Genomic DNA, 57,671 nt, shown 5'->3' with positions numbered 1-57,671 from the left:
CACGAACTCCAGCACCTATTTGAGTTAAGCTTAAGGTATCTGTATGTTTGATTACTGGAACCAACAAACCATCATCTACAGCAACAGCAACACCAACATGAATGTGCTTATGGTAAACCGTATTTGCATCTGCCCAAGACGTATTTACTTGAGGATGTTTTTGTAAGGCCATTGCACAAGCTTTTACTACCATATCATTAAAAGATACTTTAATATCTGGTATAGCATTGATTGTTTTTCTTGAAGCTATAGCAGCATCCATATCCACTTCAATATTTAAACTGAAATCTGGAGCAGAAAACTTAGAGTTACCTAAAGATTTTGCAATTGCTTTACGCATTTGAGAGTTTTTAACCTCTTCTGATTTTTCTTCGCCAGCAGCAACAAAAGTCTGTGCAGCAGGTGCAGAGGCTTCAGGAGCTTTAGCTGTAGGTGTAAAGTTTTCTACATCTTTTTTAATGATTCTTCCATTTTCGCCTGAACCAGAAATATCAGCTAAATTGTACCCTTTATCAGCAGCAATTTTCTTAGCTAAAGGTGAAGCAAAAACGCGTCCACCAGAATTATTTGTTGTTGAAGTTTTTGAAGAACTTCCAGAATCTTGATCTGTTTTTTTTTCTTCTTTTTTATTGGTCTTAGCTTCTGGTTTTGAATCTGATTTTGTTTCAGAAGAATCAGTTGAATTCACCCCACCATTAGATACAATTGCAGAAACATCTGTACCTTCTGGACCAATAATGGTTAATAAGCTATCAACAGGTGCAGTTTCACCTTCTTGAACACCAATATGCAAAATAGTTCCTTCATAGAAACATTCAAACTCCATTGTTGCTTTATCAGTTTCAATTTCTGCTAAAATATCACCTTCTTCAACTTTATCTCCAACTTTTTTTAACCAAGTAGCTACTGTACCATCTGTCATGGTATCACTTAAACGTGGCATAGAAACCACACTTACACCATCAGGTATAGTAACAGTATCAGTATTTGAAGATTCCTTTTCAGGCTTATCTTCACTTTTATCTTCGGATTCACTTTTGGTTTCTTCCTCTTTTTCAGATTCAGTATCACCATTTAGTAATTCAGAAATATCTTCACCTTCCTCACCAATAATGGCTAATAATTTGTCAACAGGAGAAGTTTCACCTTCTTGTATACCTATATGTAACAACGTACCTTCATGGAAAGATTCAAATTCCATAGTAGCTTTATCGGTTTCAATTTCTGCTAAAATGTCACCTTCTTCAATTTTATCTCCAACTTTTACCAACCATTTTGCAACAACACCTTCTTCCATGGTATCGCTTAAACGCGGCATATTTATAACTGTAGCCATATTTTTTTAACTTATAAAAGGATAATCTTCTTGTTCATAAACCATATCATACAATTGTTGAGTTTCAGGATATGGAGATTCTTCTGCGAATTTTTCACATTCTTTCACCATAGATTTCACTTCTTTATCAATTGTAGAAATTTCATCTTCAGTAGCATAACTCTTATCTAAAATGATATTTTTAATCTGAGTTATTGGGTCGATTTTTTTATAATCTTCTACTTCGTTTTTTGTTCTATATTGTTGAGCATCAGACATAGAGTGTCCTCTATATCTGTAAGTTTTCATTTCTAAAAATGTTGGGCCATCTCCACGTCTTGCTCTTTGAATAGCTTCATCTACGGCTTCTGCAACTTTTACAGGGTTCATAGCATCTACTGGTCCACAAGGCATTTCGTAGCCTAAACCTAATTTCCAAATATCTGTATGATTAGCCGTTCTTTCTACAGAAGTACCCATTGCATATTGGTTGTTTTCACAAATAAAAATAACAGGTAATTTCCACAACATAGCCAAATTAAAGGCTTCGTGAAGAGAACCTTGTCTTGCAGCACCATCACCAAAACATGTTAAGGTAACTGCATCATTACCTTTATATTTATCTCCAAAAGCAAGACCTGCTCCTAAAGGAATTTGACCACCTACAATTCCATGACCACCATAAAAACGAAACTCTTTTGAGAAAATGTGCATAGAACCACCCATTCCTTTTGAGGTTCCAGTAACTTTGCCAAATAACTCTGCCATAACACGTTTAGGATCTTCTCCCATACCAATTGGTTGAACGTGATTTCTGTATGCGGTTATCATTTTATCTTTCGATAAATCCATAGCATGCAAAGCACCTGCTAAAATAGCTTCTTGACCATTGTAAAGGTGTAAAAAACCTCTTACTTTTTGCTGAATGTAAACTGATGCTAATTTGTCTTCGAACTTACGCCAAAAAAGCATGTCTTTGTACCAATCTAAATAGGTTTCCTTGGTGATTTTTTTCATCTATTGAATTGTTGTTTGTTTAATCGATTAACCAATATTTTTAATAATAGTATACAAAAATAACTGTTTTATAAAGAATAAAAAAACTTGTGATTTTAAAATTTGAATAAATTTATTTTTGATGCGCTAATTACCTTTAAATTAATGAAGAATTAATTCTAAAATATTTTGATTTTCTTAAAAATTAGCCTCGTTTAGCAAGGGTTAATTGCAATATCCTTAATTTGAAAAAGAATAATTATGTTTACTTTAAATTAGAAGCTATTTTTAAAAATTTTACTTGTCTTTAGAAATCATTAAAGTAGCTTTTGCTCCAGTCGCTAAATTCCACTCGTTAGAAGAAATTAGCATTCCTTCATCATTAAAAACCTTAAAAGCAGCAGTATTTGGCCCTGAAGAACCTTGGTTTAAAGCTTCAATAACAATTTTATTTAAACCTACATTTAAGGGAATATTGAATTTTTGATAGTTTTGTTGTAAAGTGATGTTGTAAATTACGGGAACTTCATTCACAAAAATGCGAACTCTATCTCCATCAGGATATTGATAATCTCTGCATATAATATTTACACTTTTAGAATTTGATCTAAAGCTCCCTAAATCTTGATCAATCTTTGGGATAATATATTGCCCATTTATTTTTTTAAAGGATTTTAAAAAACGTTGTTCGTTTAATTTAGCTTGTGTAAGTATTCCTTTATCTTCTAAATTATCTTCGTTTTGTTTTTTTCTAAGTTTTTGTTTTTCTTCTTCAAACGCTTTTTGAAAACCTTGTAAACCTTCTAATTCTATAGATTTCGGTTGATTCACTTCTTTGGCGTTATTTAAAATAATTGCTTTTATTTTACCTTTTTCTCCAGTAGTTTTATTTTTATCTAATTGAGCAACTATCGAAGTCGATAAAAGTGCACAGCTAAAAAGAAAAAAAGATTTTAAAATTGAGTTCATATTGATTATTTACTGGCAATTAAGTACAAATATAGTGCCGATTTTAAATGCAGTACTTTAGATTTTGTTAAAATTCTATTTTACAGGAAAATTAAAGTAGGTTTTAGGATAAGGTTCATCTTTTAACGTAAAGTGCCACCACTCATTATCGTAAGGTTTAAAGCCGTTTTTTAACATCATTCTTCTTAACAACATTCTGTTTTCTTTTTGTTTTTCTGATATTTTTCGGTAAAAAGGATGCGAACGTACTCCGAAAAAATCATAAGGACTCCCCATATCTAATTCTTTATTTGTTTTAAGATCTACCAGTGTTAAATCTACTGTACTACCTCTGGTGTGCCCAGATTTTGAAGCGATATATCCTAAAGTAAACAATTTTGATTTCGCCACTTTTGGGTAATATTGTTTTTTCATTAACGTATCGTTCAAAAATTTAGCCCATTTTACAAAGTGATTTACGGCTTGTTGAGGTCTGTATGCGTCAAATATTTTTAAACCTAAGCCTTCTTTTTTTAATATAGCTTGAATTTTTTGTAACGCTTTTGCAGTAGGTTTAGTGAGGATAATACAATCGTTAACATAACCATCAATAGGTTTACCAATAAAATTATTAGTACTTAAATACCGTAATTCTTTTTGAATTGAAGCATCAACTTTATCTAGATACACAAAACCTTTGGGTAATTTTTGAGAAAATACACCTAATGGTAGTAATAAAATCAATACATAAATTATTTTTTTCATAGTTGTAAAAATACTTAAAAGTTATTAGTTTAAATAGTCTTAATTTTGTGTTATGGAACAACTCACCTTAACCACACCTGCGTTATTATTTTCTGCAATTTCTTTGATAATGCTTGCTTATACCAATCGTTTTTTAGCTTATGCTTCTGTAATTCGGAATTTACATGATAGATATTTAAAAGAATATGACGATTCTTTATTACGACAAATTAACAATTTAAAACAAAGATTGCATTTAACAAAATGGATGCAGGTTTTTGGAATTACAAGTTTGTTATTTTGCGTTTTAACGATGTTTTTAATTTACGTAGGTTACCAGCTTATTGCAATTTATGCATTTGGTTTGGGGTTGATTTTATTGCTGATTTCTTTGGCTTTATTGATAAAAGAAATTCAGATTTCTACAAGAGCCTTGCAACATCACATTGCAGATATTGAAGAGTATTTAGAAAATAAAAAATAGGTTATTTCATTTTTAGTAATGGATGATTTGAACCATTTACTTCGTTTTTTATAATCTCAAATTTTTCGATGTTCGAAAAAAGTTTAGTCAAACTTTTAAAACCATAACTTCTAGGATCAAAACTTGGGTCTATTTTTCTGATATTTAATCCCAATGTTGATATATGTGCTTTGTCTTCTTCGTTTGTAGAAATATCAAAGGCTTTAATTATTGTTTTCCAATCTTCTTTAGATAATCTTAAATTTTTATTAGGCTCTTTCACCTTTTTAATTACCCTTTTCTTTTTAGTTTCATCAGTTGTTTTATCTTCTTCATCTTCAGAATCTTCACTTTTTAAGTTTTCTGTGAAAGTAAAAACCTCACACGATTTTACAAAGGCTGTAGGTGTTTTTTTCTCTCCAATACCCATTACAAAAAGGCCTTCTTCTCGAATTCTTTTTGCTAAACCAGTATAATCGCTATCGCTAGAAACGATGCAAAACCCCTCTGTATTTTTTCCGTGTAAAATATCCATAGCATCAATAATTAAAGCGCCATCTGTGGAGTTTTTACCTGTAGTGTACGAAAATTTTTGAATTGGTGTTATGGAATGCTGGTTGATAATTGCTTTCCAACTATTCATTTGTTGGGATGTCCAATCTCCATAAATTCTTCTAATGGTTGCTTTTCCGTATTTAGAGACTTCATCAATAATTTCTTTAATTAATTTGGGCTGTGCATTATCGCCATCTATAAGCACTGAAATATTGAATTTGTTTTCCATTGTATAAATTGTAATTGGTTGATAAAGGTAGCTGTTTTTTTTGCTATTGAAATAATACTAGAAGTAAATTTCTATTTGGAAAACGAATCGTTAGTTTTTCCCAATAAAGAGTACTATAATGTTAGGTTTAAAATTATGTTGATGTATTTCAGAAAAGTACAAATTTCGAAGTTTCGCTAACGGTTAGTATATGAAAAGTAGGCGATTTCGAAGCGCTAAACTTTCGGTTAAACATAAAGTTTGAAACGAGCCAAAAGCCTTGAATTTACTACTATTTCGCCTATTTTTTATATACATTGTTACCTGCTGGCTTTATATGTATTTAATTAATTCTTCGACTAATTTAAATACAGTCGTTGATGATTCTTCTTCGGCACAGTTTGTATGGTCAAAATGAGCATAGTTTCTTTTAGCTCTTTCAATTGCTAAATCTCTTCTCGTTTTATTTGTTTGAGCATCAACCCCATCTAATATATCAAAGATTTCTTCCGTTATTATTTTTGATGCCTTACCATCATAAGATGTTCCGAAATCTTTTAAAAGTTCATTAATCTTAACATCATAATCATTTCTATCCATTCCTCCACCTTGATGGTCGTTAAAATGTAGAATTATCCAATATTCAAAGGCTTGATTAGAATAAGCAACACCAAAATTATTAGCCTCTGCAATTTGAATAGCGTTATTAAAATCGGTGTCACTAAAGTCATCTTTGTCAAATACACACCAAACTTGTTCATACTCTTTCTCTTCAGATAATTGTATTGCTCTATTAACTAGAGAAACTGTGTTATATCCTTCTCCTATTGGTCTAATTGTGGCTGTTGATAACTTAAATTGTCTGAAATATGAAGGTTCTGTGTTTTTACCTTCACAAACAATTAAAATAGTTGGCTTCTCTAATTTTGAAGGCTCATTTCTATCTAAAATAGGTTCGTCTCTTCTACTTTTTTTAAGATTTTCTAAATGTTTCTTTTTTTTAGCAATTTGACTTGCTTTTTTATCCTTCATTTTCATAATCTAGTTTTGTTGAATTAGATTATCAAAATATCCTAAATAAGGAACTGCTCCATATTTACCTCTAATATAATTATCTTCAAAAGGGTCATTTTTCCTGACATCTTCTGACTTGAAATCAGCCAATGAATAAAGTTTGCCTTCTCCAAATTTATTTTTTTCAGTGAACCATACTTGGTCTCTTCTGAATAATCCTGAACTTAATAAGTTCGTGTCGTGAGTATTGAAAAGTAATTGAGCATTTTTAGGGTTTTTTTCTTTTGAGTTAAATAATGATACTATTTTACAAACTAAATTAGGGTGTAATTTTGAGTCAAGTTCATCAATTACTAAAGTATGCCCATTTTCCAATGAGTCTAAAACAGGACCTGTTAGCGCAAAAAACTTTCTTGTTCCAAAAGACTCATCATCATCTAGTGATAAGTTTACTTTACCAACTAATTTATTATTATCGTCATATTTTTTATGAGAAGTAAGTACATCTGAAAGAAATTCAGCACCTTCATTTTCTTCTGATTTTTTAATAATATACTCTTTTAATTCTTTAGGCATATCACTAGGAAGTTTATCCAAGTCTAACATTTCTACTTGAATGTCTTGAATTCCTAAATCAGCAGCTTTTAATAATTCTAGAATTTTATTTTTGAAATTGGCATCCTTCGCTTTGTTAATGGTATATCCTTCATATCCATCTTCTTTAACTCCCGAAATAGTTCCAATATTTTTAAACCATTCAATAATTTTAACGGATGTTTTTTCATTAAACTGCGCAGCTACTGATAAAAATAAAGCGTTGTCTCTAATTAAACCTTCTTTTACCAAAGTATTACCTTTTAGAAAACTTCTCTTGTGGGTTTCAAAATTTTGATACTCTCGATAGAATAATTCAATTTCTTTTGTCTTTGGTTTGGAATATAACCATTCTGAAATGACGATTTTATTTGATACCTCGAAACCGTATCTGTATTGAATGTTTTTATGGATAAAAATCACTTCAAATTCACTTGGTTCTTTTTCAGAAATTGAATTTAATTTAAAGGGTTCGACAGGAATTTTGTCTCCTTTTTGACTATCCTTTGATGAAGTAATAACAAATCTTTTCATAAAAACCAATGCTTCAATAAACTTACTCTTACCACTAGCATTAGCTCCATAAATAACACAACTTTTTAGCAATCGAAGATTATGGGTTGTATCGTGATAAATGTTTTCTTCTTCTCTTGTGTCTTTGTCGTAATTTGATGCAACAAAACTAAGCGTAGCTTTATCCTTAAAAGTTCTAAAGTTCTTAATTGAGAATTGAATAAGCATAATAAAATTGTTTTTCGTAATTACACCGCAAAAATAGCTTTTATTTTGCGTAAAAACGAATTTTAAGAGGAATTATTGCTGTGGATTATTGTTGAGTTTGGTTTTTTCAGCTTGTGGCTAACTTATTCGGATATGACGAATTTCAATTCGTTATATCCATAGTTAGCGAAGTTCGATTTTTTATCCTAAAAAGTCAAGAGGAAAAAGCCTATTTTTAGGAAGTTACAGAAAAGAGTAAAAATTAAGAAAGGATTTAATGCTTTTCCTACAAGTTCGGAGATGCTGAAGAAAGTTCAAAAGATGCTGAAGAAAGTTAAAAAGATACTGAAGAAAGTTCAAAAGATGCTGAAGAAAGATCAAAAGATACTGAAGAAAGTTCATAGATGCTGAAACAAGTTCATAGATACTGAAACAAGTTCATAGATACTGAAACAAGTTCAGCATGAGCATAAAAGTAAGCGCCGTTTTTATACAAAACGACGACTTACCAAGTAAACTAATAAAACCAAGTATTAGTACTACTATGAGAAGTTAGCTTTCTCATAATTTTTTATTCTATAGATGCATCTTTATGATCGAAACTTAAAACTCGTTTTAGTTTCCATTGTTTGTTTTCTAAAATCCAAAGATGTGTAAATTGTGCTGTTCCTGTTTTACGTGTTTTATCATTTTCTTTACGATAAAAATTGTGAAAACCTTTTTGTATTGCACCATACACTTTACCATTATTTTTTAGTGAATATACTTGTAATGAGTTTATTACTAATTTCCTTGAAAATATTCCTGGTTTTGTGCACAGGTTGGTTTTAATGGCATTTATAAATTCAGTTTTGTTTTGTATGCCAACAATATCATGATAAAACTCAAAATTATTTGCAATAACAGATTCTATTTTTTCAACTTCACAATGGTTAAAGCCTCTATTAAAAATAATACTGTCTTTTACTTTTAAAGTTTTGTATAAATTAGAGTTTCTATCAATTTGTGCAGAAACTACGAAACTGAATACTAAAAGTAGTATTGTTAGCAATTTTTTGGTGATAAATGTGCTTTTAAAAACTGCTAAAAAATATGGCATAGTAGATTGGTTGGTTGATTGGTTTCTTATTGAAATCTTGAGGCTTTAAATAAGCCCCAAGAATTCTTTTGGTTGATTGATATATTCAAATTTATTTAGCAGAAATACTTCCACCAGATGAAGATTTTTTGGTCACTTGTTTTGGACTTCCTTTAAAATCAATATCGCCTCCACTTGAAGCCTTTGCAGAGATACTTTGAGAAGCAAAAATATTGATGTCTGCTCCACTCGAAACATTTACAGTAACATTTTTACTTTGTAAATCATAAGCATCTATAGAAGCGCCACTTGTAGCACTCGAAACATGATTGTTAGTAACACCTGTTATTTCTATATCAGCACCACTCGTAGCACTACTGGTTACAGCATTTGCATTTAAAGACATTCTAATATCAGCACCACTCGTAGCTTTTATTGCAATATCATTTACCTGTATCATTTCTTTAGTATACACATCAGCACCACTTGTAGCAGTTACACCCTCTAAAGTTTCTAGAGTTACATATACTTTTCTTGCTTTAGCTCTCCAAATATTTTTTTCTGAATAAATTTTCAGTACACCATCGTTAATTTCTGTCATAATAATTTCGTGCAAATTTTCATCTGCTTCTACAACAATTTCTGGTGTTGATCCTTGAGAAATATAAAGGTCTAAACCTGTACTTACTTTTATTTTGGTAAAATCTTCGTTTACTTTTCTAGTTTCTGTAATTACGTTTTTGTTCCCATTAACTCTATTGAACATGTTTACGTTACAAGAACTTAAAAGTGTTGCTAAAAAAAGAATTGAAAGAAGTTTTTTGGTGATTGTTTTCATACGATTAGTTTTAATTTATGATTCAAAGTTCATGTAATAGACGCGAAAAATATAATTAGGGTTACTCAATTGTTGATTTTTTGTACTGAATTGTATTAAATTTTTTGTGTCATATCACTAATATTAGCATCAGTCTCATTTTTATCTTCTTTATCTTCCTTTTTTTCAACCTTACAATCTGTACATGTTAAGGTTTTATCCGTCATTTTAAAATGATGATTTCCCATATCCTTATCATAAATATCCTCTTCATTTTCTACTCTGTATAAGAAGTTTTTTACAGAATTATCAAAATAAATAACAGTGTTTTCTGTAAGATAAAAAATAATGTTGATTTCTTCATTTTTCCAAAAGTTTTTATAATCAGATAAAAAATATGCATCTAAAACAAGTGTTTTACCAGAAACATCATAATTATAGTTTATTTGTTTGGCATTTTCTTTAGCCTTGCTTCTAGTTTTTCCTTTAGACTCTTTTTGAATAACAAAATAGTTTTCATCAGTATTACTTTTTCTAACATCTACCTTAATATTGCTTGCATACGTCATAAGTTCTCCATCTACTTCAACCTCTTCTTTTTGATAAGATCTTCTTAAGTTATGACGATAGTAAATATTATCATTATTTATCATTTTAAGCTGTAAAGTATCATTAGCAACAACACTCAACTTGTTTTTTTCTGAGGATTCCCCATAAGTAGCATGAGATGTACCAAAATCTAAAAATGTAAAAAATATTCCTAAAAAAGCCATAATCCAAAGTCCTAAAAGCGTTAACGAAGTTGGCTTATTCATTTTTTTAATATTACTGGATAAAATTCGTAAGCCTAAAATCAATAATCCCAAAGCAGGAATTCCAACCAATAAAAAAGCGCATAAAATTAACAACCATGTTGGTAAAATGGTGTCATATAAAAAAGGAGGATAGTGTAAAAACTCTCCATCAATTTCTAACCAACCTAAACTTCCTACAGAAAACCCTCCAATAATTAGAGATAAAATAACAGCCGCAGACATGAATATAATTAGGATACCAAGTATTTTACCAAAAACTTTAAAAATGGCTAGTAATAGTTTACCTATGGTATCAAAAAAATCGCTTGCGCCGTTATTTTTTTTGGTCTTTCCCGTAAAAGTTTTACTCATTTTATCAGAAAACTCGTTGGCACCTTCTTTAATTTTTTCTGATGCCTCTTTGGCAACAACGCTTACTTTATCTGATACTTCATTAAATTCTTTACGAATTTTCTTCTCAATATTATCAATATTTACAGGTTCGCCCTCCATTTGCAATTTTTCTGCAGTAGTTTTTGCTTCTGGTAATAACACCCAAAGCACAATGTAGGCAATAGGGAAAAAACCAGAGGCAGTAAAGAGGATAAAAGCAATTCTAATCCAAATTACATCAACATTAAAATAATGACCAATTCCAGAACAAACCCCACCCAAAAACTTATCATCTGCATCTCTAAACAATTTTTTACCAGATGCATTATTTCTTGTATACGAATAACTCGAATCGCTATACGCTTCTTCTGCATCTGCATAATCTTCTGGTTGTCCCATTATTTTTATAATATCATCAATATCACTTTCATTAACAACTTGTCTAACATCTGTGATTTTTTCTGATAATAATTCGCTAATTCTAGCTTCGATATCTGCAATAATTTCATTTTTTCCTTGCGGATCATCACTTAAAGATTTAGAAATGGATTCTAAATATCTTCGTAATTTTTGATAGGCTATTTCATCGATATGGAAGAAAAATCCGCCTAGATTTATATTTATAGTCTTATTCATTTGTAGTCGATTTTTTACTAGTTACTTGGTGTACTGCGTTTACTAAATTGTGCCATGTTTTGTTGAGTTCTTTTAAAAACATAACTCCGTTTTCGGTTAAAACATAATATTTTCTTGGTGGTCCAGAAGTTGATTCTTCCCATCTGTAGGTTAATAATCCTGCGTTTTTTAAACGGGTTAATAACGGATAAATGGTGCCTTCAACCACAATCATTTCTGCACTTTTTAGCGTGGAAAGAATTTCAGAAGTATAAGCATCACCATTTTTTAAGATGGATAAAATGCAGAACTCTAAAACACCTTTTCGCATTTGCGCTTTTGTGTTTTCAATCTTCATATATTGTGATTTATTTTATAAATTTTATAGTGAATGGATATTTGTAATTTTCGCCCTCTCTGGCTTTTACAGAGGCTATAATTACCAAAGCAATACCAATAATATAAATAATACCTGTAAGCGATCCCAAACCTAAAAAACCAAATAAATTGTGTGAATTTATATCGAAATTAAAGTCAAAATTATTCCAATTTATATAACTATTGTGATTGCTGAAAATAGAGCCTAAAGCAAAAGGGACAAATAAAATGGACAATAGAAAAACATACAAGGTATAACTGATGTTAAAGTTTACGGCTTCTTTGCCTTGTTCATCTAAAAATAGGCTTCTGTCTTTTAAGGTTTGCCACGCAATTAAAGGAGTTATAATGTTGCCAAAAGGAAACATAAACCCTGCAAATGCAGAAATATGTATTAAAAAGGCATTGGTGTTTTCGTTGTTTTTTTTCATTTTTATTAAGATATATAATACTTGCTTATGCAAATATATATCTTAAAAAAGGTATTATGCAATACATAGTACTATAATTAACGTTTTATTAACATTTGTATTTGCTTTTAATTTTTCTTAAAATGATGGTAAACTATTGCTGATGTTGAGTTTAATTAAATTGATTATCTTGCTAAACTAAATAAATGAAAGATGAAGTTTTTTGTTTTTATGATAGCAATAAATATTTTTAGATGAAATTTACACCTACTAAAGTCAATTTATTTAACCTCTTTAAATTGCCTTTGGCTTATTTTGGAGGTGTAAGAGTACAATCGATAACCGATAACGAAGTTGTTGTCACCATAAAACACAGATGGATGAATCAGAATCCGTTTAAAAGCATGTTTTGGGCTGCACAAGGTATGGCTGCTGAAATGAGTACTGGAGTTTTGGTGATGAAAGCCATTAGCGATTCTAAACAAAAAGTTTCGATGTTAGTTACACATCAAGAAGCTAATTTTTATAAGAAAGCCACTGGAAGAATTACATTTTCTTGTTCAGGTGGTGCTGAAATAAGCAATGCTATACAAAAATCAATAGCCACAAAAGAAGGTCAAATTATTATATTAACAGTTGAAGGAGTTAATGAAAGTGGCCTAGTAGTCTCTCATTTTAAATTCCAATGGAGTTTAAAGGTAAAAAGCTAATCTTTTTTAGTTTTGATGTATGGTTGAGGTCTTTTTTGAGTGTACTCTACATCTTGAAAAATTCCACATGAAACAGAAGTTCTTGCTAGAGATTTGGTTACCTCATATTCTTTTGAGAGCGCTTCGATTTCTGGAGTTAAGTATTTCATAATAATTTTTTATTTTTATTACTTTGCAATGCAAAATTAAAATATTATAAGGTTTACAAGGTTAAAAAAAGATTAATTTTTTGTTGTTTTATCGATTGATTTGTAACAATGTGTAACTTTAACCGTCCAATATTTAGTGTAATAATTTAAAATAGAAATATGTTTCAAGATAGAATACCAAATAATTCACCAAGTAATTCAAATATGAATGCACACGAAATAGATTACAAGATTTTCGGAGAAGAAATGCAATTTGTAGAAATTGAATTAGATCCTCAAGAAGGGGTTGTAGCAGAAGCAGGAACGTTTATGATGATGGATGACCAAATTAAAATGAATACCATTTTTGGTGATGGCTCCAATCAAGAAAAAGGTATTTTAGGTAAAATATTTTCTGCTGGAAAACGAATTTTAACAGGCGAGAGTTTATTTATGACTGTGTTTACCAATGATGGTATTGGTAAAAAGCAAATTTCATTTGCATCTCCTTATCCAGGAAAAATAATCCCTATTGATTTAAATGAATTTGGAGGTAAATTTATTTGCCAAAAAGATGCCTTTTTATGTGCTGCAAAAGGAGTTTCTATTGGTATAGAATTTTCTAAAAAATTAGGTAGAGGATTGTTTGGAGGTGAAGGCTTTATTATGCAAAAAATGGAAGGAGATGGTTTAGGGTTTATTCATGCTGGTGGAACAATGTCTAAAAAAGTATTACAACCTGGCGAAATTTTAAAAGTAGATACAGGTTGTATTGTTGGTTTTACACAAACAGTGGACTATGATATTGAATTTGTAGGTGGAATTAAAAATACCATTTTTGGTGGAGAAGGTTTGTTTTTTGCAACCTTAAAAGGTCCAGGAACGGTTTATGTGCAATCTCTACCATTTAGTAGATTGGCGGGTCGTGTTTTGGCAATGGCACCCAAAACCGGAAATGGAAGTAGAGGAGAAGGCAGTGTTTTAGGCGGTTTGGGTAATATGTTAGATGGTGATAATCGTTTTTAAACTTTGTAAATGAAGTTTTAAAAATCGTACTAAATAATTTATGTATCCTTAAGCACAAATAGCTTATTTGGACTTAAGGATATTAACTTATCAATAAAAAAAAAGAAGCGAGTAAAAACTTATTAATGTGAGTTCGGTTTAACTTCTCCTTTTAAAATCTTGGCTTAAAAAATTTTAATAATTTGTTGTGCCAACTCAACACCAATTCTTTCTTGAGCTTCTAAAGTAGATGCCCCAATATGTGGAGTTAATGAAATTTCTGGATTCATTAATAATTGTACAGCAGGTGTTGGTTCAGTTTCATAAACGTCTAAACCAGCATATTGTACCTTACCATTTTCAATAGCATTAACCAAATCAACCTCATTTAAAACACCACCTCTAGCAGTATTTATAATGCCTACACCATTTTTCATTTGTTCAAATTCTGCTGCTGCTAAAGCGTAATCTTCTTGAAATGGGATGTGAAGTGTAATAAAATCACTTTCTTTTAACAACTCTTCTTTATCTGTTGTTAAAATGGTAAAGGTAGATTTTTGTCCGTTAAAAAACTCCAATGTTATTGGCGCACTTTCAACATATGGGTCTGTTGCCAAAACTTTCATTCCTAAACCAATGGCTATTTTTGCAACGTCTTGACCAATTTTACCAAAACCAATAATTCCTAAAGTTTTACCTCTTAGTTCAACTCCTTGTGAATAGGCTTTTTTCAAAGCTGAAAATCTAGAATCACCTTCTAAAGGCATTTCCCTGTTAGAAGAATGTAAAAAACGAACCATGCCAAACAAATGTGCAAAAACCAATTCTGCAACAGCACTAGATGAAGCAGACGGACTGTTAATTACTTGCAAACCATTATCAATAGCATATTCAACATCAATATTATCCATACCAACACCAGCTCTACCAATCAATTTTAAAGAAGGGCAAGTATCAATTAATTCTTGTTGTACTTGCGTTACACTTCTTACTATAATTACATCAATATTATGTTGATTGATATAATTTTCTAATTGATTTTGAGCAACATGTACATTGAGTACTTCAAATCCTGCTTTTTCTAAAATGTCAATTCCACTTTTAGAAAGGCCATCATTTGCTAATATTTTCATTAAAATATTGTTTAATTGTTTATAAGTTTAATTGTTATTTACAACATGTTTTCTTCACGAGAGTATGAACTTCTTCCTCTTGTGATGTTTAGGATTTGCTTACTTTTCTTTCAAATTCTTGCATTACATCAACCAAAGCCTGCACACTATATAAAGGTAAAGCATTGTACATACTTGCTCTGTAACCACCTACACTTCTATGACCATGTAAACCACTAATGCCAGCTTCTTGCCACAATTTATCAAAAATTTCTTTATGAGTTTCATCAACTAAAGTAAAAGTTGCATTCATGGTGCTCCTATCTTCTTTAGCAACAATACCTTTAAACAATGGGTTTCTATCGATTTCATTATATAAAAGGGTTGCTTTTTTGTTGTTTACTTCTTCAATAAACGGAATGCCCCCTAAATCTTTTAACCATTGTAATGTTAACATAGAAACATACACCGCAAAAACAGATGGTGTGTTAAACATGCTGTCTTTATCTATATGCACTTTATAATTTAACATTGCAGGAATGTGACGTTCAACTTTTCCTAAAACATCTTCCTTAATAATCACCAAAGTAGTTCCTGCAGGTCCCATATTTTTTTGGGCTCCTGCATAAATTAAATCGAATTTTTCAAAATCTAATTGACGCGAAAAAATGTCAGAACTCATATCACATACCAAAGGCACATTGGTTTCAGGAATTTCCTTTAGTTGTGTTCCAGCAACTGTATTATTACTCGTGTAGTGAAAATAATCAGCATCATTAGGAATTGAATATCCTTTAGGAATATAAGAATATCCTTTGTCTTTAGAAGAAGCCACTTCAACCAATTCTCCAAAGGCTTTTGCTTCTTTTATGGCCTTATCAGACCAAGTTCCTGTATTTAAATACGCAGCTTTTTTATTTAATAAATTATAAGCAACCATTAAAAATTCTAAGCTAGCACCACCTTGTAAAAATAAGGCAGTGTATCCTTTATTTTCTAAGCCTAATAATTCTAAAGCCAAAGCTCTCGCTTTTTCCATTACAGCTACAAAAGGTTTACTTCTATGCGATATTTCTATCAGTGATAAATTATCATCATTAAAATTGAGAATGGCTTCAGAAGCTTTTTGTAAAACTTCTTGTGGTAAAATACAAGGGCCAGCACTAAAATTATGTTTTTTCATTTGAGTTTAATTTCAAAGTTTCAAAGTTTAAAAGTTGAAAGCATAAGCTAAAAACAATCAACCAAAAACCAAATTTAAATTGAGGTTAAAAATTCTAAAGTATTAATACCATCAGCATAATCAGTTAATTTTGGATGTTGTGTTTCTCCAAAACCAACTTCATTTTCAATAAAATTTTTGGAAACAATACATTGAATTTTTTCTTTATCCTGATGAAGTTTTATTTTTAAATCGATTTCATTGTCATAATATTCGTAAAAAATAGTGGCAATAGGTGAAGCATAGCTTTCATCTTCTTTAATCATTAAAAAACCATTTTCTAACAAATCGAATTCACTCATTAAATATACAGCCTTATTATAATCGTAGTTATTTGCATATTTAGCGTTATTTATGATTTCTTTTTTTTGATACATTCCATTAAAAAATTGATCAAATTGATAGTCTTTTGGTACATATAGTTTGGAAACACTCCTGCAGCCCAAACCAAAATATTGAAATACATCATCAGCTAATTTTACAAAATCTTCATCGGTTTCATTACCTGTAATAACAGCTACTGAATTTCTGCTTTTTCTAATAATGTTGGGCTTATTTTTAAAATAATACTCAAAATAACGAGCTGTATTATCACTACCAGTTGCAATTACGGCATCAAAATTGGTTAGCTTTTCTTCGGTAAACTTGATATTTCCTTTAAAATTATTTTCTACAAATTCTAAGTATTTCGCTAAATAAGGCAATAAATGCTTGTCATTTGAAGATTGTTTTACCAAAACAGCATGCCCAGAAATTAAGACAGATAAAAAATCGTGAAAACCCACTAAAGGAATGTTACCAGCCATAATTATGGCTACAGTTTTAGGAATATTGCTTTTACCTGTTACAGAAGCCGTAAAGTTTTTTAAATTATCTGCTGTTAACGAGGTAGACCAACTTTCTAAAGCAAATAAAATATTATCTTTTGTAAACCAAGAATTGTATTCTTGTGCTAATTTGATTTGATGCAGAAATCCATCAAAAAAAAGTTCATTATGCTCAATATTTTCTTTTTTTTCAATTTTTTTGTTAGAAAATTGACTTAAAAAAGTGCCTAATTTTACGAAAGCGTTAATTCTATCTTGAATACTAGTCATTTATTTTGGATGTAAATGATTTAGGGTTTATTTTTGCAAAAGCAAAGGTACAAAAAGAGAAAACAAATTATGGCGATAATAATAACAGATGAATGTATAAATTGTGGGGCTTGTGAACCTGAATGTCCAAATACCGCAATTTATGAAGGAGCAGACGATTGGAAATATGCAGATGGTACAGATTTGAGCGGAAATGTGGTTTTACCTAATGGTAAATCTGTAAACGCTGATGAAGACCAAGAACCAATATCAGACGAAATTTACTACATAGCACCAGACAAATGTACAGAATGTATGGGGTTTCATGAAGAACCTCAATGTGCAGCAGTTTGTCCTGTAGATTGTTGTGTGCCTAATGAAGATATTGTAGAAACGAAAGAAGAATTATTAGCAAAGCAATCTTTTATGCATAATGATTAACATTTTCTAAGAAATTAATTAATTAGAATCCTGAACAATGTGTTCAGGATTTTTTATTATCACTTATTTTTAAAGCAAATTATACATCACAAAACTCGAATATTAGATTATATTCGAGTTTTGTTACTAAGTAACTTCACAATTTTAAAAATTGAAAGTAAAACCAGCGTAAGCCCCAAAAGGATGACCAGGTCTTAAACCTGCTGGCACTCTAGATGCAGCATAGGTTTCATCTAACAAATTAATAATATTTGCTGTTAAGCTTACTTGTTTAGTTACAAAATACTTTGTAGATAAATCAACTATAAAATTTTGAGCAACCTTTTCATTGTCAGGTATGGTACCTATACCAGAACGCGTTCTAAACTCTCCATTATACCTTGCGTTTAAGTTTATTTCAAATTTTGAATGTTCCATAGAAAAACCAATATTAAATTGGTTTTTAGGAATGTATGGTAATTCATCGCCAGCAGTTACAGTTCCCCAAAAACTTTCAGCACCACTAAAACTATTTTGGAATTCGGTATGGGTAAACGTATATCCAAATGAGAGCGGTAAAGCAATTTTTGCATTTGCTTTTGCAAAATTGTAATTTAGTAATAATTCAAATCCGCTTACATTAACTTCACCTGCATTAAATTGATCTAGAGAGCCAGTTCCACCAGTTGCAGCCAAATCGCTTCCTAATAAATTTGAGTAATCATTAAAAAAACCTACAAATTCTCCAGAAATTCCTGCTAAATTGAAACGTGTTCCTAATTCGTAATTGATACTTTTTTCAGGTTCTTGACCATCTTGATTTCCAGGAGGAGAGAATCCTTTATGAATACCACCAAAAATAGAAAGATTGTTATTAAATTTATAATTAGACCCCATTCCTGGTATAAAAACACCAACCGAATTTTCTCTTTCTGATAAATTTACACCAGTTCTATTAATATCATTCGTACCAAAATCCTCTCTACTTAAAGTAATGTTTTCATAACGTAAACCAGGTGTAAATGTCCAATTATTGTACTTTAATTTATAAGTGATAAAAGAAGCAAAAGCCTTAGCACTTGTAATTCTATTGGCATCTGTACCAGGAGTTGCAGCTGTTGTTATATCTAAATTTCCAGTATTTGAAATACGATATTTATCAACCCACTGAAAACGATCTTCTTCATCATAATGATATCGTAAACCTACTTCAATATCATGAAAAACATCGCCTTTGTACCAATGATAATCAAATTTTGTTTGAATACCTTGAGCATAATATTTTCTGTTATTAGCTTTAATTGCGATAGCATCATCATTAGAGTTTACACTACCATTTACTATAGCAAAATGATTTGAAAAGGTTATAGGTGCATCTAAAATAGATGCAATAGATTGTCTATTTCCATTAAAAGTTACAGCGTCTAATTTATACCAATTTCTTGCAAAATTATTACGGTAAGCTGTCGTAGTTAAACGCATGTTTTTAGAAAACTCTAGCTTGTGGGTAATTATATATTGAGTGTGATCTGTTGTCATTTTATCATTATTCGAAGAAGCGTATCTAGAGAAAGGGTTTTCATAAAAATCTGCCTCACTTAAACCTAAATAGGTTTCATTACCCACTTCATCAGAATATTGAAACTTAAACTCTAAAGATTGTTTTACACTTGCATTCGGAAAAAGGTTAACTGCAAATTTAGCAACAACATCATTTTTATTAAAACCAGTGTTTTTTCCACTAGGTAATGTTTTAAAACCATCAGAACCATAGTTTAAGAATTCAATCATATAACCAAATATTTTGTTGCTTCCTCCTATTTTTGAATGCAATTGTCTCGTGTTAAAACTTCCATAACTTGTTCTTATTTTTCCACTAAATTTAGTAGGAATTTGAGAAGAAATCATGTTAATAGCACCACCTGTTGTAAAGGGGCCATATTGTACTTGGCTACTTCCTTTTAATACCTCAACTGCCTCCATTCTTGCTATAGTTGGAAAATAATAGGCAGAAGATGCACTGTAAGGTGCAGGTGCAATTAAAACACCATCTTCCATTAAGGTTATTTTACTACTCCTTTCTGGAGATGTACCTCGTAAGCTAATATTTGGGCGTAAACCAAATCCGTCTTCTTCATAAATAGATACCCCAGGCACTGATCGCAAAGCTCTGTTTACATCTGTAAAACTAAATTTTTGAAGTTCTTTTGGTGATAAATAATAGGCTGAACCTGTTCTGTTTTTTGCCATGTATTTGTTTCCAAAAATTTTACTTGTAGAAATTATTATTTCGTTTAATTTTTGAACTGAATCTAAAGAAACTTCTTTTTTCTTTTTTTCTTGCGCATTGTAAGTTGCAGTAAATAAGGTTAATAGTGCAATAATGATTCTATTCATTTTATTTAGATTAATTATAAATTATTTTGAATTTCGGGTGCAAATATAAGTGCTAAAACCATTATAAAAAAGTTTATTTAGAATAAATAAAAATAAATTTACAGTAATCTGTTTATCAGAATGCTATCATAAAAATTAAAAAAAAGTAGACGTTTTATATTTAAATTGATTTTAAATAAAAGAAAATTAAAATGTCGTTTTTAAAATATTGATATAGTTTGTAATTTAACGCAAAAAATAAATATGTTCGAAGCTATAAATTTAAAAAATGCGTTACAGCAACAAAGAAGTAAATGGATTTCGGAAGAGAATATGTTAGAGTTTTATAAAAATATCTTTCACAATTCAGAGTCTGAGGGTACTTCAATTTTGCATAAACTAAACTCAAAACCAACAAAAACAGAGAATAATTTTGATTTTGACAAGTTAGATACAAAAGCAATTTTTCACATTACAGATATTAAAAAAATTTGTGTTGATTATCGACTTCGATTTTTAGATACTGTATATTTTAAAGATGTATATCCTGCAGAAGCTATTTCTAAAATTCAGATATTAGAGAAAAAACACCAAACAAAATTGGGTGGCTTTAAAATTATAGCACCAATGGAGGTTTTTAAACTTAAAAAAGCTGACGATCCATTATTGTTTGCACCTATGGGAAATGGATTTTACTACTTAATTCATCAATGGGGAAATGATGTTAGTCCTTTTAGAAAACTAAAATATTGGGCTATAAAAAATATTGAAAATCTTGCAGTTACACTAGCTATTCTTAGCATTGCTCTTACTGCAATTTCATATCCTATCTTTTTTACAAAACCAGCTTCATTTGGTTATTTGTTAATGCTGTTTATGTTTTATTTTAAAGGAGTAGTAGGTTTAGTATTTATTTTTTGTGGCAGCTCAGGAAAAAATTTTAGCGAATATTCTTGGCAAAGTCAATATGATAAAATAAGCTAATTACTCAAAAATATCATATTAATATTAAAATAAGGGCTTTATCAGTTAAAAGTCATTTTTTAATTGTAAATTTGCACGCAATTATATTCTAATTGCAACATGATAGCACATCAAAATAAAATTTTAGGAGAAGGTCTAACGTATGATGACGTACTTTTAGTACCTGCTTTTTCTCAAGTTCTTCCAAGAGAAGTACGTATTTCAACAAAATTTACCAGAAATATTACCATTAATGTACCTATAGTTTCAGCAGCTATGGATACTGTTACTGAATCTGCTTTAGCAATAGCTATTGCAAGAGAAGGTGGTATAGGTGTTTTACATAAAAACATGACTATTGAGCAGCAAGCTCAAGAAGTTAGAAAAGTAAAACGTGCAGAAAGTGGTATGATTTTAGATCCGGTTACTTTACCATTAACAGCAGTTGTTGCAGATGCCAAAAATAATATGCGAGAACATAGTATTGGAGGTATACCTGTAGTTGATGAAAATGGCAAATTAAAAGGTATTGTTACAAATAGAGATTTACGTTTTGAGCACGATCAGAACAGGCCAATTGTAGAAGTAATGACAAGTGAAAACTTAATTACTGCAGACGTTGGGACTTCTTTAAAAGATGCTGAATTAATTCTTCAAAATCATAAAATTGAAAAACTTTTAATTGTTGATGAAGAAAATATTTTAAAAGGATTAATAACGTTTAGAGATATTACTAAAGTTACTCAAAAACCGATAGCCAATAAAGATAGTTATGGTAGATTACGAGTTGCAGCAGCTTTAGGGGTTACAGGTGATGCTGTACAAAGAGCAGAAGCTTTAGTAAATGCAGGAGTAGATGCCGTAATTATAGATACTGCTCACGGACATACAGAAGGTGTGGTAAAAGTGCTAAAAGCAGTTAAAGAAAAATTTACAAATCTAGACGTTGTAGTAGGTAATATAGCTACACCAGAAGCAGCACAATATTTAGTTGCTGCAGGAGCTGATGCTGTAAAAGTAGGTATTGGTCCAGGTTCTATTTGTACCACAAGAGTTGTAGCTGGTGTTGGTTTTCCTCAGTTTTCTGCAGTTTTAGAAGTAGCGAATGCAATAAAAGGCAGTGGAGTTCCTGTAATTGCAGATGGTGGAATTCGTTATACAGGAGATATTCCTAAGGCAATAGCTGCTGGCGCAGATTGTGTAATGTTGGGTTCTTTATTGGCGGGTACAAAAGAATCTCCAGGAGAAACTATTATTTACGAAGGCAGAAAATTTAAGTCTTACAGAGGAATGGGATCTGTATCAGCTATGAAAAAAGGTTCTAAAGATCGATATTTTCAAGATGTAGAAGACGATATTAAAAAATTAGTTCCAGAAGGTATTGAAGGTAGAGTACCTTATAAAGGAGAACTTTTTGAAAGTATTCATCAATTTATTGGCGGTTTACGAGCAGGTATGGGATATTGTGGTGCCAAAGATATAGAAACCTTAAAAGAAACAGGCCAGTTTATACGTATTACTGCTAGTGGTATCAATGAAAGTCACCCTCATGATGTAGCTATAACAAAAGAATCACCAAACTATAGTAGAAGATAGTTTTTTAAAATTACCATTGAAAAAGATATGACGAACAATCAAGATTTTGTGAACTTTAAGAAAGTTAGAGGTTTAGGAGACATGCTTTCAGACACCTTTAAATTCTTAAGGTCAGAGTGGCAACCTTTTTTTATTACGATAATAAAAATTGCTATTGTACCTGTTATTATAGCTGTGGCTGCTGCAATATATTTCTTGATTGAGTCAAGTTATTTTTATAGTGGTATTTTAAATGTTAACGAATCTGAACCAAATTTTAACTTTAATTTTTCGGGTATTTTTTTACCTCTCTTGGCAATTGTTGTTTCGTATTTAATTGCTTACGCATTGGTAACAGTAGCCTCATTATCCTATATAAAATCGTATATAAAAAATAAAGGAATAGTTAACTATGAAGAAATACAAAATGATACTAAAGAAAAATTTTGGCCTTATGTAGGTTTGTTTTTTTTAGTGATGTTGATTGTATTTATTGGAGCCCTATTTTGTTTTTTACCAGGTATTTATTTTGGGGTAGTATTATCTTTATCTATTTGTATCTTAATTTTTCAAAATAAAAGTGTTTCAGATACAATTGGTTATTCTTTTACGCTAATAAAAGATCATTGGTGGGAAACTTTTGGAATTTTACTTATAGTTCAAATTCTAATAGCAATTTTAAGTTTTATTGTAGAACTGCCAATAAGCTTATATCAAGGGGTTGATATCTCTGTGGTACTAGAGAATGAAAATCCTACTGAATTTTTTGATTATTTTACAGATCCTATTTATTTAATTTTATTGGCTTTTGCTAACTTGGTAAAATTTGTTTTTTACATCATTTCAACCATTGTAACTGTATTTATCTATTTTGATATCAGAGAGCAAAAAAATCCAACTTCAGATAGTGTTATTGATGAAATAGGGATGAATTAAAATTACTAAATTAGTTTTTGTAGTTCACGATAATCATCAATTGTAGCATTTGCGTTTTTAAGTGTTTGATCTAAAACCATAGGATTTTTATAACCAACAACATAAATTCCTGCGTCATTGGCGGCTTGTATTCCATTGTCAGAATCCTCTATAACAATACAGTTTTCTTTTGGGGTTTTACCTAACACAGCAGCTTTTTCAAAAATTTCAGGATGCGGTTTAGATGCGGTTAAATCTGCACCGCTAATTTTAGCAGTAAAATATGGATGCAAATCAAAACGATCAAAAACTCGATTGATATTTACCATAGCTGAAGATGAAGCCAAAACTAAAGTTAATCCTTTTTTGTAGCAATGTAAAATGAGCTCTTTTACACCATTTACCAATTGTAAATTAGGGTCATTTTCAAAAAAGTTAACATATCTTGCTCTTTTATCTAAAACCAAATCTTCAGGACTGTTATCTAAATTAAAAAAATCAACTAATTTTTGAAACGCGTTTATGGTCGAGGATCCAGTAAACGTTTTGTACAATTCTTCAGAAACTTCAACTCCAAGAGAATTAAATGTTTCAAAATATGCTTTTTTATGAATTTCTTCAGAATCTATGATAACGCCATCCATATCAAAAATAACGCATTGTAATGTTTCAGGTAATATCATTTAAGGTGTAAATTTATATTAGATTACACAAAAGTAAACAAGCAACGAAGCATATAACAACTAAACACAATTTTTTTCTTTTGATGTCGCTTGATTTCGTTTTTTACAAACTTAGAATATGACAGAAAATATCTATAAAAATTTATAAATTACTCAATAAATTTTGCAGTTATTTCTGGGCTAGGTATCATACAACTTTCTTTTTTACCAAACCATTTATATCTATTTGCCGCGATAAAATCATAGATGTGGTTTCTAAAAACTTCTGGTAATAAAAAACCAATTTGGGTTATGTTCCATATTCCACCAAAATCTTTCATAATATTTAACGCAGCTGTAGCTTTAATGTCATAAGCAACACCTGGATCATATAAAATTATTGAATCTATTTTACCGATATCAATATTCAAGTGATTGGCAATCATTTGACCAGCTTCAGATTGCAAAGAAGCAAATAAAAACGTGTTTTTTTTATCGTACTTAATAATTTTTAAAACAGCAGTATTACAAAGATTGCATACGCCATCAAATAGAATTAGTTTTTTATGTGCAGGAATATCAATCATTTTCTATAATTAAAGACAAAAAACAAAATTACATTATCTTTTTTTAAAATTGTTGTAACATTTTAAGTTATGAGACGTCTTATGTGTGTATTCTACTATATGATTAAGCTTTTAACATAATATTAATAACCGCAATCAATAGCATTGAATACTTTAGTGTAAAAATTAACCAAACACATGATTCGAATAGAAAAACTTCACAAATCTTATCCAATAGGAAAAGATTCTTTGCACGTATTAAAGGGAATAGATTTACACATAAAAGAGGGCGAATTTGTTTCTATTATGGGGTCATCTGGATCAGGAAAATCTACCTTATTAAATATTGTAGGTTTATTAGATGTTCACGATGAAGGTGAATATTATTTAGATGGTAAGCTCATTAAAGACATGAATGAGAAAAAAGCTGCATTATTAAGAAATAAATTTTTAGGCTTTATATTTCAATCTTTTAATTTAATCTCATACAAAACTGCCTTAGAAAATGTTGCTCTGCCTTTGTATTATAAAGGAATGAATAGAAAAGAACGATTAAATGTAGCTCTAGATTATTTAGAAAAAGTAGGTTTAAAAGATTGGGCAAATCATTTACCAAACGAGCTTTCTGGTGGGCAAAAACAACGTGTTGCTATTGCAAGAGCTCTAGTTACCAATCCAAAAGTTGTTTTGGCAGATGAGCCAACAGGAGCATTAGATTCAACAACAACTGATAATGTTATGGATTTATTAAAAGACATTAATGATGAAGGCATGACTGTTTTTGTGATAACACACGAAGAAGAAGTTGCAGAGCAAACCAAAAGAATTGTACGTTTAAAAGATGGTGTAATTATTAGTGATGAATTAACTAAGGCATCAAAAGCAGTGTAAATATGTTTGATATAGATCGTTGGCGAGAAATATTTCAAAGTATCAATAAAAACAGGTTACGTTCTGTAATGTCTGGTTTTACAGTGGCATTTGCTATTTTGTTATTTACCTTACTTTTTGGTATTGTTAGTGGGTTAAGTAATTCTTTTAAAGGTGCTTTTGCAGATGATGCACAAAACTCGATGTTTGTTAGAGTTTGGAAAACCTCAATACCTTATAAAGGATTGCAAACAGGTAGAAGGGTTCAGTTAAAAAATGATGATTACAATTTTGTAAAAGAAGAATATAGCAATAAATTACAGTATCAATCAGCAAGAATTTATAAAAATTTTACTCTAAAATATAAAAATGAAGCTAGTACATACAGTGTAATGGCTATCAACCCTGATCATCAATTTATAGAAAAAACAATTATTAACGAAGGTAGATATGTTAACGAAAGAGATATCAAAGAAAAATCTAAAGTAATTGTAATTGGACGATTGATTAAAGAAGATTTATTTGGAGAAAGACCTGCTTTAGGAAAACGAATAAACGTAAACGGAAGTTCTTACTTAATTATCGGTATTTTTTCTGATGAAGGAGGGGATAATGAAGAAAGAAAAGCCTTTATTCCTTTAAGTACAGCACAAATGATTTATGGTAATAATGATTATATAAGTCAAATGGCTTTTGGGTATAATCCTAATTTAAGTCTAGATGCAGCAGTTGCTTTTGGTAATAAAATGGAACGAGACTTGCGTAAAAAGTTAAACATTCATCCAGATGATCAAAGTGCGCTTTCTGTTAGAAATATGGCTGAAGCAAATAAAGGTGTAGGTCAATTTATGGGCGTTTTATATGCCATTGTAATTTTGGTAGGTTCTGGAACGTTAGTAGCAGGAATTATAGGTATTTCAAATATTATGATTTTTGTAATTAAAGAGCGCACAAAAGAATTTGGAATTCGTAAAGCTTTAGGAGCTAAACCATCATCTATAGTAGGTATGGTTGTGCAAGAATCAGTTTTAATAACCACTTTGGCAGGGTATTTAGGGCTTTCATTAGGGACTTATTTACTGAGTTTAATTGGCAATAGTTTAGAAGAAGATTACTTTATTAAAGACCCAAGTGTAAGTACAGGTATTGTTGTAGGCGCAACTATTGTGTTGATTTTATCAGGGCTAATTGCTGGTTATGTGCCAGCAAAAAGGGCAGCGAATATTAAACCAATTGTAGCATTAAGAGCAGATTAATTATGAAGTTTTTATTTGATTCAGATACCTGGCAAGAAATTTACGGAAGCATCCGAAAAAACAGAATAAGGACAATAATTACAATTATTGGGGTTCTTTGGGGTATATTTCTTTTGGTAGTATTGTTAGGAGCAGCAAGAGGAATGGAAAACGGTTTTAATAAACTTTTTGGTAATTTTGCAACCAATAGTGTCTTTGTTTGGACACAATCTACAGATACACCATTTAAAGGTTTTCAAGAAGGAAGACGCTTTCGTTTAACCATGAATGATATTGAGGTTTTAAAATCGGAATATCCTAATGAAATTAAGTTACTAGCACCAAGAAATCAAACCAATAATTTATTAGTTCACAACTTTAAATCGGGAGATTTTAGAGTAAGTGGAGATTATCCTGTCTTAGATCAAATACAAAAAAAACAGCTTTTGTATGGTCGTTTTTTAAATGAAAATGATATAATTTCTGCAGCTAAAGTAACTGTAATATCGGAAGATATGTACATCCAATTATTTGATAAAGGAGCCCAACCTATTGGAGAATATATCAAAATAAATAGTATTAATTACAAAGTTGTTGGGGTTTATAAGCGTTCAAATACTATCGATTTTGATGGAGACACAGCATACATTCCTTTTACAACCTATAAAAAAGTATATAATACAGCCAATAGAGTAGATTGGATGATGATAACTGCAAATGAGGGAACGAATATTGAGCAGATGGAAAAAGATATTTTACTTACTTTAAAAGGTTTACATAAAGTACATCCAGAGGATAAAAGAGCTTTTGGTAGTGTTAACTTAGGTAAAGAAATAGGTAAAGTAACAGGCTTTTTAATAGGAATGCAATTTTTAACTTGGTTTGTAGGTATTGCAACATTAATTGCTGGTGTTTTTGCAATTGGTAATATATTATTAATAACAGTTAAAGAAAGAACCAAAGAAATAGGAATTCGAAGAGCATTAGGGGCAACACCCAAAAGTATTCGTCAACAAATCATTTTAGAATCTGTCTTTTTAACAACCATAGCAGGAATGTTAGGTATTATTTTTGGAAGCTTGGTTTTGTATTTAATAGATTCAGCAGTAAGCAATAACGATGATATTCCATTAATTAACCCAACCGTAAATATTCCAATAATTTTTATAGCATTTGCCACTTTAATTGTGTTAGGTACACTAATAGGTTTAATACCTGCACATATGGCAACAGTAGTAAAACCAATAGAAGCATTAAGAGAAGAATAAAAAAATCAATTAACTAAATCATGAGTAAAAGAGCAAAAATTATTTTAATTATCATAGCAATAGGTTTTATTGTCGCGTTAATTTGGTTCGGAAAAAAGAACAAGAAAAGTATTATTGAGTACGAAACAGAAACACCTTTTAAAACCACTATTGTTAAAAAAACAGTAGCTACAGGAAAGGTTACTCCTTTAGAAGAAATTGAAATTAAACCACAAATAACTGGTATTATCGATAAAATATATTTGTTAGAAGGTTCTCAAGTAAAAAAAGGAGATTTAATAGCAACAGTTCGTGTAGTACCTAATGAGCAATCTTTAATAAGCGCAAAGGGTAGAGTAAACAATGCTGAAATTCGTTTAAATAACGCTAAAATTCAGTATGATAGAAATAAAAACCTTTTTGATAAAGGGGTTATTGCTAAACAAGCTTTTGAGCAAATTGAGTTGACATACGACCAAGCTAAACAAGATTTAAAAAATGCTCAAAACGATTATTTAATCATTAAAAGAGGATCTGCAGTTTCTGGAAGCGCAGCTAACACCAGTATTATAGCACAGATTTCTGGAACAATTTTAGAAATTCCTGTAAAAGAAGGAGACCAAGTTATACAATCTAACAATTTTAATGCAGGTACAACCATTGCATCTATTGCAGATATGAATAAAATGATCTTTGAAGGTAAAGTAGATGAATCTGAAGTGGGTAAATTAGTAAAAGGAACAGATATCGATGTTTCTATTGGTGCTATTGAAGGCAAAAAGTTTCCTGCTAAATTAAATTTTATTGCACCAAAAGGTACTGAAGAGCAAGGTGCAGTGCAGTTTAAGATTAAAGCAGATGTTTCTTTAGATGATAAAAACTTTATTAGAGCAGGTTATAGTGCAAATGCAGATATTGTTTTAGAAAAGAAAGATAGTGTATTGTCAATAAAAGAGGCATTATTAAAGTTTGATAATAAAACTGAAGAACCTTATGTAGAGGTAAAAACAGGAGAAGGTACTTTTGAGAAAAGAACGCTTAAATTAGGAACTTCTGATGGTGTAAATGTTGAAGTTTTAGACGGAGTTATAGCAACTGATGAAATTAAAATTTGGAACAAAGCTTCAAAAGGAGATGAGAAAAAAGAGAACTAACATTCTCATTACTTGATAAAAATAACAAGGAACTCATATTATGGGTTCCTTTTTTTTTCTAAAAATTTTCTTTAAATCTAATCCCACCAAACTAAAAATACCTTTTCGATAGTGCCATTTTTAAATTTTAACCAACATAAAGGAGAAAATTTTCTATTTAAATATTCTTTCATATTTTCTTGAAACCGGTCAAAATTCAACCAATCTACATGCGTATGTGGTACAACCAACCAATCTTTTTTATCAGGAATATAAAACTTACAATCTATAAAATTAGATAGTTGTTTTAGATTGATGTAAAACCCAGAAATACAGTGATTATTTAAAGTAGTGAATTGTATTTTTCGATTTGAAAATGGTACAAATAATTGAGCTTTAAAACACACTTTTTGCTCCATACTTTCTGAATTTAAATGTAGGCTTTTTAAGAATTCCCTGCATTCAGCAGCGTAGAGTAGAGGTAGTTGTTTTTTCTTTAATTTAGTTAATTTTTCTTTCAAAGAGTCTTTTCTGTTGGGGCCAATACAATGTTCAATTTCAGTTTTACCCACAGTTTCATCAATCAAATAGAATTTGTAAATAATCTCTAAATGAATTACGGATTTTCCTTTTTTTAAGATACAATCCAGCTCACCTAATGTTCTTTTTTCTTTTTGAATTTGTACATTTTCGCATAAAATTGTAACATTATTTTGTTGTGCTAATTGATAAGAAACAAAACGTTCTATATACTTACCAAGTCTTAATTTTTCATCAATATCGATGTCTATTTTTGATGATGAATTTTCAATTTCAAATTGAGGTAAATGATAAACAGCATTATTTTTCCACAAATTTGGTGTTTGTAAAAAGCCCTCATATCTATTTTGGATGTCTTTATTTTTTTGATACATTGCAAAATCGAAGTTACAAATCTATTTTGTAACTTTAACTTCTAAACATCCAATTAATGCAGATAGAAAAATCCACATTTCAATTTTTAAAAGATTTACAAAAAAATAACAACAGAGATTGGTTTACAGAAAATAAACCAACATATGTAAAAGCACAACAAAATTCGAAAGATGTTTTTGCCGCCATTCATCATAATTTACAAATGCATGATGAAATTGAAAAATCTAAAATGATGCGTATTTATAGAGATGTGCGCTTTTCTAAAGATAAAACTCCTTATAAAAGCAGATTTGCTAATTCATATTCACGATTAGGAAAATCACTTAGAGGAGGTTATTTTATTTGTTTAGAACCACAGAATTCTTTTTTAGCAGGTGGATTTTGGGAACCTAATAAAGAAGATTTATTTAGAATTCGCAAAGAAATAGAGATGGATGCTTCTGAAATTCGTGGTATTTTAAAAGATCCAACTTATCAAAAGCATTTTGGAAATACATTTGAAAGTTTTGGTGAATTAAAAACAGCGCCAAGAGGTTTTGATAAGGATCATCCAGATGTTGATTTATTGCGTAAAAAAGGCTTTATAGCCACTAAAAAATTCACTGATCAAGAAGTGTTATCTGAAGATTTTGTAGCAAAAGTAGATGAGAGTTTTATAGCATTACGACCTTTTTTTAATTTGTTTAGCGATATTTTAACCACCAATTTAAATGGCGAACGTATTTAGATGTTTTAATTAAATTAGGTTATAATATTGTAAATGATGAATACCAATTAAAAAGGCTTATTGAAACAGATTTCAATAAGCCTATATTTTAAATTGATCGTCTTTTAGTTCTTGTATCTTTAACCGTTCGTTTTGCTGGTTTCTTTTTTAAGTCAGATTTTCTGTTGGTAAGATTTCGATCTCTTCGAACTTCGTTTCTGTCTACTTCAGTTCTCTTTAAATTTGTTGTAGATCTATCTGAAGATAACCTTCTGTTAGCATCATTTTTTCTGTATTCATTCGTGCTTTTTCGTCTTGCAGTGGCATTGTTATTTCTTCTAGAAGTATCAGATTTTCTTCTTTTAATAATAGTACTTCTGCCTCCAATTCTTGCATTAGGTTTGGCTCTGTAATAAAAGAAATTTCTATCTTCTCTAATTTGTACATAATTTCTTCTAAAAGAGTTATCTCTAAAAAAAACATCATTATACCCAAATACATCACCAAAATTTACATTGAAACGTATACCATTATCATAATAGAAGTTTCTTACATTGCCATAAAACATAGGTTGCCCCCATCTATCATATCGTACAGTTAAATCTCCTATATTTCTTACTCTATTTCTAAAATAGTTGATACGAATTTCTCCAATTCTAGTTACATTTCCTCTAAAATCATATCGTAAACGCACATTTCCTATTCTACGAATTCTACCTCTAAAATCCCTATCAATTCGTATTCTATTGTTTCTAAAATTGATATCAAAATCAAAATCACCATTGGTGAAAACGAAAAATTCAATTCCGTTTTCAAAGAAATTTACGGCGTTACTATAAGAATAATAATTTACCCCAAATTTGGTTGGTACATTTTCATTTTCTTTTGCTTTAACAGTGGTAACCATCAAAAACATTGCTATTGCTATGAGTATACCTTTTTTCATAATATATAGTTTTAAGGGTTTTGCCTACTCTAATTGCTTTTCGGCTATCGCATTTGTTTACATATTTTCAAAGAGCGTGCCAAAAAATTACAATAGTCATAAAAACAAGATTGATAATTTGTGTAAAAACCATAAAATGAGCTATTTATTTGGTTTTTATTATTTTTAAATTAAAGAAAATATCCTTGTAATATTTTTTATAAATTACGACAGATATTTAAAATAGATTAGATGATAAATGCTATTGTAAAAAACTTAGAAAAAGGAATTCAATTACTTCAAACGATTACAGATGAGCAATATTCTAATACTTCTATACCTCCTTATTGTTCTAGTATAGGATGTCATACTCGCCATATTTTAGATGTGTTTTCTTGTGTTTTAAATGGTTTTGAACATAAAAATATAGATCTTACAAAGCGTGAAAGAAATGAAATTATTGAACTTAAAACTACAAAAGGGATTGAATATTTTGAAGCAATAATTCATCAAATTAAAAATATTTCTATACAAGATTTAAATATGGAAGTAAAGGTAATTGACAATTTAGGGTTGGGTAATGAGCAGGCTTTTTATACCCTTGGTGCAATTTTAATGCAAGCACAAAGCCATGCTATTCATCATTATGCCAGTATTGGGTATCTTATTTATCAATTAGGTATTGAGTTGCCAGATACAGATTTTGGCTACAATCCTACAACACCCAATAAAAACTTAAGAGCTTCTTAAGCTTTATTTAATGCAATCGTTTAAAAATAAATGTGTTGTTATTCTGAATAATATACACCTCTAAAACATTTGTAGGATGTATAAATGCAAAAGTATCATTGACTTGAAATCGAATATTATCTAACTTAAACCTTCCCTCAAAGTCTTTGTTTCCGTTTACATCATATCTAGAAATAAGATAGGTAGTCTCATCAACTTGATTTTCAATAGCAAACCAAGCACCACTGCCAATACCACCTAACCAAGATCCTTTTTTTAATTCAAATTTCTCAGCATTTGGCAATTCTGTTCCAATTAAATTCAAAGTGGTATCAAACGTATTAAAAAACGAAGCTTTGTATTCTTTAATAATTGATCTGTTTTTATAAACTTCAATTTTTTGATGATGTACTTTATATATTTTGGTTGAATTAGTTCCTTTAATTACATTGCCAATAGGGCTTGGCGTAAATAAATTTGAGTTTTTTAATTTACGTTTTATTTTTTTATGATTGGTAGCTGCAATTATGGTATCTGTTACAAAACGAGCACAATTTGTACCTTTTTTTATAAATGCGCCATAAGGCAATTCTTTTTGAGTGATTAGATTTTTAATAAAAGTAATGGCTTTCAAATAATTTATTTCATCGTTTATACTTGCAATGAGTCGTCCAGAACCATGAGTTTTTTCAGGATGATTTTCTATCCACAATAAAATATCACGAAGATTTGTTAATTGATTATTCTTGAATTTAGCCTGGATAGGAACATACAATTCAGGGTCAGTTTCAACAGATCTTGTTCTTCCAAAACCGTTAGAAGTGATGTATCTCCCAAAATCAAAATATTGAATTTCAGTATTATTTTTTTGAATGAGTAGCAAAGCAGCATGGCCTGCTTGTATGGCATGTTCACTTCCAATACCAATTTTAGGCCATAATTTACTAGAAAATTCTCGGTAAGCAGGTCTTACAACAGTATCTGGATACGATAAAATAATAACAATTCCATCATTTTTTTGTTGATTTGTTTGCAATGATTTTTAATCTTTATTAAAAATTGCTTTTTGAAGTATACCAAAGGTTTTAAAAGCAAAATATATTGTAAAAATGACAACTAAACAGCTTAAAGCTAAAAATAAATAGGCAAAGTATATTTTTGGTGCTTCAGTAAAGTTGTCTATCGCTTTAAAACTCATGGTTATAATAATTGGGGAAACAATAAATAGAAGAATTAAAACTCCTAACCGAATTAAACCTTTCCCCAATAAAGTTGTATCTGTGCTCATTATTTATAGTTTTCTATAGCGTTTCTAACATTTCCGAATTCAGTCAATAATTCTTCCGCTTTTTTTAAGTCGATGTTTAATGCTTTTACTAACATTTTCTGACCTCTTTCTACCAATTTATTGTTAGAGAGTTGCATGTCTATCATTTTATTGCCTTTTACTTTTCCAAGTTGAATCATAGTTGCTGTAGAGATCATATTCAGTACCAATTTTTGAGCTGTACCAGCTTTCATTCTAGAACTTCCTGTTACAAACTCTGGGCCAACAATAACTTCAATGGGATATTGGGCCGTTTTTGAAAGCGGACTGTTTTTGTTGCAAGAAATGCTGCCTGTAACAATACCATGTTCATTACATTTTGCCAAAGCAGCAATAACATAAGGTGTTGTACCAGATGCTGCAATACCCACAACAACATCTTTGTCAGAAATATTGTGCTCTAGTAAATCTAGCCAACCTTGATTTTTAGAATCTTCTGCAAACTCAACAGCTTTTCGAATTGCAGTATCTCCACCAGCAATTAAACCAACTACTAGTTCATGTGGCACTCCAAATGTTGGCGGACATTCAGATGCATCAACAATACCCAATCTACCAGAAGTTCCAGCTCCAATATAAAAAAGCCGACCACCATTTTTTAGTTTTTCAACAATTTTGGTTGTTAAGTTTTCAATTTCAGGTAGTGCTTTTTCTACAGCTATAGGTACTGTTCTATCTTCATTATTGATATTGATTAACAACTCAGCAACCGTCATTTTTTCTAAATGATTGTATTTGGAATCTAGTTCTGTAGTTTTGGTAAAGCTCATAAAGTTACTTTAATTTATCAGAATTTAACAAAAACACAGCATTTGCCATAAATAATTTTCCATTGTCCCAAAAAGAACGGAATAATGGATTATCAACCATATAAACAATGCTTCCTCTTCCTTTTCTTTCTTCGCCAAATAATAATGTTTCTGGTAATTTTTCTAAAACCTTTACACCAGCAAAACCAGAAATACTTTTTGCATTTTCTGTTAAATAAGCAACATTACCATTTGGTAAATATTGGTATGCACTACTGCTTCTTTTTAAGGTAAAATATTCACTTGTATAGCCAAAAGCTAAAGGATGTGTATTATCTACTTTACTTTTAAAAATAGCACCAGCTATTAAATTATTGGCATTTTCCCTTTCTTGTGCTGCATAAGGTGTCATATTTGGTTTTTCATCATCCTTTTCTTCTTTATTTTCTTTTCGTTTTAAAGAGAATCCTTTTTTATCAGCAAAAGAGTTTAAGGCACCATCAATAGCAATTAAGGTTCCTCCAGAACGCACCCAGCTTGATAAATCCTCTAATGTATTTTTATTTAAAATACGACTGTAATATCCATTTGGTAAAATAATTACATCGTAATTGGAAAAATCTACACTACTAAAATAATCAGAATCAATAATGGTTAGTGGATATTGTAATTCGGTTTCGAAAAAATGCCAAATTTCTCCAAAACTTAAAGAAGAAGTGCCTTCACCAGAAAGTAAGGCAACTTTTTGTTTGTTAATTGGTTTTACAGAATACGACCCAAAGTCTACACCAGCATCAGAAAATCCAGATGGTGTTGTAGTAAGTTGACGCATATTCTTATCTGCAATTTGTATTAGTTTTTCATCAAAATCTTTTTGTTTGTTGTCGTTTCTTAAAATAATTAAAGAACCTCGATCAAAAGCAACCCCATTAGTGGTAAAAGGTTTTTCAGAAAAACGAGGTACAATACCATTTTTTAAGAGTTCTGCTAAAAAGGTAGCATCGTTTAAACTATTCCATTTAGCAATGTAAGCATAGGCAGTTTTGTCAATGTTATTGTCAAAACTAAATTTTTCGTCTTTAGAAATTGATGGAATACTCGTCTTTGAAGCAATTGCATGAAAACCATGAGCATAAGGAATAGACCAAGCAGTAATATCGTAAGTTAAAGAATCTAATATTTTTACTTTAGGTTCAAACAATACATTAACCATTTTTCCTTTAGGTTGATTGGTGTGAATCACAAGATCAGTTTCATCCACATTTAACTTTCCTTCTTGTAAAGTGTTATAAACATAACCTTTTACAGTGCCTTTTTTAGCATTTTGGTATGTAATTTCATGTTTGTCTAACAATAATTTTAAACGATTTATTTTGTCTTGATTATCATTTTTAAGCACAAAACTTTTATACTTTAAATCAGAGTTATCGAAATATTTTTTAAATTCAGAATTTAATTTTTCTGCATTTTGAGATGCAATTTCTACAGTAGATAATCCTGTTGTTTTATGATGAAGAGCTCTGTCTTTTAAAGTTAATACTTCACCTTCATCCGTTTTTATAGCTAAACCAGCGCGTCCATGGCCAGCTTGTTCATAAGTCATACCAATGGCTCCCATAAAGGTAGGGTAGGTGTCTCCATAACTTGGGTACAATAAATCGAAACTTTCTTTGGTAAAGTACAACCAACTTTCTTTATCAAAATATTTTGCGTGATTTTTACCAATTTCTGTTTGAAAATCGCGTTGCCAATCTGTAATAATTTCATGAAAAGGTGCTGCTGCAGGTGCAAAATAATAAGGACTATTAATACCTTGTTCGTGAAAATCTACATGAATATGTGGCATCCATTGATTATAAATTTTAATTCTTTGCTGGCTCTCTACTTGTGTTGCCCAAGCCCAATCTCTATTCAAATCAAATAAATAATGATTTGGTCTTCCTCCAGGCCAAGGTTCGTTATGTTCTTTAGCATCTTGATCAATATCAAAAGGGGTGCTTTTTACTTGATTATACCAGTTTACATAACGATCTCTACCATCAGGATTTATACAAGGGTCTAGAATAACAACCGTATTTTCTAGCCAAGCTTTTTTAGAAGTAACTAATTCGTAAAGCGTTAACATAGCAGCCTCTGTACTAGAAGCTTCATTTCCATGAACATTGTAGCTTAGCCAAACTATAGCTTTTTTATTGGCTGTTTTTTCTGATAGAATTCCGGTTTGAGAAAGGTTAGCTTTTCTAATATTTTCTAAATTATCTATATTCTCTTGAGATGAAATATAGCTAACATACAAAGGTCTGTGTTCATTGGTTTCTCCATATTTTTCTAGTTGAACATTCGTTAAAGTTTCGCTAACATATTTAAAATAGTCAACAACTTTATGATGTCTTGTAAAACGTGAGCCAATTTCGTAACCTAAAAAGGCAGAAGGCGATTGAATTTCTTGACCAATTACAGTGCTTAAAGAAAAAAGTGCAATGATTAAAAGCGATTTGATTTTCATTGATATTGATTTGAATTTCATCAAAAGTAAGGATTAAAACTCATTATATAAAGCGGATAAAAGTGAACATCGTTAAAAAAATGTTAGTTTGATTTTCTATCATCGACAGAATTTAAAATAGTTGTATTTTTAACAAATTTTAAACGCGATTTTATGAATTCTACAATTGATGCTGATTGTTGTAAAAAGTATGAGGTTATTTTATGAAAGTAACTCAAATCCCATTTCAAAAAACTGGTTTTTTTTCAAAAACTATGGTCGATTATTTAGATCAAAAAGAAAACTTACAACCATTTTACAATCAATTTCCTGATTTAGAAGGTTTCAAAAAGCAAATTTTAGAAAAGCAAAGTTCATTTTCAGAATCGTCGAGATTGATGTTGGCAGATGCTTTACAAAAGCAATACAAATCGGTCGCTAAATCAGCAAAAACTGCTAGCAATATTTCTTTGTTAAAAAAAACGAATACCTTTACCATTACTACTGGTCATCAATTAAATTTATTTACAGGCCCTTTATATTTTTTATATAAAATTATTTCTGTGATTAATTTAGCAGAAGAATTATCAGAACAATTCCCAAATCAGCAATTTGTACCTGTGTACTGGATGGCTACAGAAGATCATGATTTTGAGGAAATCAATTATTTTAATTATGATGGTAAAAAAGTAACTTGGAATAGAAAAGATGGTGGTGCAGTTGGGCGTTTTTCAACAGAAGGATTAGCGCAAGTTTTTGAAGTTTTCTCAGGGCATTTAGGAAATTCTAAAAATGCAGAATATCTAAAAAAACTTTTTGCAGACGGGTATTTAAAACATAATAATTTAGCAGATGCTACGCGTTTTATTGCAAACGAATTATTTGCGGAATATGGTTTGGTAATTGTAGATGGCGATGATGAAAAGTTAAAACAGTTATTTATTCCTTTTGTACAAGAAGAATTGCAAAATAAAACCTCTTTTACGGAAGTTTCAAAAACGATTACTAGTTTAGAAGAGAGCTATAAAATTCAGGTAAACCCAAGAGAAATAAACCTTTTTTATTTAGGTGGTGATTTTAGAGAACGTATTATTTTTGAAGATAATGTCTATAAAGTAAACAACACCGATATTTCATTTTCTAAAGAAGAAATTTTTAAAGAGTTAGATAAAAATCCGAAGGCATTTTCACCTAACGTAATTATGAGACCTTTGTACCAAGAAGTAATTTTACCAAATTTATGTTATGTTGGTGGAGGAGGAGAAATGGCATATTGGTTGCAGTTAAAAGATTATTTTGATGCAGTAAAAGTACCCTTCCCGATTTTATTGTTAAGAAATTCGGTTCAGGTGATCTCGGAAAAACAAGCTCGTAAACTTGCTAAATTAGATATTGATAAATCAGAAATATTTTTAGATCAGTACGAACTTATTTCTAAGAAAGTTGTTGAAAATACTGAGATCGAAACAAGTTTTAAGGATAGAAAACAGTTTTTAGAACAGCAGTTTATAGGGTTGAAAGAAGTGGCTAAAAAAACACATATTTCATTTTTAAATGCTGTAAATGCTCAAGAAAGAAAACAAATTAAAGGCTTAGAAAAACTTGAAAAACGTTTGTTAAAAGCAGAAAAGAAAAGACAAGCTGACTTGGTTGAAAGAATTACGAAACTTCAAAATGAATTGTTACCCAATCAAAGTTTAGAAGAAAGACAACGTAATTTTTCTGAATATTATTTAGAATATGGAGCTACGTTTATTAAGGTTTTAAAAGAAACTTTACATCCCTTAGATTTACAGTTTACAGTTTTAGAAATGTAACATTTTTATAACCCAATGTTTCCTGAAGCATTTAAGAAATCAAAATATATTTTGACAAAAAGAAGTGAACGCAGTTGATGAGATTGTGTTCAATCGTTCTCAGCTTCACACAAACAAACAAAAAATTAACAATGAAAGAAAAAGGACTTCACCCAAAAAATAAATTTAACAAAGGTTATAATTTTGAGGAATTAATTCAAAATAATCCGTCTTTAAAAGAGTTTGTATTTACCAATACTTATGGAGCCATTACGATTGATTTTTCGAATCCAAAAGCGGTAAAAGAACTCAATAAAGCCTTATTATTTTCTTTTGAAAGCATTTCTGTTTGGGATTTTCCTGATGAAAATCTCTGTCCGCCAATTCCTGGACGTTTGGATTATATACATCACTTGGCTGATTTATGTTCATCCGAAGAAAAAGAGATTACTATTTTAGATATTGGTACAGGTGCAACTTGTATTTATCCGCTTTTGGGTGTTGCAGCATACAATTGGAATTTTATAGCCACAGATATTGAATTAGATTCTCTAGATACAGCCCAAGATAATATTGATGATAATGGTTTCGATAAAAAAATACAATTGCGTCAACAGTTTGATGAGCAACATATTTTAAAAGGAATTTTAGAAGAGAATGATTCTTTTTCGGCTACCATGTGTAACCCGCCTTTTTATAAATCTGCTGAAGAGGCTAGAGGTGCAAATAGAAGAAAAACTAAAAATTTAGGGAACAGTGCAGTCAGAAATTTTTCGGGTAATAATAATGAACTGTGGTATGTAGGAGGTGAGAAAGCCTTTTTGCATAATTATTTGTATGAGAGTTCTTTATTTTCTAAAAAAAGCAAATGGTTTACAAGTTTGGTTTCAAAAAAAGAAAATGTTGAGAGCTTGCAAAAATCATCAAAGAAATTGGGCGTAAGAAACTTTAAAATCATTCCATTGAGCCAAGGAAACAAAGTGACAAGAATTGTTTGTTGGCAGTTTTAACGATATACAACATCGTTGATATTCCATTTTTTACAAATAAAATGCAAAATTACATACACTAACATGTGTACAAAAAGCAAACATAAAAAAGCGTATAAAGGCACTCCAAAAATTTGATAAGGCCAATAATAGGTCCAAACACCTAATTCAATCGTAATAACTTCGCCAAAAGCGGGTAAAATTAAGGCCAAGATAATGGCCAATATAATCTTATTTTTTTGAGTTTTATTTTTTAAAAGCGGAATTAAGTTGCGCTCTAATTTGTACAAATAATGAAAAGCCAACATCCAAGCAAAAGGCACCCACATAGGTATAGCTCTTGTTACTTTATGATATTCCCAATAACCGTTGGCAACTCCCCAAGTTTCACCTACAACACCACCAAAACCAGTTAAAAGCATACCCATTAAAAGTAACCAGTTTTTTTTTGTTTTTGGTTGTATAATTTCTTTATACACATTATGTAAAATTTTGATAACAAGAATAGCCGCAATTACGCTATCATATTCTTTTAAAAAACCGATAAAAACCCCTGCAACTACAAGTTTAAATAGAGCTTTTAAAACCTCTTTTGTAAACGCTTTTTTGTTAGTAATCAAATTTTAAAATTTTAATTTTCAAAAATAAAAAAACCGAAACAAATTGCTTCGGTTTACTATAGGTATTTATGTAGATTACAAATTAGGAATCACTAATTCTTGACCTGGATGAATTACATCTGGGTTTTTTAAGATATTTGTATTTGCTTCAAAAATAGCAACATATTTCATAGGTTTCCCATAATAATGTTTCGCTATTTTACCTAAAGTTTCCCCTTTTTCTACGGTATGCGTTGCATATAAAGATGTATCAGCCATTTTAATATCTGCTTTAATATCTGAAGGATTTTCTCCACCAACTTTTTTAATTTCGTCCCAAAGAAGATTTTTTTCGTATTGATTTTTGGCAACACCAGAAACATATAAAACTCCGTTTTCTTCTTTTACATCTCCGTCTTTAATTTCTAATTTTTGTCCTAAATCTAGTACACTTTGATATTTTGCTTTCATTTTTATATTGATTTTTTGTTATACGTATTTTTTCATTTTTATCTTACCGTTCTTGTATCATCAGTATAATACCCTTGTTGTGTAAGATCTCCATCAACTTCACCTCCTAATTTTTCTTTTCTTCTCTGTAAATAAATCTCTTCATAATCTTGTGTATAATGAGGAGAGGTTACCACATTTAAATCAAATTTTATGGTAGTAAAAACATCTTTTTCTGTGTTGGCAACAATGGTTATATAAAATTCTACATAACCAATGTTTTTGGCACTATCATAATCTAAAGTGATGAAACCAAAATCATCTTTACCAATAGAACCAGAAGGATAATCGATTTCTATACAGCCACAAGACGCTTGAACATCATAAATAATTAATGGCTCATTACCACGATTGTAAAATTTATATGCAGCTGTTAATTCAGAACCACGTAAAAGAGGGTAGTAATGACGCTCTGGATTTTCTATTTCCATTTTGGTCTTTCTAACCGTATTTATATCTGGTTTCCTAAATTCACAAGCACTAATGGTAAGAGCAAGTAAAATAAGTACTATTATATTTTTCATTATTGTAAATTTAATCAATTTTAATTAAATATAATTTCATCGCAAGCCATAGCATTTTTACCTTTTGTACTGTGTTTATGTATTTTAATAAGAAAATGATTTGGTAATTGTACATCATCTAATGCTTTAGGAAGCTCAATTGATGTTTCTCTTGTTTCAATTGGTATTGTGCTTGGTAGTAACTTTAATTTTTTAATTACTTTATAATCTGTATCTAAAATTTCTATAGCACTTGGGTAGTAAATGTTATGTTTTAGATCTTGTAAAAAAGAAAATGTTATTTTTTCTGCTTTAGCAATTCCTTCTTTATCAATTTTAAGTACCAAATCATCTATAGAGCTAATGTGCCAATTGGTATTGTAATCGTCTAAACCAAAAGCACCATCATTTAAGGCTTCTATTTTGGTGTAATCTTCATCTAATTTAGATAAAACTTCAAACTTTTTTTTATAAAAATAATGCTTTCTTTTATGATGTTTGTAAATTGATTTTCTCCAATTAGTTATATACTCTTCAATTTTATATTTTCTTTCATTATATGTTTTTAATCCAGAAGACCTGCTGTAATTGTTTAAATTATCTAATAATGATGTGATTTCATTTTTTACAATAATTTGTTGATTAGCATTTAAGATTCCATACCCATAAATACCTAAACCATAATTTCGCATAATTTCTAATTTTAGAAAGGTTAGGCCAGTAGCTAATTTTAGATATTCTTTATCAAATTTATTACTTTCGGTATAGGTATCAAATTCATTATAAAACTCAAAAAAAACTTTAGGATCTAAATATTTTCTAACAGTTTCATCAATACCACTGTAAATACTCAACTCTTTGTTACTTAATAAGAATGCTTCATCAATAAAAGTAAGGTAATTGGTAAGTAGATTCGCTAATTTCTTGGAATATTGATTGGAAAAGTACGTTGTAATTTCATCATCTATATTTATATCAACATTCCATAAAAGTTTAGCAAAAATGGTGGTTTTACAATTTTGAAAAGTGCTGTAACTATATTCACTGCCATGTAAAAACACACCATTTACACCTAGTTTTTTATAAAGTTTTAAGTTTTGTTGTGTGGTTTTTAAAGTGGGATAAATATCAAAGTAATTATCAAAATTTACAGTATAATCCCAGATGTAAACATTGTTTACATATTTTTTCCATTTTTTGATGTCACTATCAAACTGTTTAAAATTTTTGGTGTTTTGTATCGGGATTCCTTTTTGAATATCGATAGTACTATAAAATAAACCTGTATTTGTTTCTGTACTAAACTTAGGTACATTTTTTACGGTTACATAAGCAGCAGTAAAAAATGTAGATTTTCTGTTTTTTTGTGCTAATTTATTTAAAAAAGTAAATACAGCTGGTGCAGCATCTTTGGTGGTATTACCAACAGCTTTACAAGTATTACAGGTACAAACAATGTTGTTATCATTTGGCAGAATCATATACTTATTAAGTGCATGGTCGCTATCATAAATGTTTTTTACACTTTTATTTACATAATTAAATAAATCGCTACTTGTAAAGCAAAATTGACTTTTAACTCTTTTATTGCCAACTTTAGCATAAACAGATTCTGGTAATTGATATTCCTTGAGTATTTTTGGAAGATTATGCCCCCAAATACCCCATTCCAACTCTAAATAATTAGTTTTGTTCCAAGCTCTAAATTCTGGCTCAAAGTTTTGAGAATAATAAGGTTCTCTATATTCAAAACCTGGAGATTCACAGCTGTTAAAACGCTCTGGGGTTTCTATTTTTGATTGAAAAGGAGCAATACCTTCTTTCATTTTACTATAACTAAGTTCTGTGAATTTTTGAAAGAAATGGCTTATAGCATAGCCTAAATTTTGTGTTGACGAACCTTGAATAGTAATATTACCAGCCTTTTTATAAATACAAAAGTTGTCTTTTTGAGTAGGGTTTACTCTTAACAATATATACGTGTAGTTTTTATTTAAGCCATTACTCCTTTCAATTTGTAACGTTTCACCAGTTGCAGCTTTAAATTTGTTGTTAAAATCGGTAGCTAACTCAGTAACCAATTTATCTGCGGCTAAAGGAATATTTATTTTAGGTGCTATTTTATCTTCTTTAGAAAATAGGATTACTTTATTTTGAGCACAAGTTGTTAGGCTTAAAAAAATAATAATAACATATATGTATTTTTTAAACATCATAAAGTTAGCGCATTAAAAACTTTAAAATTTTGTGATAATTGAAACCGCTAAATTGTATTGGTTGATAAAAAGTAACGAATTACTATCTGTAATAGGACTCTTAAAGTTTATCCAAGACCCGTTAACTAATAGCATGGTTCTAGGCGAAATATTATGTCCATAACCAGCACCAACAAGTACATTAGAGAAATCTAAGAAAGCTGCTGCACCTTCTGGTAACTGATCGTTAAATGGTGCACTACCAAAGGAAGCTATGAAGCTTACATAATCTCCCTTAGCATTAACATTAATCCGTGTTTGGGTGGCAAAGTTAAAATAGGTAAATGCGTTATCTCTCATTAAAGATACTTTTGCATTCAGCCAAACATCTTCCCACGTTTTAGAGGCTCCAAGATTTAGCTGGAAAAAACTAATATCATTTTGTAAGTATAAATATCTAATACCTGCTTGTGCTTCATAACCATTATCAAGCCCTTTATAGGCATTACCATACAAAACAAATTTTGGAAAAAATTGGCTTCCAAATAATACACCAACATCTGCGTACAATTTAGGGTTAAATATTCTGGAATAATTTAAACCCGCTTGTACACCAACACCAGATCTTCTTGCAGCATAATTAACTGCGGCACCAAATGTGTTTTTTTCATCATATCTGTAATTGTATGCAATACTTGCTAAAGATGTACTAAAAGCTAAAGAATCTGAATTTGCTTGTGTGTATGTTGCTGCTAATTTATTTTTAAGTTTCGCTGCTTTTAGTGTTTCTAGAGCTTCATTCCATTTTTGTTTTTCAAAAGGGTCTGAAATTTCTCTAAATTGTTGATAGTAATATGCAGAATCGTATTCTTTCATCAATTCGAATACCAAACCTTTTTTATATTTTAAGAAATTATCATTGGGATACTTTTTAATTTTTTCATTAATAATTTCTAATGCTTCATCATTTGGTTTTTGTATGATGTACAAATTCACCATTCTTTGTAATGAATATTTTTCTGCTGGATTTAAGGAATCTGAAAGATGATAATCAGCTAAAGCCTCGTCAATATTACCTTCATCTTCGTTGTTTCTAGCTCTGTACCATAAAACTTCTGCTAAAGAGTTTTTGATTTTTCTATCGTATTTATATACCGTTTCTAACGAATCTAAAACAGCAATAGCCTCATCATATTGTTTGTTTTGTGCTAATAAACTTGAAAGCTTAATTTTAAAATTTTTGTTATTAGGATAAAAGCTTAGCGCACTTCTGTTGTAATTGATTCCTGTTGGATAATCTGGTATTGCAGATGACGCATTGATGGCTAAATTTAATAAATCTTTATTATCATTTTGTCTTGTTAAACCATCTTCAATAACTTCTAAAGCTTTTTCATAGCGTTGAATTTTCATCAAATAGCGTGCATATTCAACAGTTTGTCCAACGTAAATTCTAGGATATTTTTCACTTAAAGGATTACTTTGTTCTAAACCTCTAGTTATGTTTAAAGCATCTTCATACAAATCCATTTTAGCATACAAAGAAGACTTTCTTAATAAATGATCTGGATTATCTGGTTCTAAACCAATTAACTTATCAACTTGATCTGTAGCTTCATCATATTGCCCTAATTCTAAATAAATACCAAAAATTTGTTGTTCTGCTTCTTTGGTAAAATCTGGTGAAGAAACTAAATCTTCATATATTTCTAGTGCTAAATCAAATTGTCTATTTTCGACATAAGTTTTAGCTCTATTATACATTATTAGGTTATAATTGTAAGAAATATCAGTATCGTTTGGGTATTTTTCATGTAAACTAATAACTTCTTTTTCAAAGCGTTCTCTATCTTTAATTGGTCTGTACAATTCCATTAATTGTACTTGTAGTTTTTTGTTATTAGGACTTCTTTTGATTCCTTTCTTAAGAAAATATTCAGCATCACCATCAAAACCTTTACCCATAGCTTTGCTAATCACATAGTTTTGTGATTCTGAATTGCCATTTTGTTCTAATAACTTTTTATTGATTTCATATGGGTCATTATATTCATTAAAGCTAGCAGATTGCTGCATTAAATAAGGTAAAGTTTTAGCGTGTATTTGAGGAAAACGATCTATAGGTACATCAGTACCGTTTTTTATAAAAGCTATGGCTTCTTCATGTCTTCCTAAATCTTCTAATAAACCAATTTTCTTTTCTATTAACTCTTGGTCGAATTTTAATTCTAATAAAGCTCTGTTGGTAAATTGTAATGCGTATTCAGGGTTACCTTTAAGCATCTCATTACGAATTACCCCAATATATGCATCTTTATTGGTTGGATCATTGTCGATGACGGTTTTATAAATTTCGTTAGCATCATCGTAATTTTTTTCAGCAATGGCATTATTTCCATCATTAAGCATGATGTAATTATAATCATTCTGAATTTCAGTATCATCAGGATAAATTTGATATAACCTTTTTAAAGCACGTTCAGCTTCTTCAAAGTTTCCCATTTCTTTATAAATGAGTATTTTTCTTCTCCAAAACCCTCTACTGTAAGGTGTTATTTCTAACAATTCATTTAAAAAACAAATGGCATCAGAATATCTTTTAGTAGTATGTTCAATATTTACCAAATACTTTAAAACATCAATATCTTTTCTTCGTCTTTCATACACTTGTTTTAAAACATATCTAGCAGTATCGTATCTACCTAGTTCTATATTGGATTTACCTAAAAGTACCTTTAAATCTAAATCATCTGGAGCTAATTGTAACCCTCTCCAACTCATTTTTGCTGCACGTGTAAAGTTTTGTTCAGCAATGTCTTTTTTTGCTTCTTCAAAATATAAATCGGAAGAATCAAATTGCTCTTGGGCAAAGCTTTTAAATTGTGATACCACTACCACAATAAGAATTAAAATGGACTTATTTATTTTCATAATAAGTAACTTATGTTTTTATAGGCTCAAAATCTGAGCCAGAATTTTTATTTTTCTTGAGTCTGTCGAAAATACTTGATTTTTTTTCATCAGAATTATTTGATGAATTTCCACCATCATTATTACTGTTGTCATTGCCATCAGATTTTTTCTTTTTATCATCTTCATTATCAAACCCTTGTCTTGTCATTGTTCCCCAAGCTAATTCTCGAGAAGTAATGTAACTAAAATATCCTTTTAAAGAGAAAAACATAATCATTGGGTGATAAATGAAAGGCTCTATAAATGCTGTAATAAATAGAGAAAGTACTTCTCTTGTTGTATTGTAATATTTAAATGTCATCTGATCCCAAATAATTACAATAGATGAAATCATTATTGCAAACGTGTAAGAATACAATAGTATTAATGGTGCAAAATTCCAGTTTACATATCCATAAAAAAGTAAGAAAATTGAAAATAAAATTCCAAAAGCTTCTATGATTGGTGCTAAGAATTCAAATATAAAAATATATGGAAATGTAATTAAGCCTAACCTTCTATAACTTGGGTTAAATAAAATTTTTCTGTGATCGCTAAACATTTGAAATAGTCCACTGGCCCATCTTGTTCGCTGTCTACTTAAAATCTGGATATTGGGAGGGCCTTCAGTCCAACAACAAGATAAAGGTATATAACCAATTTTATAGTCTAGTTTGTTGTTCATCATATGAGCAGCCATTCTTGTTAACATATCCATGTCTTCTGCATGCGAATCTGCACCATATCCACCTGCTTTAATAGCAATATCTTTATCGAACATTCCTAAACCACCAGAAACATTGGGTACAGAATTAATTAATTCCCAACCCATTTTACCTAATAAATAAGATCTAATATATTCTAGTTCTTGAAAACGTGGAATTAATGCTTTTGGTGGTCTTACTCTAGTAATAATTCCTTCTTCAATTTCGCAATTGTTAGACATTCTAAGTGTTGCCCCCACAGCAATGACTGTAGTTTTAGAACTTAAAATTGGCTTAATCATTTTTGTAAGCGTGTTCCTTGCCAAAATACAATCTACATCAGTATTTAAGTAATATGGGAATACAGAAGCATTTAAACCCGCGTTAAAAGCATCTGCTTTTGTACCACCATTTTCTTTATCGATAATGGTAAGAATGTCATACTTTGGGTTTTGTGATTTAAAAGTTCTTTTGTAGGGTTTGGTTTTAATTTTCTCTACATACGCAAAGGGCGCTTCAACCAAATCAAATTCTTCAATAAGCAGTTTTAAGGTGTCATCTTTACTACCATCATTAACAATAATTACCTCAAAAAGTGGGTAGTTTAAAGTTAATAATGATTTAACGTTTACAATGATTGTTTTTTCTTCATTATACGCTGGTGCAATTACAGATATTCCTGGTGCTAACTCAGAGTTTAACAATTCTTCATCATCTATATCTGTGTTGTAACTTTTATATCTATTTATGGCTAAAAAAGAAAATATAGCTAGTATTATGTAACTTAAAATTAATGAAGTTGCATAAAAAAATATAAAATACTCATAAATTGTTACAAAAATTTCAAACATCTATTTGTATTTAATTAATGGAGTTTCAATGTGCTCTAAAATAATTTGATCAAAACCTTTCAAAGTACTTTTTAAATTTTGAAAAGCTATTTTACCCTCATAACTATAGTTAAGTATTGCGTCTGCAATAATTTTTTTAGTATCGATGTTGTTAGAATCTTGAAAAATATTTTCTAAAAAATTTAAAGACTTTCCTGTATTGAATTTTCTTATTGTTTTTATAATGGCAACTTGGCACAATTCTGGCTCAGTATAATACCTGTCAATTAGCTCTTGTTCAGTTTCAGTAATATTTAATTCTCCTAATGTTAAAATTGCTTCTGCTCTTACTAATTCGTTATCATCTTCAAGTTTTTCTATTAAAATTTCGTCTATACCTTTTTGCTTAAAAAAGCCTACCATTTTAATTAGAAACACTACAAGAGAATCATTTTTTGAATAGTTGATCCATTTTCCTAAACCTTCTAAGTTACCTCTTTCTTTTTGAAGTTGTAGATATTGCATTAACTCAATTTCATCCCATTTACTTAAGTTTCTATCAAATTCATCAAAAAATCGGTAAGGATCATTAGAACTTAAGGCAAGGTGAGAGTTCCTTGCTTCACTACGAATCATTTTGTTTTTACTGTAGGCATATCTTAAAATTTTTGAATCAAACTTATTTAAGTCTAATACAAACGCTTCTTGAAATGCATCAATTTTTTCACTGTTGGATCGCGAATCAAATTTACGCTCTAAGTGTTCAACTATACCTAATGCACTTATAATTAATGGATATTTTTCTGATTCTTTATCATCATTTTTAAAATCAACTAAAATACTAACTGCTATATCTAAAGATTCTCTATTTACTTCATCAACAATATCTTCGAATTTAGTAAAAACTTCTTGTTCTGTATAGTTTTTATCGGTAAAAAGAATATCATCAAACAATTTTATAATTTCAGGAACACTATTTTCGAGTGTTTTCTGCAATCTATTGTGTCTTCTTCTTATCGTGTAAATAGTTATCATAAGAGCCAAAGTAGCTATTATAAAAACCATTGTTAATACAATAGTAATTTGTATAATAAGAGGAAAAGTCTTTATCTTATAGATAAAAGAAAGAAACCACTCAACGAAACCCATTTATATAATTTAAATTTTTATAGTCGTTAAAGTGAGGGATTTTTTAATATATAACTTACAGCAAATCTAACAAAAATATCTGCCTAAGTGTATTGTTTTTCTTTCAAATAACAATAATTATAGGTGAATCACCTCATCATAAGCATCAGCCACAGCTTCCATAACTGCTTCACTCATGGTTGGGTGAGGATGTATTGCTTTTAATACTTCATGTCCTGTTGTTTCTAATTTTCGCCCAAGTACAGCTTCTGCTATCATATCTGTTACACCAGCACCAATCATATGGCATCCTAACCACTCGCCATATTTAGCATCAAAAATTACTTTTACAAAACCATCAGGTGTACCAGCTGCTTTAGCTTTACCAGAAGCAGAGAAAGGAAATTTACCTACTTTTAATTCGTAACCTGCCTCTTTTGCTTTAGCTTCTGTTAAACCAACAGATGCAATTTCTGGAGTTGCGTAAGTACAACCAGGTACATTGCCATAATCAATTTTTTCTGTATGTAAGCCAGCTAATTTCTCAACGCAAGTAATTCCTTCAGCAGATGCAACATGTGCTAAAGCTTGTCCTGGAACAACGTCTCCAATGGCATAATAACCAGGAATATTTGTTTGGTAATAATCGTTTACTAAAATTTTATCTCTATCAACAATAATTCCAACATCTTCTAAACCAATATTTTCGATATTAGATTTGATACCAACAGCAGACAATAATATATCTGCTTCTAGAGTTTGTTCTCCTTTTTTTGTTTTAACAGTTGCTACTACACCTTCACCAGATGTATCAACTGATTCTACAGAAGAATTAGTCATTATTGTAACACCAGCTTTTTTCATTGAACGTTCAAATTGTTTAGAAATGTCAATGTCTTCAACAGGTACAATATTTGGCATATATTCTACAATAGTTACTTCTGTACCCATTGTATTGTAAAAATGTGCAAATTCAACACCAATAGCACCAGAACCTACAACAATCATAGATTTTGGTTGTTTAGGTAAGGTCATTGCTTGTCTGTAACCAATTACTTTTTTACCATCTTGAGGTAAGTTTGGTAGTTCTCTAGAACGCGCTCCTGTAGCAATAATAATGTTATCTGCACTATATTCTGTAACGGTTCCATCTTCTGCTGTAACATCTACTTTTTTACCAGTTTTAATTTTACCAAAACCATCTATAATGTCGATTTTGTTTTTTTTCATTAAAAATGCTACACCTTTGCTCATTCCATCAGCTACACCTCTACTGCGTTTAATAACAGCGTCAAAATCTTTATCAATAGCTTCAGCTTTTAAACCATACTGATCTACATGTTTTAAATAATCATAAACTTGAGCAGATTTAAGTAATGCTTTTGTTGGGATACATCCCCAATTTAAACAAATACCTCCTAAAGATTCTTTTTCTACAATTGCAACTTTAAAGCCTAGTTGTGATGCTCTAATTCCTGTTACATATCCTCCAGGTCCACTTCCAATAATAATGATATCGTATTTCATGTTTTTATTTATTTAATTTTAAACGAACTAAAATTAAGATTTAAATGTTAAAGTATGTTAAAAAAAGTTCAAATCTAATTATAATTTGTTTTGATTTCAAGTTATGAACTAATATATTTAAATTTTAATGAATTTCTTACTTTTGCCTATAGATTTTAAGATATTACATTCTTTTAGGTACTTTAATTCCTAATAATGAAAATGCAGATTGTATAGTTTCTGCAACTTTTTTTGATAATTGTACTCTAAATATTTTTATATTAAAATCTTCTTCTCCTAAAATAGATACATTTTGATAAAAAGAGTTGAATTCTTTCACCAAATCATAAGTGTAATTCGCAATTACTGCTGGTGAATAATTTTCAGCAGCTTGCTGAATAACATCAGGATAAATCTCTAGTTGTTTTAACAATTCTTTCTCTTTTTCATGTAAATCTATGGCAACTGGTTTTGAGTAATCAAAATTTGACTTTCTGATGATAGATTGAATTCGGGCATAGGTATATTGAATAAAAGGCCCAGTATTTCCTTGAAAATCTACAGATGATTTTGGGTCGAATAAAATTCTTTTTTTAGGATCAACTTTTAAGATAAAATATTTTAACGCACCTAAACCTATGGTTTTATATAAATCATTTTTTTCTGCATCAGAATAGCCATCTAATTTACCTAATTCTTCAGAGATTTCTTTGGCTGTACTTGTCATTTCTACCATTAAGTCATCAGCATCAACCACAGTACCTTCTCTTGATTTCATTTTTCCAGAAGGTAAATCTACCATTCCATAACTAAGGTGATGTAGTTGTTTAGCCCAATCAAAACCTAGTTTTTTTAGGATTAAAAACAATACTTGAAAATGGTAATCTTGCTCATTACCAACAGTATAAACCATTCCACCAACATCTGGAAAATCTTTTACACGTTGAATGGCTGTACCAATATCCTGTGTCATGTAAACTGCAGTACCATCAGAACGCAATACAATTTTTTCATCTAAACCATCTTCAGTTAAATCGCACCAAACAGAACCATCTTCTTTTTTATAAAAAACACCTTTTTCTAAACCTTGCTGAACTACATCTTTTCCTAATAAATAAGTATCACTTTCGTAATATAAAGTGTCAAAATTAACACCCATATTTTTGTAGGTTGTATCAAAACCAGCATAAACCCAAGCATTCATAGTTTCCCAAAGTGCAACTACTTTTTCATCTCCAGCTTCCCATTTTTGCAGCATTTCTTGTGCTTCTAATAAAAGTGGTGCTTGTTTTTTTGCTTCTTCTTCAGTTTTTCCTTCGGCTATTAATTGAGCAATTTCTTTTTTATATTCTTGATCGAATTTTACATAATAATTACCAACCAATTTATCGCCTTTTAAGCCTGTAGAATCTGGTGTTTCTCCATTTCCAAATTTTTCCCAAGCCAACATCGACTTACAAATATGAATTCCACGATCGTTAATAATTTGTGTTTTATAGACTTTTTTACCGGCAGCTTTTATAATTTCTGCAACAGAATAGCCTAATAAATTATTACGAACATGTCCTAAATGCAAAGGTTTGTTGGTATTGGGTGATGAATATTCAACCATAACTGCTTTTTCATCAGTTTTTGGAGATATAAAACCGTAATTAGCATCTTGGTAAATGGAGTTGAAAAAATTTAGGTAATAGTTATCATCAATCACTAAATTCAAGAAACCTTTTACTACATTAAAATTGCTGATTTCAGCAACATTTTCAACAATATAATTCCCTAATTCTGAACCAATTTGAACAGGGTTTCCTTTTTTGTAACGTAACATTGGGAAAACAACCACAGTAATATCGCCTTCAAATTCCTTTCGAGTTGCCTGGAATTCTACACTTGGAATTTCTACATCATATAAAGCTAAAAAACCTTCTTTTACTTTGGTTTTTATAATGTTCTGTATGTTCATTACTTGTTTAAAATTGGTTTGCGAAAATACATAAATTTAGTGTAAATTTTATGAGAAATAATTGTATTTTTCGTGAATGCAAAAACTCTTAGAACAATTGCCTGAATTAGCTGAAGAAGCTAAGAAAGAAAACAAAAAATATTTTGCCAATTTAAGACGCAGAACGCCCAAAAATTTGGATGTAACAATGCAAGATTTACATACTAAAGAATTTGAAAAAACAGATTGTTTAGCTTGTGGAAACTGCTGTAAAACAACGAGTCCGATATTTACAGAGAAAGATATTGATCGGATTTCTAAACATTTAAAACTTAAAGTTGCTGATTTTATTAATCAATATTTAGAAAGAGATGAAGACGATTTTATGGTACTAAAAACGGCTCCTTGTTCTTTTTTAGATGAATCTGATAATACTTGTTTTATTTACGATGTAAGGCCCAAAGCTTGTGCAGAATACCCTCACACAGACAGGCGAAAGTTTATTCAAATTACAGATTTAACAATTGCAAATACTTTTATTTGTCCAGCAACATATAATATTGTGGAGGCTTTAAAAAAAGAAATTCCTTATAGTTACAAAATAAAAAAGAGAAGAAAGTAAAACGAAATTTTACTAAAAAGTAGACTATGCATGACAAAATTGAAGAACTAGAAAAAGAAAATCTACAACTAAAAGAGCGAATAGCAAAACTTGAAAATCCAAAGAAATTCAATAAAAAGAAGTGGAAGTTTTTGGTAAACTTTACAGCTACTTTTATTGCTGGTAAAAATCTAAAAACTAGTATTTATAATTCCATTCAAGAGTTTAATGAACAAAAACGAATTTCATTACAAACCACATCAGATTTAATTGCAAGCATTGTAAAAAGGTTAACTAGAATTGGGGTAGTAGCTTTATTGATTGCACTGCTACCAACTACTTTAATGATTTATCAAAATCATTTGTTAAAAATTCAAAATAAAAAAATACAAGAGCAAACTTATTTGGCAGAGGCTTCTAGAAGATCAGCTCAAATGTTTATTATGGGTGATATTTTAAGTGATATCAATACCGAGCTTGAAACCAAAAAGAGTAGAAAACTATCTAAAACTTTAGTAGGTAGAATTGTAGGATTAAGTAGGGCAATGAAACCTTATCGATATTTGGTGAATGACCAACTCATAGATAAGACTATAAGCCCAGAAAGAGGTCAATTACTAATTACGCTTTGTAAAAGTGATATAAGTGCCTCTTTTTTAGAGGATAATATTTTGCAAGAAAGTGATTTTACAAAATCTGAACTAAAAGGAGCAAATCTATACAGTGTAATTTTAAGGGGAATTAATTTAAAAGATGCAGATTTATCGAATGCAGATTTAGTAAAAGTGGATGCTAGAAGAGCTCGTTTTGAAAATACAAATTTTCAAAATGCAGATTTAGGATATGCAGATTTAAGTTACACAAAACTAATCAATGCCAATCTTTCTGAAGCAATTTTATTAAAAACAAAATTTAATAAAGCAGATGTAACAGATGCAATTTTAGACAACGCTATTGTTGATAGAGCTGATTGGTTGACGTATTTAAAAGACGAATTAAAACTAAAAGGTGCAACACAGTTGTTTGAAAATTACGAGGTTGATAGTGCTTATTCTAAAGTTTTTGATGCAAAGGTTTTGACGGTTTTAAGAAAGTAGGTTAAAGTGGACGCTAAGTTTTAAGATTTTAATTATATATCAAATAACGTTTCCTAATTTTCTGGAAAGCCACCAAATCTTTCTTCCATGTTTTTTTAATTTCTTTAGCTGATAAACCTTGTTCAATTTGTTGTTGTAAAATGGTGTTACCTGCATGGATAGTAAACGTACTACCAAAGAATTTTTCATTTTTAGGTGTTTTTTGATAGGCATCAATTAACCATTTTAAATTAATTTCAGATAATTTTTCTTCCTGAGATAAGTCTACACCAAAACAAAGTTTGTTTTTATGTTTAGGGTATTTTGAACCAAAATTAGCTTTTGGAGTGTAGCTAAATTCAACTTTAGGAAAAAAAGGCGCTCCATATCTTTGAAATTGAAATTCTGTCCCTCTACCAGCATTTATAGTAGTTCCTTCAAAAAAACCTAAACTAGGGTAGAGGTTTATACTTTTATCATTTGGTAAATTAGGAGATGGTCTAATTGCTAAACTATATTCAGAATTGTGTGTATAGTTTTTTAAAGGAATTACTTTTAAATTGCATTGAACTCCATTTTTTAGCCATTTTTCTCCATTTATCATTTTGCCATATTCGCCAATTGTCATTCCATAAACTACAGGAACAGGATGTTTACCTACAAAGCTTGAATGTTTTTTTTCTAAGATTGGGCCATCAATATAATGCCCATTTGGATTGGGTCTGTCAAGAATTATCACTGAAACGTTATTTTCTGCACAAGCTTCCATCACATAATGTAAGGTAGAGATATAGGTATAAAATCGAACACCAACATCCTGAATATCAAAAACAACAACATCTATACCTTGTAACTGTTCATTTGTAGGTTTTTTGTGTTTTCCATGAAGTGATAAAATGGGTAAACCTGTTTTTGAATCTGTACCGTCTTTTACATCTGCGCCTGCATCTTCTTTTCCTCGAAACCCATGTTCTGGAGCAAATACTTTTTTAACATGTATGTTTTTATAGTTATTAAGAAAATCGACTAAATGATATTGTACATTTTTAGATCCCATAACATTAGGAGCAATTTCTGCTCTTTCTAAAACAGATAAAACCGAGGTTTGATTGGCAACAATGGCTATATTTTTTCCTTTTAATTCGTTAAGGTATACATTTGTTCTTTCAGCTCCAGTTATTATTTCTAATTGCTTTTTTTCCGCACTCAAATCTCTATGCTCAACATGCTGAACTTGTTTAGCACAAGAAATCAGCTGAAAATTCATCATTAAAAATAAAAATAAATAGGTACTTTTACGAAGGTTTAAAAGAGTCATCAATTTGAATTACGAGTTATTTATTGCAAAACGCATTATTACTGGCAAAAAGTATAAAAATAGTATTTCATCACCAATAATAAAAATTGCAATCACTGCAATTGCATTAGGAATTATAATTATGCTTATTGCAGTAGCTACAGGTGCAGGACTACAATATAAAATCCGCGATAAAATGGCAGGTTTTAAAGGGCATATTCAAATTGTGAATTACGATAACAATAATTCTGAAGTTTCTACAACACCGATAAAGAAAAACCAAGATTTTTATCCGAAATTCAAAAATATTTCAGGTATTAAAAATGTGCAAGTTTTTGCGAATAAAGGAGGTATTTTAAGAACTAAAACCGATTTTGAGGGTATCATTTTTAAAGGAGTTTCTACAGATTACGATTGGTCTTTTTTTAAAGAATATTTAATAGCAGGTAAAGTACCAGATTTTAATCAACCAAGAACAAGAGAAGTTTTACTCTCAGAAACTGTGGTAAATCGTTTACAATTAAAATTAAATGACACTATTTTAGCTACTTTTTTAAAAACCTCAATGAGTAAATTGCCATCAAACAAAAAATATATTGTTTCTGGTATTTACAATTCGGGTTTTGCTCAGTTTGATAAAAGTGTAATGATTGGTGATATTAGAGAGGTGCAAAAACTCAATAAATGGTCGGAAAATGAAGTAGGTGGTTTTGAGGTTTTATTAGATGATTTTGATGAAATTGATGCAAAAGGTGATGAGGTATATCAACAAATAGGTGCAACATTAAATAGAAAAACCATTGTTGATGCTTACCCAAATGTTTTTGAATGGATTAAATTATTTGATAATAATGTTTGGTTTATCATCGCTATTATGATTGTAATTGCAGGTATTAATATGATTACTGCATTACTGGTTTTAATTTTAGAAAGCGTACAGATGATTGGTATTCTTAAGGCTTTAGGAAGTTACAATACCAGCATTCGAAAAATATTTTTATACAATGCTTCTTACTTGATTTTAAAAGGCTTGTTTTGGGGTAATATTATTGGTTTATCAATTATTGGGGTTCAATATTTTTTTAAAGTGATTACGCTTAACCCAGAGACTTATTATGTAACAACAATGCCTGTTTATCTCTCTATCACCGCTATTATTTTACTTAATTTAGGAACCTTGTTGTTGTGCTTTTTAATGTTGATTTTACCTTCTTATATCATCACAAAAATAGAGCCATCAAAATCTATTAAGTTTACATAGAAGTATGGCAAGTATATGCTCACAGCGATATGAAAATAGTAAAGAAAATATTTAAATGGGTTTTATATGTACTACTTATTCCAGCAACATACATAATTGTTTCTTTAATTCTCTCTTTAATTACAGTTGATAGAATCGAGAATAATGAAAGTTCTGAAAAACTGATATATTTAACTACAAATGGAGTTCATTTGGACTTTGTAATTCCAATAGAAAATGTAGACAGTTTAGTGTTATCAGGAGTAAAACATAACAATATCGATAAATATTTATCTTTTGGTTGGGGAGATGAAAACTTTTATATAAACACACCAACTTGGGGAGATTTAACTTTTAGCAATGCTTTTAAAGCAATGTTTTTAGAAAGTTCAACCTTAATGCACGTAACTCGTTATAGACAGAAACGATTAGATTGGATTCAAATAAAAGTTACAGAATCTGAATTACGAAAACTAAACAATTATGTGCTGAATACATTTGAGGTTAATGAAAACGGAATGAAAATACTACTTGAAAATAAAGGTTATTCTTTAATAGACGATTTTTATAAATCAAAAGGAAGTTATTCTTGTTTTAATACTTGCAATAGTTGGGTGAATAAGGGGTTTAAAGAAAGTGGATTAAAGTCTTGTTTATGGACACCTTTCGATTTTGTATTGCTAAAAAAATATAAATAAAAGTACGTTTGCTAA

Annotated in this window: 54 protein-coding genes (1 of these 54 running past the window's edge); 19 read left to right on the top strand and 35 right to left on the bottom strand. The window is 30.1% G+C overall.

What is annotated here, in order from left to right:
• From ACTG3V_RS08135 to ACTG3V_RS08120, 4 genes are all read right to left on the bottom strand, one after another.
• Window positions 1-1,336, bottom strand: the 5' portion of a protein-coding gene (locus ACTG3V_RS08135) for a 2-oxo acid dehydrogenase subunit E2 (RefSeq protein WP_439131661.1). The gene continues 311 nt to the left of window position 1, outside the view; 1,336 of the gene's 1,647 nt are visible here — the first part of the coding sequence; it begins with the start codon at window positions 1,334-1,336; the stop codon falls past the left edge of the window.
• Between the two features lie 6 nt (window positions 1,337-1,342).
• A complete protein-coding gene (pdhA, locus tag ACTG3V_RS08130) occupies window positions 1,343-2,332 on the bottom strand; it encodes a pyruvate dehydrogenase (acetyl-transferring) E1 component subunit alpha (RefSeq protein WP_439131660.1) in 990 nt (329 codons plus the stop codon).
• 276 nt (window positions 2,333-2,608) lie between these two features.
• Window positions 2,609-3,280, bottom strand: coding sequence for a hypothetical protein (locus tag ACTG3V_RS08125; RefSeq protein ID WP_439131659.1), 672 nt, complete (start codon window positions 3,278-3,280; stop codon window positions 2,609-2,611).
• A gap of 75 nt (window positions 3,281-3,355) precedes the next feature.
• On the bottom strand, window positions 3,356-4,024 hold the full coding sequence (locus tag ACTG3V_RS08120; RefSeq protein WP_439131658.1) for a M15 family metallopeptidase: 669 nt from the start codon (window positions 4,022-4,024) through the stop codon (window positions 3,356-3,358).
• A gap of 52 nt (window positions 4,025-4,076) precedes the next feature.
• Here ACTG3V_RS08120 and ACTG3V_RS08115 point away from each other — a divergent pair, with 52 nt between their 5' ends.
• Window positions 4,077-4,487 (top strand): DUF2721 domain-containing protein, encoded by a 411-nt coding sequence (locus tag ACTG3V_RS08115; RefSeq protein ID WP_439131657.1) that lies wholly within the window; start codon window positions 4,077-4,079, stop codon window positions 4,485-4,487.
• A 1-nt stretch (window position 4,488) separates the two neighbouring features.
• Here the strand turns inward: ACTG3V_RS08115 and ACTG3V_RS08110 are convergent, their stop codons facing one another.
• The 8 genes from ACTG3V_RS08110 to ACTG3V_RS08075 form a co-directional block, all read right to left on the bottom strand.
• Window positions 4,489-5,250, bottom strand: coding sequence for an NYN domain-containing protein (locus tag ACTG3V_RS08110; protein ID WP_439131656.1), 762 nt, complete (start codon window positions 5,248-5,250; stop codon window positions 4,489-4,491).
• A gap of 312 nt (window positions 5,251-5,562) precedes the next feature.
• Entirely contained in the window at window positions 5,563-6,261 is a 699-nt protein-coding gene (locus tag ACTG3V_RS08105) for an RloB family protein (protein WP_439131655.1), read from the bottom strand.
• 9 nt (window positions 6,262-6,270) lie between these two features.
• Window positions 6,271-7,578 (bottom strand): AAA family ATPase, encoded by a 1,308-nt coding sequence (locus tag ACTG3V_RS08100; RefSeq protein WP_439131654.1) that lies wholly within the window; start codon window positions 7,576-7,578, stop codon window positions 6,271-6,273.
• 550 nt (window positions 7,579-8,128) lie between these two features.
• The gene (locus tag ACTG3V_RS08095; protein ID WP_439131653.1) at window positions 8,129-8,656 is read right to left on the bottom strand and encodes a nuclear transport factor 2 family protein; all 528 of its coding nucleotides are present in this window, start codon (window positions 8,654-8,656) and stop codon (window positions 8,129-8,131) included.
• Between the two features lie 91 nt (window positions 8,657-8,747).
• A complete protein-coding gene (locus tag ACTG3V_RS08090; protein ID WP_439131652.1) occupies window positions 8,748-9,473 on the bottom strand; it encodes a head GIN domain-containing protein in 726 nt (241 codons plus the stop codon).
• Between the two features lie 95 nt (window positions 9,474-9,568).
• Window positions 9,569-11,275: a PspC domain-containing protein gene (locus ACTG3V_RS08085; RefSeq protein ID WP_439131651.1), complete on the bottom strand. Its 1,707-nt coding sequence runs from the start codon at window positions 11,273-11,275 to the stop codon at window positions 9,569-9,571.
• Window positions 11,268-11,612, bottom strand: coding sequence for a PadR family transcriptional regulator (locus ACTG3V_RS08080; protein ID WP_439131650.1), 345 nt, complete (start codon window positions 11,610-11,612; stop codon window positions 11,268-11,270). The genes ACTG3V_RS08085 and ACTG3V_RS08080 overlap by 8 nt, the downstream gene beginning before the upstream one ends.
• Window positions 11,613-11,622: 10 nt before the next feature.
• On the bottom strand, window positions 11,623-12,063 hold the full coding sequence (locus ACTG3V_RS08075) for a DUF4870 domain-containing protein (RefSeq protein ID WP_439131649.1): 441 nt from the start codon (window positions 12,061-12,063) through the stop codon (window positions 11,623-11,625).
• A 233-nt stretch (window positions 12,064-12,296) separates the two neighbouring features.
• Between ACTG3V_RS08075 and ACTG3V_RS08070 the strand changes: the two genes are divergently transcribed.
• Window positions 12,297-12,752, top strand: coding sequence for a DUF4442 domain-containing protein (locus ACTG3V_RS08070; RefSeq protein WP_439131648.1), 456 nt, complete (start codon window positions 12,297-12,299; stop codon window positions 12,750-12,752).
• Here ACTG3V_RS08070 and ACTG3V_RS08065 read toward each other — a convergent pair.
• The gene (locus ACTG3V_RS08065) at window positions 12,749-12,901 is read right to left on the bottom strand and encodes a hypothetical protein (protein WP_439131647.1); all 153 of its coding nucleotides are present in this window, start codon (window positions 12,899-12,901) and stop codon (window positions 12,749-12,751) included. The genes ACTG3V_RS08070 and ACTG3V_RS08065 overlap by 4 nt on opposite strands.
• A 204-nt stretch (window positions 12,902-13,105) precedes the next feature.
• On the opposite strand from ACTG3V_RS08065, the gene ACTG3V_RS08060 reads away from it, so the two are divergent.
• Entirely contained in the window at window positions 13,106-13,906 is an 801-nt protein-coding gene (locus tag ACTG3V_RS08060) for a TIGR00266 family protein (RefSeq protein WP_439131662.1), read from the top strand.
• Between the two features lie 164 nt (window positions 13,907-14,070).
• On the opposite strand, the gene ACTG3V_RS08055 is transcribed toward ACTG3V_RS08060, so the two are convergent.
• The 3 genes from ACTG3V_RS08055 to ACTG3V_RS08045 form a co-directional block, all read right to left on the bottom strand.
• Window positions 14,071-15,018, bottom strand: a complete 948-nt coding sequence (locus ACTG3V_RS08055; protein WP_439131646.1) for a D-2-hydroxyacid dehydrogenase — start codon at window positions 15,016-15,018, stop codon at window positions 14,071-14,073.
• 88 nt (window positions 15,019-15,106) lie between these two features.
• Window positions 15,107-16,180: a 3-phosphoserine/phosphohydroxythreonine transaminase gene (serC, locus tag ACTG3V_RS08050; protein WP_439131645.1), complete on the bottom strand. Its 1,074-nt coding sequence runs from the start codon at window positions 16,178-16,180 to the stop codon at window positions 15,107-15,109.
• Between the two features lie 74 nt (window positions 16,181-16,254).
• The gene (locus ACTG3V_RS08045) at window positions 16,255-17,316 is read right to left on the bottom strand and encodes an acyl-CoA reductase (RefSeq protein ID WP_439131644.1); all 1,062 of its coding nucleotides are present in this window, start codon (window positions 17,314-17,316) and stop codon (window positions 16,255-16,257) included.
• Between the two features lie 69 nt (window positions 17,317-17,385).
• Here ACTG3V_RS08045 and ACTG3V_RS08040 point away from each other — a divergent pair, with 69 nt between their 5' ends.
• Window positions 17,386-17,736 carry a 4Fe-4S dicluster domain-containing protein gene (locus tag ACTG3V_RS08040; protein WP_439131643.1) on the top strand — a complete coding sequence of 117 codons (351 nt, stop codon included), beginning with the start codon at window positions 17,386-17,388 and terminating at the stop codon, window positions 17,734-17,736.
• Window positions 17,737-17,880: 144 nt separating this feature from the next.
• On the opposite strand, the gene ACTG3V_RS08035 is transcribed toward ACTG3V_RS08040, so the two are convergent.
• Window positions 17,881-20,112: a TonB-dependent receptor family protein gene (locus tag ACTG3V_RS08035; protein WP_439131642.1), complete on the bottom strand. Its 2,232-nt coding sequence runs from the start codon at window positions 20,110-20,112 to the stop codon at window positions 17,881-17,883.
• Between the two features lie 243 nt (window positions 20,113-20,355).
• On the opposite strand from ACTG3V_RS08035, the gene ACTG3V_RS08030 reads away from it, so the two are divergent.
• The 3 genes from ACTG3V_RS08030 (at window position 20,356) to ACTG3V_RS08020 (ending at window position 23,565) form a co-directional block, all read left to right on the top strand.
• Window positions 20,356-21,075: a hypothetical protein gene (locus tag ACTG3V_RS08030; RefSeq protein ID WP_439131641.1), complete on the top strand. Its 720-nt coding sequence runs from the start codon at window positions 20,356-20,358 to the stop codon at window positions 21,073-21,075.
• A gap of 99 nt (window positions 21,076-21,174) precedes the next feature.
• On the top strand, window positions 21,175-22,650 hold the full coding sequence (gene guaB, locus ACTG3V_RS08025; protein WP_439131640.1) for an IMP dehydrogenase: 1,476 nt from the start codon (window positions 21,175-21,177) through the stop codon (window positions 22,648-22,650).
• A 27-nt stretch (window positions 22,651-22,677) separates the two neighbouring features.
• Complete coding sequence (locus ACTG3V_RS08020; RefSeq protein ID WP_439131639.1) at window positions 22,678-23,565, top strand: hypothetical protein; 888 nt, start codon at window positions 22,678-22,680, stop codon at window positions 23,563-23,565.
• Window positions 23,566-23,570: 5 nt separating this feature from the next.
• Here the strand turns inward: ACTG3V_RS08020 and ACTG3V_RS08015 are convergent, their stop codons facing one another.
• Window positions 23,571-24,227, bottom strand: a complete 657-nt coding sequence (locus ACTG3V_RS08015) for an HAD family hydrolase (protein WP_439131638.1) — start codon at window positions 24,225-24,227, stop codon at window positions 23,571-23,573.
• A 149-nt stretch (window positions 24,228-24,376) separates the two neighbouring features.
• The gene (locus tag ACTG3V_RS08010; RefSeq protein ID WP_439131637.1) at window positions 24,377-24,793 is read right to left on the bottom strand and encodes a thiol-disulfide oxidoreductase DCC family protein; all 417 of its coding nucleotides are present in this window, start codon (window positions 24,791-24,793) and stop codon (window positions 24,377-24,379) included.
• Window positions 24,794-24,970: 177 nt separating this feature from the next.
• On the opposite strand from ACTG3V_RS08010, the gene ACTG3V_RS08005 reads away from it, so the two are divergent.
• The 4 genes from ACTG3V_RS08005 to ACTG3V_RS07990 are packed head-to-tail and all read left to right on the top strand — an operon-like array spanning window position 24,971 to window position 29,278.
• The gene (locus ACTG3V_RS08005) at window positions 24,971-25,663 is read left to right on the top strand and encodes an ABC transporter ATP-binding protein (protein WP_439131636.1); all 693 of its coding nucleotides are present in this window, start codon (window positions 24,971-24,973) and stop codon (window positions 25,661-25,663) included.
• A 2-nt stretch (window positions 25,664-25,665) separates the two neighbouring features.
• Window positions 25,666-26,898 (top strand): ABC transporter permease, encoded by a 1,233-nt coding sequence (locus tag ACTG3V_RS08000; RefSeq protein WP_439131635.1) that lies wholly within the window; start codon window positions 25,666-25,668, stop codon window positions 26,896-26,898.
• 2 nt (window positions 26,899-26,900) lie between these two features.
• Entirely contained in the window at window positions 26,901-28,145 is a 1,245-nt protein-coding gene (locus ACTG3V_RS07995; protein WP_439131634.1) for an ABC transporter permease, read from the top strand.
• A 20-nt stretch (window positions 28,146-28,165) separates the two neighbouring features.
• Window positions 28,166-29,278 (top strand): efflux RND transporter periplasmic adaptor subunit, encoded by a 1,113-nt coding sequence (locus ACTG3V_RS07990; protein WP_439131633.1) that lies wholly within the window; start codon window positions 28,166-28,168, stop codon window positions 29,276-29,278.
• A 77-nt stretch (window positions 29,279-29,355) separates the two neighbouring features.
• On the opposite strand, the gene ACTG3V_RS07985 is transcribed toward ACTG3V_RS07990, so the two are convergent.
• On the bottom strand, window positions 29,356-30,171 hold the full coding sequence (locus ACTG3V_RS07985; RefSeq protein WP_439131632.1) for a DUF1853 family protein: 816 nt from the start codon (window positions 30,169-30,171) through the stop codon (window positions 29,356-29,358).
• Between the two features lie 56 nt (window positions 30,172-30,227).
• Between ACTG3V_RS07985 and ACTG3V_RS07980 the strand changes: the two genes are divergently transcribed.
• Window positions 30,228-30,899 carry a DUF2461 domain-containing protein gene (locus tag ACTG3V_RS07980; protein ID WP_439131631.1) on the top strand — a complete coding sequence of 224 codons (672 nt, stop codon included), beginning with the start codon at window positions 30,228-30,230 and terminating at the stop codon, window positions 30,897-30,899.
• 88 nt (window positions 30,900-30,987) lie between these two features.
• On the opposite strand, the gene ACTG3V_RS07975 is transcribed toward ACTG3V_RS07980, so the two are convergent.
• Window positions 30,988-31,824 (bottom strand): hypothetical protein, encoded by an 837-nt coding sequence (locus ACTG3V_RS07975; RefSeq protein WP_439131630.1) that lies wholly within the window; start codon window positions 31,822-31,824, stop codon window positions 30,988-30,990.
• Between the two features lie 231 nt (window positions 31,825-32,055).
• Between ACTG3V_RS07975 and ACTG3V_RS07970 the strand changes: the two genes are divergently transcribed.
• A complete protein-coding gene (locus ACTG3V_RS07970) occupies window positions 32,056-32,553 on the top strand; it encodes a DinB family protein (protein WP_439131629.1) in 498 nt (165 codons plus the stop codon).
• Between the two features lie 7 nt (window positions 32,554-32,560).
• On the opposite strand, the gene ACTG3V_RS07965 is transcribed toward ACTG3V_RS07970, so the two are convergent.
• The 4 genes from ACTG3V_RS07965 to ACTG3V_RS07950 are packed head-to-tail and all read right to left on the bottom strand — an operon-like array spanning window position 32,561 to window position 37,114.
• Window positions 32,561-33,568, bottom strand: coding sequence for a DUF6695 family protein (locus ACTG3V_RS07965; RefSeq protein ID WP_439131628.1), 1,008 nt, complete (start codon window positions 33,566-33,568; stop codon window positions 32,561-32,563).
• Window positions 33,569-33,574: 6 nt separating this feature from the next.
• Window positions 33,575-33,820 carry a DUF6095 family protein gene (locus ACTG3V_RS07960; protein WP_439131627.1) on the bottom strand — a complete coding sequence of 82 codons (246 nt, stop codon included), beginning with the start codon at window positions 33,818-33,820 and terminating at the stop codon, window positions 33,575-33,577.
• Window positions 33,820-34,629, bottom strand: coding sequence for an N-acetylmuramic acid 6-phosphate etherase (murQ, locus tag ACTG3V_RS07955; protein ID WP_439131626.1), 810 nt, complete (start codon window positions 34,627-34,629; stop codon window positions 33,820-33,822). The genes ACTG3V_RS07960 and murQ overlap by 1 nt, the downstream gene beginning before the upstream one ends.
• Before the next feature lie 4 nt (window positions 34,630-34,633).
• Window positions 34,634-37,114 (bottom strand): M14 family metallopeptidase, encoded by a 2,481-nt coding sequence (locus ACTG3V_RS07950; RefSeq protein WP_439131625.1) that lies wholly within the window; start codon window positions 37,112-37,114, stop codon window positions 34,634-34,636.
• A gap of 203 nt (window positions 37,115-37,317) precedes the next feature.
• Between ACTG3V_RS07950 and bshC the strand changes: the two genes are divergently transcribed.
• Both bshC and rlmF read left to right on the top strand, forming a co-directional pair.
• Window positions 37,318-38,910, top strand: coding sequence for a bacillithiol biosynthesis cysteine-adding enzyme BshC (bshC, locus tag ACTG3V_RS07945; protein WP_439131624.1), 1,593 nt, complete (start codon window positions 37,318-37,320; stop codon window positions 38,908-38,910).
• A gap of 131 nt (window positions 38,911-39,041) precedes the next feature.
• Window positions 39,042-39,899, top strand: a complete 858-nt coding sequence (gene rlmF, locus ACTG3V_RS07940) for a 23S rRNA (adenine(1618)-N(6))-methyltransferase RlmF (protein ID WP_439131623.1) — start codon at window positions 39,042-39,044, stop codon at window positions 39,897-39,899.
• On the opposite strand, the gene ACTG3V_RS07935 is transcribed toward rlmF, so the two are convergent.
• The 9 genes from ACTG3V_RS07935 to argS form a co-directional block, all read right to left on the bottom strand.
• The gene (locus tag ACTG3V_RS07935; protein WP_439131622.1) at window positions 39,896-40,498 is read right to left on the bottom strand and encodes a hypothetical protein; all 603 of its coding nucleotides are present in this window, start codon (window positions 40,496-40,498) and stop codon (window positions 39,896-39,898) included. The genes rlmF and ACTG3V_RS07935 overlap by 4 nt on opposite strands.
• 75 nt (window positions 40,499-40,573) lie before the next feature.
• On the bottom strand, window positions 40,574-40,948 hold the full coding sequence (locus ACTG3V_RS07930) for a LysM peptidoglycan-binding domain-containing protein (RefSeq protein ID WP_439131621.1): 375 nt from the start codon (window positions 40,946-40,948) through the stop codon (window positions 40,574-40,576).
• Window positions 40,949-40,986: 38 nt separating this feature from the next.
• Complete coding sequence (locus tag ACTG3V_RS07925; protein WP_439131620.1) at window positions 40,987-41,511, bottom strand: DUF1573 domain-containing protein; 525 nt, start codon at window positions 41,509-41,511, stop codon at window positions 40,987-40,989.
• A gap of 20 nt (window positions 41,512-41,531) precedes the next feature.
• On the bottom strand, window positions 41,532-43,706 hold the full coding sequence (locus ACTG3V_RS07920; RefSeq protein ID WP_439131619.1) for a DUF4838 domain-containing protein: 2,175 nt from the start codon (window positions 43,704-43,706) through the stop codon (window positions 41,532-41,534).
• A 21-nt stretch (window positions 43,707-43,727) separates the two neighbouring features.
• Window positions 43,728-46,616 (bottom strand): YaiO family outer membrane beta-barrel protein, encoded by a 2,889-nt coding sequence (locus ACTG3V_RS07915; protein ID WP_439131618.1) that lies wholly within the window; start codon window positions 46,614-46,616, stop codon window positions 43,728-43,730.
• A gap of 10 nt (window positions 46,617-46,626) precedes the next feature.
• A complete protein-coding gene (locus tag ACTG3V_RS07910; protein ID WP_439131617.1) occupies window positions 46,627-48,192 on the bottom strand; it encodes a glycosyltransferase family 2 protein in 1,566 nt (521 codons plus the stop codon).
• Window positions 48,193-49,206: a HEAT repeat domain-containing protein gene (locus tag ACTG3V_RS07905; protein ID WP_439131616.1), complete on the bottom strand. Its 1,014-nt coding sequence runs from the start codon at window positions 49,204-49,206 to the stop codon at window positions 48,193-48,195.
• Between the two features lie 231 nt (window positions 49,207-49,437).
• A complete protein-coding gene (gene lpdA / locus ACTG3V_RS07900) occupies window positions 49,438-50,826 on the bottom strand; it encodes a dihydrolipoyl dehydrogenase (RefSeq protein ID WP_439131615.1) in 1,389 nt (462 codons plus the stop codon).
• Window positions 50,827-50,989: 163 nt separating this feature from the next.
• Window positions 50,990-52,765 carry an arginine--tRNA ligase gene (argS, locus tag ACTG3V_RS07895; RefSeq protein WP_439131614.1) on the bottom strand — a complete coding sequence of 592 codons (1,776 nt, stop codon included), beginning with the start codon at window positions 52,763-52,765 and terminating at the stop codon, window positions 50,990-50,992.
• Window positions 52,766-52,841: 76 nt separating this feature from the next.
• On the opposite strand from argS, the gene ACTG3V_RS07890 reads away from it, so the two are divergent.
• On the top strand, window positions 52,842-53,366 hold the full coding sequence (locus ACTG3V_RS07890) for a YkgJ family cysteine cluster protein (protein ID WP_439131613.1): 525 nt from the start codon (window positions 52,842-52,844) through the stop codon (window positions 53,364-53,366).
• Window positions 53,367-53,392: 26 nt separating this feature from the next.
• Window positions 53,393-54,442, top strand: a complete 1,050-nt coding sequence (locus ACTG3V_RS07885; protein ID WP_439131612.1) for a pentapeptide repeat-containing protein — start codon at window positions 53,393-53,395, stop codon at window positions 54,440-54,442.
• A gap of 28 nt (window positions 54,443-54,470) precedes the next feature.
• Here the strand turns inward: ACTG3V_RS07885 and ACTG3V_RS07880 are convergent, their stop codons facing one another.
• Window positions 54,471-55,739 carry an exo-beta-N-acetylmuramidase NamZ family protein gene (locus tag ACTG3V_RS07880; RefSeq protein ID WP_439131611.1) on the bottom strand — a complete coding sequence of 423 codons (1,269 nt, stop codon included), beginning with the start codon at window positions 55,737-55,739 and terminating at the stop codon, window positions 54,471-54,473.
• Between the two features lie 4 nt (window positions 55,740-55,743).
• Here ACTG3V_RS07880 and ACTG3V_RS07875 point away from each other — a divergent pair, with 4 nt between their 5' ends.
• Window positions 55,744-56,979, top strand: a complete 1,236-nt coding sequence (locus tag ACTG3V_RS07875) for an ABC transporter permease (protein ID WP_439131610.1) — start codon at window positions 55,744-55,746, stop codon at window positions 56,977-56,979.
• A 29-nt stretch (window positions 56,980-57,008) separates the two neighbouring features.
• Window positions 57,009-57,656, top strand: a complete 648-nt coding sequence (locus tag ACTG3V_RS07870) for a DUF2459 domain-containing protein (RefSeq protein ID WP_439131609.1) — start codon at window positions 57,009-57,011, stop codon at window positions 57,654-57,656.
• Window positions 57,657-57,671 lie beyond the last annotated feature (15 nt).

Origin of the sequence: Polaribacter sp., assembly GCF_965660385.1 — a bacterium.
GTDB lineage: Bacteria > Bacteroidota > Bacteroidia > Flavobacteriales > Flavobacteriaceae > Polaribacter.
Note: the sequence above shows the minus strand (reverse complement) of the source record. Positions and strands in the feature narration are given on the sequence as shown.

What these genes read in the sequence shown, in the direction of transcription:
- guaB (WP_439131640.1), top strand. Translation starts at nt 21,175, where the DNA reads ATGATAGCACATCAAAATAAAATTTTAGGAGAAGGTCTAACGTATGAT.
- ACTG3V_RS08100 (WP_439131654.1), bottom strand. Translation starts at nt 7,578, where the DNA reads ATGCTTATTCAATTCTCAATTAAGAACTTTAGAACTTTTAAGGATAAA.
- ACTG3V_RS08030 (WP_439131641.1), top strand. Translation starts at nt 20,356, where the DNA reads ATGTTCGAAGCTATAAATTTAAAAAATGCGTTACAGCAACAAAGAAGT.
- ACTG3V_RS08105 (WP_439131655.1), bottom strand. Translation starts at nt 6,261, where the DNA reads ATGAAGGATAAAAAAGCAAGTCAAATTGCTAAAAAAAAGAAACATTTA.
- ACTG3V_RS07870 (WP_439131609.1), top strand. Translation starts at nt 57,009, where the DNA reads ATGAAAATAGTAAAGAAAATATTTAAATGGGTTTTATATGTACTACTT.
- ACTG3V_RS08035 (WP_439131642.1), bottom strand. Translation starts at nt 20,112, where the DNA reads ATGAATAGAATCATTATTGCACTATTAACCTTATTTACTGCAACTTAC.
- ACTG3V_RS07990 (WP_439131633.1), top strand. Translation starts at nt 28,166, where the DNA reads ATGAGTAAAAGAGCAAAAATTATTTTAATTATCATAGCAATAGGTTTT.
- ACTG3V_RS08080 (WP_439131650.1), bottom strand. Translation starts at nt 11,612, where the DNA reads ATGAAGATTGAAAACACAAAAGCGCAAATGCGAAAAGGTGTTTTAGAG.
- ACTG3V_RS08075 (WP_439131649.1), bottom strand. Translation starts at nt 12,063, where the DNA reads ATGAAAAAAAACAACGAAAACACCAATGCCTTTTTAATACATATTTCT.
- ACTG3V_RS07890 (WP_439131613.1), top strand. Translation starts at nt 52,842, where the DNA reads ATGCAAAAACTCTTAGAACAATTGCCTGAATTAGCTGAAGAAGCTAAG.
- ACTG3V_RS07980 (WP_439131631.1), top strand. Translation starts at nt 30,228, where the DNA reads ATGCAGATAGAAAAATCCACATTTCAATTTTTAAAAGATTTACAAAAA.
- ACTG3V_RS07930 (WP_439131621.1), bottom strand. Translation starts at nt 40,948, where the DNA reads ATGAAAGCAAAATATCAAAGTGTACTAGATTTAGGACAAAAATTAGAA.
- ACTG3V_RS08020 (WP_439131639.1), top strand. Translation starts at nt 22,678, where the DNA reads ATGACGAACAATCAAGATTTTGTGAACTTTAAGAAAGTTAGAGGTTTA.
- ACTG3V_RS08015 (WP_439131638.1), bottom strand. Translation starts at nt 24,227, where the DNA reads ATGATATTACCTGAAACATTACAATGCGTTATTTTTGATATGGATGGC.
- ACTG3V_RS07885 (WP_439131612.1), top strand. Translation starts at nt 53,393, where the DNA reads ATGCATGACAAAATTGAAGAACTAGAAAAAGAAAATCTACAACTAAAA.
- ACTG3V_RS07905 (WP_439131616.1), bottom strand. Translation starts at nt 49,206, where the DNA reads ATGATAACTATTTACACGATAAGAAGAAGACACAATAGATTGCAGAAA.
- rlmF (WP_439131623.1), top strand. Translation starts at nt 39,042, where the DNA reads ATGAAAGAAAAAGGACTTCACCCAAAAAATAAATTTAACAAAGGTTAT.
- pdhA (WP_439131660.1), bottom strand. Translation starts at nt 2,332, where the DNA reads ATGAAAAAAATCACCAAGGAAACCTATTTAGATTGGTACAAAGACATG.
- ACTG3V_RS07925 (WP_439131620.1), bottom strand. Translation starts at nt 41,511, where the DNA reads ATGAAAAATATAATAGTACTTATTTTACTTGCTCTTACCATTAGTGCT.
- murQ (WP_439131626.1), bottom strand. Translation starts at nt 34,629, where the DNA reads ATGAGCTTTACCAAAACTACAGAACTAGATTCCAAATACAATCATTTA.
- ACTG3V_RS07950 (WP_439131625.1), bottom strand. Translation starts at nt 37,114, where the DNA reads ATGAAAATCAAATCGCTTTTAATCATTGCACTTTTTTCTTTAAGCACT.
- ACTG3V_RS08085 (WP_439131651.1), bottom strand. Translation starts at nt 11,275, where the DNA reads ATGAATAAGACTATAAATATAAATCTAGGCGGATTTTTCTTCCATATC.
- serC (WP_439131645.1), bottom strand. Translation starts at nt 16,180, where the DNA reads ATGAAAAAACATAATTTTAGTGCTGGCCCTTGTATTTTACCACAAGAA.
- ACTG3V_RS08070 (WP_439131648.1), top strand. Translation starts at nt 12,297, where the DNA reads ATGAAATTTACACCTACTAAAGTCAATTTATTTAACCTCTTTAAATTG.
- ACTG3V_RS08110 (WP_439131656.1), bottom strand. Translation starts at nt 5,250, where the DNA reads ATGGAAAACAAATTCAATATTTCAGTGCTTATAGATGGCGATAATGCA.
- ACTG3V_RS08090 (WP_439131652.1), bottom strand. Translation starts at nt 9,473, where the DNA reads ATGAAAACAATCACCAAAAAACTTCTTTCAATTCTTTTTTTAGCAACA.
- ACTG3V_RS08125 (WP_439131659.1), bottom strand. Translation starts at nt 3,280, where the DNA reads ATGAACTCAATTTTAAAATCTTTTTTTCTTTTTAGCTGTGCACTTTTA.
- ACTG3V_RS08060 (WP_439131662.1), top strand. Translation starts at nt 13,106, where the DNA reads ATGAATGCACACGAAATAGATTACAAGATTTTCGGAGAAGAAATGCAA.
- bshC (WP_439131624.1), top strand. Translation starts at nt 37,318, where the DNA reads ATGAAAGTAACTCAAATCCCATTTCAAAAAACTGGTTTTTTTTCAAAA.
- argS (WP_439131614.1), bottom strand. Translation starts at nt 52,765, where the DNA reads ATGAACATACAGAACATTATAAAAACCAAAGTAAAAGAAGGTTTTTTA.
- ACTG3V_RS07880 (WP_439131611.1), bottom strand. Translation starts at nt 55,739, where the DNA reads ATGACTCTTTTAAACCTTCGTAAAAGTACCTATTTATTTTTATTTTTA.
- ACTG3V_RS08040 (WP_439131643.1), top strand. Translation starts at nt 17,386, where the DNA reads ATGGCGATAATAATAACAGATGAATGTATAAATTGTGGGGCTTGTGAA.
- ACTG3V_RS07920 (WP_439131619.1), bottom strand. Translation starts at nt 43,706, where the DNA reads ATGATGTTTAAAAAATACATATATGTTATTATTATTTTTTTAAGCCTA.
- ACTG3V_RS07960 (WP_439131627.1), bottom strand. Translation starts at nt 33,820, where the DNA reads ATGAGCACAGATACAACTTTATTGGGGAAAGGTTTAATTCGGTTAGGA.
- ACTG3V_RS08010 (WP_439131637.1), bottom strand. Translation starts at nt 24,793, where the DNA reads ATGATTGATATTCCTGCACATAAAAAACTAATTCTATTTGATGGCGTA.
- ACTG3V_RS08120 (WP_439131658.1), bottom strand. Translation starts at nt 4,024, where the DNA reads ATGAAAAAAATAATTTATGTATTGATTTTATTACTACCATTAGGTGTA.
- ACTG3V_RS07910 (WP_439131617.1), bottom strand. Translation starts at nt 48,192, where the DNA reads ATGTTTGAAATTTTTGTAACAATTTATGAGTATTTTATATTTTTTTAT.
- ACTG3V_RS08005 (WP_439131636.1), top strand. Translation starts at nt 24,971, where the DNA reads ATGATTCGAATAGAAAAACTTCACAAATCTTATCCAATAGGAAAAGAT.
- ACTG3V_RS08055 (WP_439131646.1), bottom strand. Translation starts at nt 15,018, where the DNA reads ATGAAAATATTAGCAAATGATGGCCTTTCTAAAAGTGGAATTGACATT.
- ACTG3V_RS07995 (WP_439131634.1), top strand. Translation starts at nt 26,901, where the DNA reads ATGAAGTTTTTATTTGATTCAGATACCTGGCAAGAAATTTACGGAAGC.
- ACTG3V_RS08045 (WP_439131644.1), bottom strand. Translation starts at nt 17,316, where the DNA reads ATGACTAGTATTCAAGATAGAATTAACGCTTTCGTAAAATTAGGCACT.
- ACTG3V_RS07985 (WP_439131632.1), bottom strand. Translation starts at nt 30,171, where the DNA reads ATGTATCAAAAAAATAAAGACATCCAAAATAGATATGAGGGCTTTTTA.
- ACTG3V_RS07915 (WP_439131618.1), bottom strand. Translation starts at nt 46,616, where the DNA reads ATGAAAATAAATAAGTCCATTTTAATTCTTATTGTGGTAGTGGTATCA.
- ACTG3V_RS08000 (WP_439131635.1), top strand. Translation starts at nt 25,666, where the DNA reads ATGTTTGATATAGATCGTTGGCGAGAAATATTTCAAAGTATCAATAAA.
- lpdA (WP_439131615.1), bottom strand. Translation starts at nt 50,826, where the DNA reads ATGAAATACGATATCATTATTATTGGAAGTGGACCTGGAGGATATGTA.
- ACTG3V_RS08095 (WP_439131653.1), bottom strand. Translation starts at nt 8,656, where the DNA reads ATGCCATATTTTTTAGCAGTTTTTAAAAGCACATTTATCACCAAAAAA.
- ACTG3V_RS08115 (WP_439131657.1), top strand. Translation starts at nt 4,077, where the DNA reads ATGGAACAACTCACCTTAACCACACCTGCGTTATTATTTTCTGCAATT.
- ACTG3V_RS08065 (WP_439131647.1), bottom strand. Translation starts at nt 12,901, where the DNA reads ATGAAATACTTAACTCCAGAAATCGAAGCGCTCTCAAAAGAATATGAG.
- ACTG3V_RS07975 (WP_439131630.1), bottom strand. Translation starts at nt 31,824, where the DNA reads ATGAAAAAAGGTATACTCATAGCAATAGCAATGTTTTTGATGGTTACC.
- ACTG3V_RS07970 (WP_439131629.1), top strand. Translation starts at nt 32,056, where the DNA reads ATGATAAATGCTATTGTAAAAAACTTAGAAAAAGGAATTCAATTACTT.